The organism is Streptomyces sp. NPDC052496 (assembly GCF_040679095.1).
GTDB lineage: Bacteria > Actinomycetota > Actinomycetes > Streptomycetales > Streptomycetaceae > Streptomyces.
In genome coordinates, this window is record NZ_JBFAUH010000040.1 from 1 (window position 1) to 56,129 (window position 56,129).

54 protein-coding genes and 2 pseudogenes (1 of these 56 running past the window's edge) are annotated in these 56,129 nt (G+C 71.6%); 34 read left to right on the top strand and 22 right to left on the bottom strand.

The annotated features are described in order from the left end of the window. Window positions 1-117 precede the first annotated feature (117 nt). Both AB0L45_RS35740 and AB0L45_RS35745 read right to left on the bottom strand, forming a co-directional pair. Entirely contained in the window at window positions 118-534 is a 417-nt protein-coding gene (locus tag AB0L45_RS35740; RefSeq protein WP_365847631.1) for a hypothetical protein, read from the bottom strand. Between the two features lie 113 nt (window positions 535-647). Further along, complete coding sequence (locus AB0L45_RS35745) at window positions 648-1,859, bottom strand: pyridoxal phosphate-dependent aminotransferase (RefSeq protein WP_365847633.1); 1,212 nt, start codon at window positions 1,857-1,859, stop codon at window positions 648-650. Between the two features lie 196 nt (window positions 1,860-2,055). Here AB0L45_RS35745 and AB0L45_RS35750 point away from each other — a divergent pair, with 196 nt between their 5' ends. Next, complete coding sequence (locus AB0L45_RS35750) at window positions 2,056-3,903, top strand: P-loop NTPase fold protein (RefSeq protein WP_365847635.1); 1,848 nt, start codon at window positions 2,056-2,058, stop codon at window positions 3,901-3,903. Here the strand turns inward: AB0L45_RS35750 and AB0L45_RS35755 are convergent. Further along, entirely contained in the window at window positions 3,839-5,455 is a 1,617-nt protein-coding gene (locus AB0L45_RS35755; RefSeq protein ID WP_365847637.1) for a D-aminoacylase, read from the bottom strand. The two genes, AB0L45_RS35750 and AB0L45_RS35755, sit on opposite strands and share 65 nt — an antisense overlap. Window positions 5,456-5,733: 278 nt before the next feature. Further along, window positions 5,734-7,074 (bottom strand): amino acid deaminase, encoded by a 1,341-nt coding sequence (locus tag AB0L45_RS35760; protein ID WP_365847639.1) that lies wholly within the window; start codon window positions 7,072-7,074, stop codon window positions 5,734-5,736. Window positions 7,075-7,329: 255 nt separating this feature from the next. Between AB0L45_RS35760 and AB0L45_RS35765 the strand changes: the two genes are divergently transcribed. The 5 genes from AB0L45_RS35765 (at window position 7,330) to AB0L45_RS35785 (ending at window position 11,873) form a co-directional block, all read left to right on the top strand. Further along, entirely contained in the window at window positions 7,330-8,394 is a 1,065-nt protein-coding gene (locus tag AB0L45_RS35765; protein ID WP_365847734.1) for a sugar kinase, read from the top strand. Then, window positions 8,391-9,158, top strand: coding sequence for an IclR family transcriptional regulator (locus AB0L45_RS35770; RefSeq protein WP_365847641.1), 768 nt, complete (start codon window positions 8,391-8,393; stop codon window positions 9,156-9,158). Before AB0L45_RS35765 ends, AB0L45_RS35770 begins: the two co-directional genes overlap by 4 nt. Before the next feature lie 12 nt (window positions 9,159-9,170). Beyond that, complete coding sequence (locus AB0L45_RS35775; RefSeq protein WP_365847643.1) at window positions 9,171-9,581, top strand: RidA family protein; 411 nt, start codon at window positions 9,171-9,173, stop codon at window positions 9,579-9,581. A gap of 125 nt (window positions 9,582-9,706) precedes the next feature. Further along, entirely contained in the window at window positions 9,707-11,236 is a 1,530-nt protein-coding gene (locus AB0L45_RS35780; RefSeq protein WP_365847645.1) for a gluconate:H+ symporter, read from the top strand. Window positions 11,237-11,306: 70 nt separating this feature from the next. Further along, a complete protein-coding gene (locus AB0L45_RS35785) occupies window positions 11,307-11,873 on the top strand; it encodes a class IV adenylate cyclase (protein ID WP_365847647.1) in 567 nt (188 codons plus the stop codon). A gap of 66 nt (window positions 11,874-11,939) precedes the next feature. Here AB0L45_RS35785 and AB0L45_RS35790 read toward each other — a convergent pair whose 3' ends face one another. The 5 genes from AB0L45_RS35790 to AB0L45_RS35810 form a co-directional block, all read right to left on the bottom strand. Beyond that, window positions 11,940-12,560 (bottom strand): hypothetical protein, encoded by a 621-nt coding sequence (locus tag AB0L45_RS35790; RefSeq protein WP_365847649.1) that lies wholly within the window; start codon window positions 12,558-12,560, stop codon window positions 11,940-11,942. A 29-nt stretch (window positions 12,561-12,589) separates the two neighbouring features. Continuing rightward, a complete protein-coding gene (locus AB0L45_RS35795; RefSeq protein WP_365847651.1) occupies window positions 12,590-13,297 on the bottom strand; it encodes a hypothetical protein in 708 nt (235 codons plus the stop codon). A 34-nt stretch (window positions 13,298-13,331) separates the two neighbouring features. Further along, complete coding sequence (locus tag AB0L45_RS35800; RefSeq protein WP_365847653.1) at window positions 13,332-14,612, bottom strand: WXG100 family type VII secretion target; 1,281 nt, start codon at window positions 14,610-14,612, stop codon at window positions 13,332-13,334. Continuing rightward, complete coding sequence (locus tag AB0L45_RS35805) at window positions 14,612-14,944, bottom strand: hypothetical protein (protein ID WP_365847655.1); 333 nt, start codon at window positions 14,942-14,944, stop codon at window positions 14,612-14,614. Before AB0L45_RS35805 ends, AB0L45_RS35800 begins: the two co-directional genes overlap by 1 nt. Window positions 14,945-15,275: 331 nt before the next feature. Continuing rightward, window positions 15,276-16,628 (bottom strand): M14 family metallopeptidase, encoded by a 1,353-nt coding sequence (locus tag AB0L45_RS35810; protein ID WP_365847657.1) that lies wholly within the window; start codon window positions 16,626-16,628, stop codon window positions 15,276-15,278. Between the two features lie 204 nt (window positions 16,629-16,832). Between AB0L45_RS35810 and AB0L45_RS35815 the strand changes: the two genes are divergently transcribed. From AB0L45_RS35815 to AB0L45_RS35900, 18 genes are all read left to right on the top strand, one after another. Further along, window positions 16,833-17,753 carry a serine protease gene (locus AB0L45_RS35815; RefSeq protein WP_365847659.1) on the top strand — a complete coding sequence of 307 codons (921 nt, stop codon included), beginning with the start codon at window positions 16,833-16,835 and terminating at the stop codon, window positions 17,751-17,753. 291 nt (window positions 17,754-18,044) lie between these two features. Beyond that, window positions 18,045-19,049: a hypothetical protein gene (locus AB0L45_RS35820; RefSeq protein ID WP_365847661.1), complete on the top strand. Its 1,005-nt coding sequence runs from the start codon at window positions 18,045-18,047 to the stop codon at window positions 19,047-19,049. A gap of 169 nt (window positions 19,050-19,218) precedes the next feature. Then, window positions 19,219-19,941, top strand: coding sequence for a Flp pilus assembly protein CpaB (gene cpaB / locus AB0L45_RS35825; protein ID WP_365847663.1), 723 nt, complete (start codon window positions 19,219-19,221; stop codon window positions 19,939-19,941). A gap of 13 nt (window positions 19,942-19,954) precedes the next feature. Beyond that, window positions 19,955-21,313, top strand: a complete 1,359-nt coding sequence (locus tag AB0L45_RS35830) for an AAA family ATPase (protein ID WP_365847664.1) — start codon at window positions 19,955-19,957, stop codon at window positions 21,311-21,313. A 3-nt stretch (window positions 21,314-21,316) separates the two neighbouring features. Beyond that, window positions 21,317-21,697, top strand: a complete 381-nt coding sequence (locus tag AB0L45_RS35835; protein ID WP_365847666.1) for a TadE/TadG family type IV pilus assembly protein — start codon at window positions 21,317-21,319, stop codon at window positions 21,695-21,697. Beyond that, window positions 21,694-22,119, top strand: coding sequence for a TadE family protein (locus AB0L45_RS35840; RefSeq protein ID WP_365847668.1), 426 nt, complete (start codon window positions 21,694-21,696; stop codon window positions 22,117-22,119). Before AB0L45_RS35835 ends, AB0L45_RS35840 begins: the two co-directional genes overlap by 4 nt. Next, the gene (locus AB0L45_RS35845) at window positions 22,116-23,453 is read left to right on the top strand and encodes a CpaF family protein (protein ID WP_365847670.1); all 1,338 of its coding nucleotides are present in this window, start codon (window positions 22,116-22,118) and stop codon (window positions 23,451-23,453) included. The genes AB0L45_RS35840 and AB0L45_RS35845 overlap by 4 nt, the downstream gene beginning before the upstream one ends. Window positions 23,454-23,489: 36 nt before the next feature. After that, a complete protein-coding gene (locus AB0L45_RS35850; RefSeq protein ID WP_365847672.1) occupies window positions 23,490-24,434 on the top strand; it encodes a type II secretion system F family protein in 945 nt (314 codons plus the stop codon). Between the two features lie 38 nt (window positions 24,435-24,472). After that, complete coding sequence (locus AB0L45_RS35855; protein ID WP_365847674.1) at window positions 24,473-25,375, top strand: DUF5936 domain-containing protein; 903 nt, start codon at window positions 24,473-24,475, stop codon at window positions 25,373-25,375. Window positions 25,376-25,963: 588 nt separating this feature from the next. Continuing rightward, on the top strand, window positions 25,964-26,134 hold the full coding sequence (locus AB0L45_RS35860) for a hypothetical protein (protein WP_365847676.1): 171 nt from the start codon (window positions 25,964-25,966) through the stop codon (window positions 26,132-26,134). Further along, window positions 26,131-26,832, top strand: coding sequence for a pilus assembly protein TadG-related protein (locus AB0L45_RS35865; RefSeq protein ID WP_365847736.1), 702 nt, complete (start codon window positions 26,131-26,133; stop codon window positions 26,830-26,832). The genes AB0L45_RS35860 and AB0L45_RS35865 overlap by 4 nt, the downstream gene beginning before the upstream one ends. 32 nt (window positions 26,833-26,864) lie before the next feature. Continuing rightward, window positions 26,865-27,443, top strand: a complete 579-nt coding sequence (locus AB0L45_RS35870) for a hypothetical protein (RefSeq protein WP_365847678.1) — start codon at window positions 26,865-26,867, stop codon at window positions 27,441-27,443. A 3-nt stretch (window positions 27,444-27,446) separates the two neighbouring features. Further along, window positions 27,447-28,076, top strand: a complete 630-nt coding sequence (locus AB0L45_RS35875; protein ID WP_365847680.1) for an OmpA family protein — start codon at window positions 27,447-27,449, stop codon at window positions 28,074-28,076. Window positions 28,077-28,221: 145 nt separating this feature from the next. Then, window positions 28,222-28,773: a VOC family protein gene (locus tag AB0L45_RS35880; protein WP_365847682.1), complete on the top strand. Its 552-nt coding sequence runs from the start codon at window positions 28,222-28,224 to the stop codon at window positions 28,771-28,773. After that, window positions 28,766-29,575 (top strand): MerR family transcriptional regulator, encoded by an 810-nt coding sequence (locus AB0L45_RS35885; protein ID WP_365847684.1) that lies wholly within the window; start codon window positions 28,766-28,768, stop codon window positions 29,573-29,575. Before AB0L45_RS35880 ends, AB0L45_RS35885 begins: the two co-directional genes overlap by 8 nt. A gap of 82 nt (window positions 29,576-29,657) precedes the next feature. After that, window positions 29,658-30,239, top strand: coding sequence for a TetR/AcrR family transcriptional regulator (locus tag AB0L45_RS35890; protein WP_365847686.1), 582 nt, complete (start codon window positions 29,658-29,660; stop codon window positions 30,237-30,239). A gap of 132 nt (window positions 30,240-30,371) precedes the next feature. Further along, window positions 30,372-30,722 (top strand): MFS transporter, encoded by a 351-nt coding sequence (locus tag AB0L45_RS35895; RefSeq protein ID WP_365847688.1) that lies wholly within the window; start codon window positions 30,372-30,374, stop codon window positions 30,720-30,722. Next, on the top strand, window positions 30,650-31,573 hold the full coding sequence (locus tag AB0L45_RS35900; RefSeq protein ID WP_365847690.1) for an MFS transporter: 924 nt from the start codon (window positions 30,650-30,652) through the stop codon (window positions 31,571-31,573). The genes AB0L45_RS35895 and AB0L45_RS35900 overlap by 73 nt, the downstream gene beginning before the upstream one ends. A 9-nt stretch (window positions 31,574-31,582) precedes the next feature. On the opposite strand, the gene AB0L45_RS35905 is transcribed toward AB0L45_RS35900, so the two are convergent. After that, entirely contained in the window at window positions 31,583-32,032 is a 450-nt protein-coding gene (locus AB0L45_RS35905) for an ATP-binding protein (RefSeq protein ID WP_365847692.1), read from the bottom strand. Window positions 32,033-32,172: 140 nt separating this feature from the next. Between AB0L45_RS35905 and AB0L45_RS35910 the strand changes: the two genes are divergently transcribed. Together AB0L45_RS35910 and AB0L45_RS35915 are read left to right on the top strand one after the other, a co-directional pair. After that, a complete protein-coding gene (locus tag AB0L45_RS35910; RefSeq protein ID WP_365847694.1) occupies window positions 32,173-33,024 on the top strand; it encodes a helix-turn-helix transcriptional regulator in 852 nt (283 codons plus the stop codon). Between the two features lie 11 nt (window positions 33,025-33,035). Next, on the top strand, window positions 33,036-33,224 hold the full coding sequence (locus tag AB0L45_RS35915; RefSeq protein WP_365847696.1) for a DUF397 domain-containing protein: 189 nt from the start codon (window positions 33,036-33,038) through the stop codon (window positions 33,222-33,224). A 356-nt stretch (window positions 33,225-33,580) separates the two neighbouring features. Here the strand turns inward: AB0L45_RS35915 and AB0L45_RS35920 are convergent, their stop codons facing one another. Continuing rightward, on the bottom strand, window positions 33,581-33,982 hold the full coding sequence (locus AB0L45_RS35920) for a DUF192 domain-containing protein (RefSeq protein ID WP_365847698.1): 402 nt from the start codon (window positions 33,980-33,982) through the stop codon (window positions 33,581-33,583). Window positions 33,983-34,014: 32 nt separating this feature from the next. Here AB0L45_RS35920 and AB0L45_RS35925 point away from each other — a divergent pair, with 32 nt between their 5' ends. Further along, window positions 34,015-34,770, top strand: a complete 756-nt coding sequence (locus tag AB0L45_RS35925; RefSeq protein WP_365847700.1) for an A24 family peptidase — start codon at window positions 34,015-34,017, stop codon at window positions 34,768-34,770. Between the two features lie 234 nt (window positions 34,771-35,004). Here AB0L45_RS35925 and AB0L45_RS35930 read toward each other — a convergent pair. Continuing rightward, a pseudogene (locus tag AB0L45_RS35930) lies at window positions 35,005-36,082 on the bottom strand (aldo/keto reductase). A gap of 123 nt (window positions 36,083-36,205) precedes the next feature. On the opposite strand from AB0L45_RS35930, the gene AB0L45_RS35935 reads away from it, so the two are divergent. The 4 genes from AB0L45_RS35935 (at window position 36,206) to AB0L45_RS35950 (ending at window position 41,468) form a co-directional block, all read left to right on the top strand. Continuing rightward, entirely contained in the window at window positions 36,206-37,003 is a 798-nt protein-coding gene (locus AB0L45_RS35935; RefSeq protein ID WP_365847702.1) for an isoprenyl transferase, read from the top strand. Between the two features lie 371 nt (window positions 37,004-37,374). Beyond that, the gene (locus tag AB0L45_RS35940) at window positions 37,375-38,697 is read left to right on the top strand and encodes a PhoH family protein (RefSeq protein WP_365847704.1); all 1,323 of its coding nucleotides are present in this window, start codon (window positions 37,375-37,377) and stop codon (window positions 38,695-38,697) included. Between the two features lie 404 nt (window positions 38,698-39,101). Then, window positions 39,102-39,803, top strand: coding sequence for a transglycosylase SLT domain-containing protein (locus AB0L45_RS35945; RefSeq protein ID WP_365847706.1), 702 nt, complete (start codon window positions 39,102-39,104; stop codon window positions 39,801-39,803). Between the two features lie 150 nt (window positions 39,804-39,953). After that, window positions 39,954-41,468, top strand: a complete 1,515-nt coding sequence (locus AB0L45_RS35950) for an AI-2E family transporter (RefSeq protein WP_365847708.1) — start codon at window positions 39,954-39,956, stop codon at window positions 41,466-41,468. 189 nt (window positions 41,469-41,657) lie between these two features. Here the strand turns inward: AB0L45_RS35950 and AB0L45_RS35955 are convergent. From AB0L45_RS35955 to AB0L45_RS35965, 3 genes and pseudogenes are all read right to left on the bottom strand, one after another. Further along, window positions 41,658-43,210, bottom strand: a pseudogene (locus tag AB0L45_RS35955) (alpha/beta-hydrolase family protein); the annotation flags it as partial. An 89-nt stretch (window positions 43,211-43,299) separates the two neighbouring features. Then, window positions 43,300-43,833: an alkyl hydroperoxide reductase gene (locus AB0L45_RS35960; protein WP_365847710.1), complete on the bottom strand. Its 534-nt coding sequence runs from the start codon at window positions 43,831-43,833 to the stop codon at window positions 43,300-43,302. Window positions 43,834-43,865: 32 nt separating this feature from the next. Next, window positions 43,866-44,420, bottom strand: a complete 555-nt coding sequence (locus tag AB0L45_RS35965) for a peroxiredoxin (RefSeq protein ID WP_365847712.1) — start codon at window positions 44,418-44,420, stop codon at window positions 43,866-43,868. A gap of 378 nt (window positions 44,421-44,798) precedes the next feature. Between AB0L45_RS35965 and AB0L45_RS35970 the strand changes: the two genes are divergently transcribed. Together AB0L45_RS35970 and AB0L45_RS35975 are read left to right on the top strand one after the other, a co-directional pair. Continuing rightward, on the top strand, window positions 44,799-45,146 hold the full coding sequence (locus AB0L45_RS35970; protein ID WP_365847714.1) for an Lsr2 family protein: 348 nt from the start codon (window positions 44,799-44,801) through the stop codon (window positions 45,144-45,146). Between the two features lie 572 nt (window positions 45,147-45,718). Continuing rightward, window positions 45,719-46,675 (top strand): LysR substrate-binding domain-containing protein, encoded by a 957-nt coding sequence (locus AB0L45_RS35975; RefSeq protein ID WP_365847716.1) that lies wholly within the window; start codon window positions 45,719-45,721, stop codon window positions 46,673-46,675. Between the two features lie 192 nt (window positions 46,676-46,867). Here AB0L45_RS35975 and AB0L45_RS35980 read toward each other — a convergent pair whose 3' ends face one another. From AB0L45_RS35980 to AB0L45_RS36010, 7 genes are all read right to left on the bottom strand, one after another. Beyond that, entirely contained in the window at window positions 46,868-49,318 is a 2,451-nt protein-coding gene (locus AB0L45_RS35980; RefSeq protein WP_365847718.1) for an ABC transporter permease, read from the bottom strand. 64 nt (window positions 49,319-49,382) lie between these two features. Next, window positions 49,383-50,072 carry an ABC transporter ATP-binding protein gene (locus AB0L45_RS35985; protein WP_365847720.1) on the bottom strand — a complete coding sequence of 230 codons (690 nt, stop codon included), beginning with the start codon at window positions 50,070-50,072 and terminating at the stop codon, window positions 49,383-49,385. Beyond that, a complete protein-coding gene (locus AB0L45_RS35990; protein ID WP_365847722.1) occupies window positions 50,069-50,593 on the bottom strand; it encodes a PadR family transcriptional regulator in 525 nt (174 codons plus the stop codon). The genes AB0L45_RS35985 and AB0L45_RS35990 overlap by 4 nt, the downstream gene beginning before the upstream one ends. A gap of 104 nt (window positions 50,594-50,697) precedes the next feature. After that, on the bottom strand, window positions 50,698-53,115 hold the full coding sequence (locus AB0L45_RS35995) for an ABC transporter permease (protein WP_365847724.1): 2,418 nt from the start codon (window positions 53,113-53,115) through the stop codon (window positions 50,698-50,700). After that, the gene (locus AB0L45_RS36000) at window positions 53,112-53,798 is read right to left on the bottom strand and encodes an ABC transporter ATP-binding protein (protein WP_365847726.1); all 687 of its coding nucleotides are present in this window, start codon (window positions 53,796-53,798) and stop codon (window positions 53,112-53,114) included. The genes AB0L45_RS35995 and AB0L45_RS36000 overlap by 4 nt, the downstream gene beginning before the upstream one ends. A 214-nt stretch (window positions 53,799-54,012) precedes the next feature. Then, the gene (locus AB0L45_RS36005; protein WP_365847728.1) at window positions 54,013-54,354 is read right to left on the bottom strand and encodes a hypothetical protein; all 342 of its coding nucleotides are present in this window, start codon (window positions 54,352-54,354) and stop codon (window positions 54,013-54,015) included. Next, window positions 54,351-55,328, bottom strand: a complete 978-nt coding sequence (locus AB0L45_RS36010) for an SPFH domain-containing protein (protein WP_365847730.1) — start codon at window positions 55,326-55,328, stop codon at window positions 54,351-54,353. Before AB0L45_RS36010 ends, AB0L45_RS36005 begins: the two co-directional genes overlap by 4 nt. A 235-nt stretch (window positions 55,329-55,563) precedes the next feature. Here AB0L45_RS36010 and AB0L45_RS36015 point away from each other — a divergent pair, with 235 nt between their 5' ends. Beyond that, window positions 55,564-56,129 carry the start of a transglycosylase domain-containing protein gene (locus tag AB0L45_RS36015; RefSeq protein ID WP_365847732.1) on the top strand. The gene runs 1,687 nt beyond the window's last position, so 566 of the gene's 2,253 nt are visible here — the first part of the coding sequence; its start codon is at window positions 55,564-55,566; its stop codon lies beyond the right edge, outside the window.

Here is a 56,129-nt window from a genome sequence, read left to right on the forward strand (position 1 = left end):
CGCCCGCCCCCCCACCGTGAGCCCTTCATCCATCCCCGCCCCCGTGCCCGTCCCCCATCCAGCCCTCACACCCACCCCCCCCCCCCCCCCGTCTCCATCTTCTTGCCGCGCGGCCTCTCAGGCCGTGGCCAGCTCCTGTACGGCGGCGTCGGCCTCGTGGGCCTCCATGCGCTCCGCCGCCAGCGTGGCGGCGGCCCGGTCACCCCGCGAGGTGGCGACCGCCAGGGCGCTGCCGGCCAGCATCCGGGCCCGCCGGTGCAGCCGGGGCGCGCGGGCCGGGGCACCGCCGCCGGTGGGTGCGGCCCGCAGCGGGCGGACCCCGCCGCGCAACCGCGTCACCTGCGCGGCGATGCGCTCGGCGGCGTCGTCCAGCGCGGGGTCGGGCTCGGTGGCGCGCAGCTCGTCGGTGACGGTGAGCAGCGCGGTCAGGTGGCCGGCGAGGCGGATGTCCAGCTCCTCCGCGCGGGAGCGGTGCGGGACGTCCTGGTCGGCGGCCATGGAGTGGACCGACTTGGTGCGGATCGGTTCGTACATGGGACGGCCTCCTGGCAACACTCAACGGCTAGGAGACCATCCTAGCTTAGACTCTGTCTAAAGTTGTGATCCGTACAGTCGGGGTCCGGGTACGGCGTGTCTCCCGGGCGCGCTCAGTACTGCCCGTAGCCGTCCAGGAACCGGCCGATCCGCGTCACCGCGTCCGTCAGATCGTCCTTGTTCGGCAGCGTGACCAGGCGGAAGTGGTCCGGCTCCGGCCAGTTGAAGCCCGTCCCGTGCACGATCATGATCTTCTCGGCGCGCAGCAGGTCCAGCACCATCTGCCGGTCGTCCTTGATCTTGTAGACCTTCGGGTCCAGCTTCGGGAACGCGTACAGGGCGCCCTTCGGCTTGGTGCAGGTGATCCCCGGGATCTGGGTGAGCAGGTCGTACGCGGTGTCCCGCTGCTCCAGCAGGCGCCCGCCCGGCAGCACCAGGTCGTTGATCGACTGGTGGCCGCCGAGGGCGGTGGCCACCGCGTGCTGTGCGGGCATGTTGGCGCACAGCCGCATGTTGGCGAGGATCGTCAGGCCCTCGATGTACGAGGCCGCGTGCGCCTTCGGCCCGCAGACCGCCATCCAGCCGCTGCGGTAGCCCGCCACCCGGTAGGACTTCGAGAGCCCGTTGAAGGTCAGGGTCAGCAGGTCGGGGGCGAGCGCGGCGAACGGGGTGTGGGTGACGCCGTCGTAGAGGATCTTGTCGTAGATCTCGTCGGCGCAGACGATCAGGTTGTGCCGGCGGGCGATCTCGGCGATGCCGCGCAGCAGCTCGTCGTCGTACACCGCGCCCGTCGGGTTGTTCGGGTTGATGACGACGATGGCCTTGGTGCGGTCGGTGACCTTGCGCTCGATGTCGGCCAGGTCCGGCATCCAGTCCGCCTGCTCGTCACAGCGGTAGTGCACCGCCGTACCGCCGGACAGCGAGACCGAGGCGGTCCACAGCGGGTAGTCCGGGGCCGGTACGAGCACCTCGTCGCCGTCGTCCAGCAGCGCCTGCATCGACATCTGGATCAGCTCGGAGACGCCGTTGCCCAGGTAGACGTCGTCGACCGACAGCTCGATGCCCTTGGTCTGGTAGTGCTGCATCACCGCGCGCCGGGCGGAGAGCAGGCCCTTCGCGTCGCCGTAGCCGTGGGCGGTGCCGACCGTACGGAGGATGTCCTCCAGGATTTCCGGCGGGCACTCGAATCCGAACGCCGCTGGATTGCCGGTGTTCAGCTTGAGGATGCGATGACCCGCTGCTTCGAGCCGCATCGCCTCCTCAAGGACCGGACCCCGGATCTCGTAGCAGACGTTGGCGAGCTTCGTTGACTGGATCACCTGCATGCCAGCCACCATACGGGCGCGTAACACGGGCTGCCTGGTGTTTTTGTTCACCTTGCGGGGACCGGCGGTGTGGGGTTGCTCACCCGCCGTCATGGCGCGCGGGGGCGCGGGGAGGCGTACGCGAACGGCCTCCGCGCCCGCGCGCGCCGGCGGTACGCTCCGGGGCACACGACCACGGGGGCGGCATGGGGGCGGCATGGTGACATCCGAGCAACGGCTCGCACTGCTCAACGACGAGCCGGTGGACTCGGCCGGCACCGACCTGCTGGGCGCCGGCCGGGCCGCCAAACAGCTCGCCGACCTGCTGATCGACTCCCGGGCCTCCACCCCGTTCACCCTCGCCGTCGACGCCGGGTGGGGCATGGGCAAGAGCAGCCTGATGCGCCTGGTGGACGCGGAACTGACGTCGGCGCCCGAGGTGCACACCGTCTGGTACAACGCCTGGACCTCGACCGGCGCGGACGCCCTGGAAGGGCTGATCAAGTCGGTACTGATGCGCTTCGACCGCAGGCTGCTGCGGCGGGCGCTGCACCGGGTCTCCGAACAGCGGGCCCTGCTGCGCGCCCTGCGCGCGCTCGCCACCCTCGTGGCCGGCCCGCTGGGCGCCGCCGGCCTGGTCAACGAGTTGTGGAGCAGCCTGTCCGTCAACTCCCAGGCCCGCAACGAGATGCGCGACGCCATCCGCGACCTGGCCCAGGAGTGGGCCGAGAACGCCGCGTACTCACCACGCCGGATGCTCGTCGTCTTCATCGACGACCTGGACCGCTGCCCGGAGGAGACGGTGCTCGCGGTGTGCGAGGCGGTCAAGGTCTATCTGGACGTGCCGGGGCTGGCGTTCGTCATCGGCTGCGACCGGTCGGCGATGGGGCCGAGCGGCCTGCTGCGTGACCTGTCCCCGGCCGGTGCGGCCTTCATGGAGAAGATCTTCCAGACGAGCTACCGCATCCCGGTGGCCGACGGGCAGGGTGTGAAGGGGTACATCGAGTGGTGCGCGCGCACCGCCGGTATCGAGCGCCTGCTGGACGAGCCCCTGGTCGACCTGCTCGCCGAGCGCTCGGCCCGTAATCCCCGCCGCATCAAACGGCTGGTCAACGGCTTCGTCCTGGAAGCCACCCTGAACCCGATGTGGGCGGACCACCCGCCGGAGGCGGTGCTGCGCACCCTGCTGATCCAGTACTTCTACGCCGACTTCTACCGGATGATGACCAGTCCGCCGGGTTCCGACAGTGGTGACGTGATCGCGGACTTCCGCATGTACCGGCGGATACGGACGCTGGTGCGGACATCGGCACCCATCCCCGATCAGGAACGGCCGCTGATCGAAGCGTTCCTGGCGCAACGGGACGTACCGAGCCAGGTGGCGAGCCCCCTCACGATGCTGGAACGGCTGGAGCGCGAACTCCCCACCGTCTTCCCCGAGGTGGTCACCGACGCCGCGTTCAACTCCCTGCTCGACGGCCTGCTCGACCTGCCGCGCTCCGAGAAACTGGTGCGACGACTGCGCGAGGGCGCGCCGGCGCTGGTGGCGGTGGAGCAGCGGGAGCCGGACATCGTGGGCGGAGTCATACCGGACACGCGGACCGGCGTCCTCGCACGGCGCAGAATCCGCTTCCCGGACACCGACCCGTACGCGCCCCTCGCCGGCCGCACGATCCTCTGGGTCGACGACCGCCCCGAGAACAACACTTCCCTGGCCGCCTGGTTCCGGCGGCAGGGGGCGACCGTGGAGATCGCCGTGGACTCCGGGGCCGCCGACGCCGCCATCGCCGCCCGGATGCCGTCACTGATCATCTCGGACATCGCCCGCGGCACGGCCGACCGGGCCGGGTTCTCGCACGTGGCGGCGCTGCGCCGGGAACGGCGCTACACCGGCCCCGTCGTCTTCTTCGCCGGCCGGGTCACGCCCGCCCGCCAGGACATCGCCCGTGAACTGGGCGCGCTCGGCGTGGCCGACGACGCGGACGAGTTGATACGGCTGATCAGCACCGCGTTCGCCGCACCGCCCGCCCCGCCAGCACATCCGTCCGCCGCCCGTCCTCGATGACGAACCGCCCGTCGATCAGGACGTGCGGGATGCCCGTCGGCAAGGTGCGCGGCGCCTCGAACGTGGAACCGGCGCCGACCGTGTCCGGGTCGAAGAGGACCAGGTCGGCGCGGTAGCCCTCGCGGACCAGGCCGCGGTCGGGCAGCCGCAGCCGGGCGGCGGCGCGCGAGGTCAGGTGCGCGACGCACTCCTCCAGCGGCAGCACACCCAGCTCCCGTACGTACGTGCCCAGGTACTTCGGGAACGTGCCGTACGCCCGCGGATGCGGCTTGTGTCCCTGGAGGATGCCGTCGCTGCCGCCGGTGTGCACCCGGTGGCGCATGATCGCGCGGACGTTGTCCTCGTGGCCGACGTGCTGGAGGATCGTGGAGCCGAGCCGGTCCTCGACCAGCAGCCGGCGGGCCGTCGTCCACGGCTCCTCGCCGCGCTCCCGCGCCGACGCGGCGACCGTCCGCCCGACGTACGCCTCCAGCGCCGGGTCCGAGACGCCGGAGATCTCGATGGTGTCCCACTCGATCGGCACGCCGTGGCAGCCGTCCGCGCCCTCCACCTCCATGACGTGCCGGATGCGCGCGGCCGCCGCGTCGTCCCGCAGCCGGTCCAGGATGGGGTCGGGCCCGCCCTCGCTCGCCCAGCTCGGCAGCATGGCGACCAGGGTCGTGCAGCCGGGGGTGTACGGGTAGGTGTCCAGGGTGATGTCGGCGCCGGTCTCCAGGGCGCGGTCCAGGAGGGCGAGGAGTTCGGGGGCACGGCCCTTGTTCACGCCGAAGTTCATGGTGGCGTGGGCGAGGTGCAGGGCGCAGCCGGCCTGCCGCGTCAGGCCGATCATCTCCTCGTACGCCTCCAGCGCGCCCGCGCCGTACGAGCGGTGGTGCGGGCAGTAGTAGCCGCCGTAGCGCGCCACGACCCGGCACAGCTCGGTGAGTTCGGCGTCGTCCGCGTACATGCCGGGCGTGTAGGTGAGGCCGGAGGACAGGCCGACGGCGCCCTGCTCCAGGCCCTCGGCGACGAGCTGCCGCATCCGGGCGGTCTCGTCGGGGGTGGCCGCGCGGTCGTCCCAGCCGAGGGCGAGCATCCGGACCGTGCCCTGCGGGATGAGGTACGCCGCGTTGACGGCGATGCCCTGTCCGTCGAAACCGTGGTCCAGGCGGTCCAGGTACTCGCCGACCGTGCGCCAGCTGAAGTCGATGTCCGAGCCGTCCCCGTTCCAGCCGGTGATCTGCGCGCGGACCTCGGCGAGCGTACGGTCGTCGACCGGCGCGTACGACAGGCCGTCCTGGCCGATGACTTCGAGGGTGACGCCCTGCGCCGCCTTCGCCTCGTGCGACGGGTCGCGCAGCAGGGCCAGGTCGCTGTGCGCGTGCATGTCGATGAAGCCGGGGGAGAGGGCCAGGCCCGCCCCGTCCACGACGCGGGGGGCGCCGGGGCGCGGCCCGGAGTCCGTCTCCCGGCGGATCTCGGCGATCCGGCCGCCGGCGAGGGCGACGTCCGCCCGGTAGGAGGGGGTGCCGGTGCCGTCGATGACGCGTACGCCGCGGACCACGGTGTCCATGACCGAACCGCCTTTCCTGTCGAACACGGCTCTGCCGGACGAGGGCTCGGAGCCGGGCCGCGCCGCGCGGCCATGGCCTGCGGGCCCCGCTCCGGTGACGGGGGGACGCACCGGAGCGGGACCGGGGCGCGCCCGGGGTGGGGCGCGCCGGCCGGGGGCGGGGGGTGCCCCCGGCGTTCGGCGCGGGACTCGGGGGTGGTGCCTCGCGCCGAAGTCGTGCGGCCCTCGGGGAGGGCCGGGATGTTCGGGCCCTCAGGGAGAGCCGCTGTCCGGGCCCGTCAGAAGAACGTACGGACGTAGTCCACGACCGTGCCGTCCGCCTCGGCCACCGGGATCAGCTGCCACTTGTCGAAGGACGTGCACGGGTGCGACAGGCCCAGCCCGACCCAGTCGCCGACCTCCAGGTCACCGGCCCGCTCCGTGGTGACCCAGGCGTGCTGGTCGGACAGCTTGGTGACGGTGACGCCGTCCGCGGGCCGTACGGTGCCGTCCCGGCCGGACCGGACGACCTGGGCCTGCGGCAGGTCGAGGTCGTACGCCGCGTCGCGCTTGCCCGCGTTCAGGAACGCCTGCTCCGGGGTCGGACGGGAGACGACCTGGGACCAGAGCCGGAAGGCGGGCTGCAGGGCGCCCTCGTCGGGCACGCGGTTGAAGGGGGTCAGGCGGCGGTAGTGGCCGTCGTCGTGGGAGACGTACGCGCCGGAGCGCAGCAGCTTCAGCAGCGGCCGGGACAGCTCGGGCGCCTCGTCGAAGACCTCGGCCACCGCGTCGAACCAGGCGCTGCCGCCCGCGCTGAGCACGATCTCGTCCAGGTCGGCGAACCGGCCGGCCCGGTCGAAGGCGACGGTGAGCGCGAGCAGCCGGCGCAGCCAGGCGGTCACCCGCTCGTGCGTCGCGTCGGGCACCTCGCCCTCGTAACCGGCGATGCCGACCAGACGCAGGGTGTCCACGCCCGCCACGGCGTCGGCCAGTTCGACGCATTCGGTGTCGGTGCGGACGCCGGTACGGGCGCCCTCGCCGGCGGCCAGCTCGATGACCACGTCCACCGGGCGGGTGGCGCCGGCCTCGCGCAGCGCGGCGTCCATCAGCTCGATGCCGCGCAGCGAGTCGACGTAGCAGACGCAGTGGAAGCCGGGGTCGGCGTCCAGCTCGGCGGCGAGCCAGCGCAGCGCGGCGGCGTCGACGACCTCGTTGGCGAGGAAGATCCGCTGGATGCCGTAGGCGCGGTAGACGCGGGCCTGGTGGGGGACGGCGGCGGTGATGCCCCAGGCGCCGCGGGCGAGCTGGCGGGCGAAGAGCTGCGGGGCCATGGAGGTCTTGCCGTGCGGGGCGAAGGCCAGGCCGTGCCGCTCGGCGTAGGTCTCCATCAGTGCCAGGTTGTGTTCCAGCGACTCGGCGGACAGGGCGAGGACGGGGGTGGTGAAGCCGCCGGTGAACAGGTTGCGGCGGTCGGCCGCCAGCTCGCCGACGGTACGGCCGTCGGCGTCCGGGGGAAGCCCCTTGAAGCGGTGGTCGACCCGCTCGTCCGCGAGGGTCTTCGCATGCCGCTCGGCGGTGGCTGCGTCGGCGCCGGACGCGGCGCCGGTGGCGCTGCGGTCGGCGTGGGGCGCGGCGGCCATGGGGGCCTCCTCACGTTCTGGTTGCACTCTGTGCAACACCCATTGCGCATATCGCTTACTGCTGTCTAACATCCGAGCCATCGCCGGGTCAATGGTGCGTCCCACGTCGCGGAACGGCTCAACGAGCCCGTACGCAAAGGAGTGCAGAAGATCGTGACCACGTCCAGCAACGTCAGCGCCGACGGCAACGACGCGCCGGACGGCCCCGCGCCCGCCGCCCGGCCGGGCGCCGACGTCGTCTGTCTCGGCGAAACCATGGTCACCTTCATGCCCACCCGGCCAGGACGACTCGCCGACGTACCCTCCTTCGAGCGCGGCGTCGGCGGCGCCGAGTCCAACGTCGCCTGCGCCCTCGCCCGTACCGGCCACCGCACCCGCTGGATCTCCCGCGTCGGCACCGACGGCTTCGGCGACCACGTCCGCGAGGCCGTCGCCGCCTGCGGCGTGGACGTCTCCCACGTCCAGCGCGACCCGCACCGCCCCACCGGCGTCTACTTCCGTACGGCCGGCGAACGCGCCACCGGTACGGAGACGGCGGCCGGCGAAGCCGAGGTGGCGTACTACCGCGCCGGGTCCGCCGCCTCCGCCATGTCCCCCGCACTGCTCGACGCCGACGCCCTGCGCGACACCCGCGTCCTGCACCTCACCGGCATCACGGCGGCCCTCTCCGACAGCTGCCTCGACGTGCTGCGCACCCTCACCGCGCCGGATCCCGGCCGCCCCCTCGTCTCCTTCGACGTGAACTACCGCGTCGGCCTCTGGCGCGACCGCACCGTACGCGGCCCCGGACTCCTCCTCGACCTCGCCCGCCGCTGCGACCTCGTCTTCGTCGGCGCGGACGAGGCCGCGGCCGCCTGGGACCTGCACGGCCCCGACGCCGTACGCGACGCGCTGCCCGAGCCCGCCGTCCTCGTCGTCAAGCAGGGGGCCGACGGCGCCACCGCGTACGCCCGCCAGGCCGACGGCACCGACACGGTCACCACTGCCCCCGCCCTCACCGTCGACGTCGTCGCGCCCGTCGGCGCCGGTGACGCCTTCGCCGCCGGATTCCTCTCCGCCACCCTCCGCGACCTGCCCGTCTTCACCCGCCTCCGGCACGGCCACCTGATGGCCGCCGCCTCCCTCACCGTCTCCGGCGACGTCGGCACACCCCCCTCCCGGGAGCTCGCCGACCACCTTGCGGGCCTCGACCCCACCGCCTGGGGGAGACTGCGACTCGGCCCCGGCTGGACCACCGACGGTGACGTACCCACAGACCGCAGCAGCGGCACCACCAGCCACGGGGTGCACGACCCACGGGTGGAGGTCCGTACACGATGAGTCAGACAGTCGACCGCGCACTGAGCATCCTGCCCCTGCTGGCGGAGGGCCCGGCCAACCTGGAACAGGTGGCGGGCCGGCTCGGCGTGCACAAGTCCACCGCCCTGCGCCTGCTGCGCACGCTCCACGAGCACGGCATGGTCTACCGCCAGAGCGACCAGCGCTACCGCCTCGGCGCCCGGCTCTTCGCCCTCGCCCAGCAGGCCGTGGAGAACCTCGACGTCCGCGAGATCGCCCACCCGCACCTCGTCGAGCTGAACGAGAAGTGCGGGCACACGGTGCACCTCGCGGTGTACGAGGAGAACGAGGTCCTCTACATCGACAAGGTCGAGAGCCGCTACCCCGTACGGATGTACTCGCGCATCGGCAAGCCGGTCGCCATCACCGTCGCGGCCGTCGCCAAGCTGCTCCTCGCCGACCTGCCCGAGCCCGAGCGCCGCGCGCTCGCCGAAAAGCTCGAATACCCCCTCTACACGTCCCGTTCGACACCGCACGCGCAGGCCTTCCTGGCCGAGCTGGCCAAGGTGCGCGAACAGGGCTGGGCCACCGACCTCGGTGGCCACGAGGAGTCCATCAACTGCGTCGGGGCCCCCATCCGCGGCGCGGACGGCCGGGTCGTCGCCGCCATGTCGGTGTCCGCGCCGAATGTCGTCGTCACCGCCGAGGAACTCCTCACCCTGCTCCCGCTGGTACGCCGCACCGCGGACGCCATCAGCCGGGAGTACTCCGGCACCACCCCCGTATCCGGCACGCAGGACCAGTAAGGAAGCCTGACCATGACCGAGAAGACCGCCCTCACCCCGGCCACCCACACCACCCCGCCCGCCAAGTTCTCCCACGGCGTCAAGAAGGGCAACATCCTCCAGGTCGCCGGCCAGGTCGGCTTCCTGCCCGCCGTCGAGGGCCAGGCCCCCACCCCGGCCGGCCCGACCCTGCGCGAGCAGACCCTCCAGACCTTCGCCAACGTCAAGGCGATCCTCGAAGAGGGCGGCGCGACCTGGGACGACGTCATGATGATGCGCGTCTACCTCACCGACGTCGACCACTTCGCCGAGATGAACGAGATCTACAACGCGTACTTCGAGGGCGAGGGCCTGAAGGAGGCGCCGGCCGCGCGTACGACGGTGTACGTCGGCCTCCCCAAGGGCCTGCTCATCGAGATCGACGCCCTCGCGGTGCTGGGCTGACCGGGACGACCCGTTGCCGTTACCGCCGCTGAACCCGCCGCACGGTGCGGCGTCCCGTACGCCCGGGGCGCCGTGCCGCGGTCCCCCCTGCCTGGAACCACCCTGTCTGACAACGGAGTCGTCACATGGTCCACGCTGCTTCCGCCGCTGCCGCGGCCCCCGCCACACCACCGGCACCACCCCACACCGGCGGCCTGCTGGCCCTCATACCGGGCACCCCCGGCCTCCTGACCGTCGCCGCCCTGGGAATCCTGCTCCTCCTCTTCCTCATCATCAAAGTCCGCCTCCAGCCCTTCGTAGCGCTGCTGGGCGTCTCCATAGCCGTAGGCCTGGCAGCCGGCCTCTCCGTGACCGAACTCTTCGGCACCGTCCAGAAATCCTCCCTTCCCTCCCTCATCGAGAGCGGCATGGGCGGCATCCTCGGACACGTCGCCATCATCATCGGCCTGGGCACCATGCTCGGCGCGATCCTCGAAGTCTCCGGCGGCGCCGAAGTCCTGAGCGCGCGCCTCCTCGGCCTCTTCGGCGAACGCCGCGCCCCCCTCGCCATGGGCCTGACCGGCCTGATCTTCGGCATCCCGGTCTTCTTCGACGTCGGCATCTTCGTCCTGGCCCCCATCGTCTACGCAGCAGCCAAACTCCCCCAAGCACCCGACAAGCTTGGTGCAGGGGGAATCCCCACCGGCAAATCCATCCTCCTCTACTGCATGCCGCTCCTCGCCGGCCTCTCCATGACCCACGCCTTCCTTCCGCCGCACCCCGGCCCGGTCGCCGCCGCCGGACTGTTCAAGGTGGACCTCGGCTGGATCATCCTGATGGGCGTCGTCTGCGGCATCCCGGCCGTCCTGGCCGCCTGGGGCTACGCCGCGTGGATCGGCAAGCGGGTCTTCGTCCCCGTACCGCAGGACATGGTCGAGGCGGCGGAGGAGGCCCGCGCCGCGGTGATCGCCGAACAGACCGCAGCAGGCGTGCAGCCCCACGAAAAGCCGGTCGCCCTCGGCACCGTCCTCACCATCATCGGCACCCCCCTCGTTCTCATCCTCCTCGCCACCTTCTCCTCCATCGCCCTGGCCCCCTCCACCCTCCGCTCCGTCGTCGAATTCTTCGGCAACCCCTTCGTGGCCCTGACCATCGCCCTGCTCCTGGCCTACTGCCTCCTGGGCATCCGCCGCGGCTGGTCCCGCAAGTCCCTGGAGACCGTCTCCACCGCCTCCCTGAAGCCGGTCGGCAACATCCTGCTGGTGGTGGGCGCGGGCGGCATCTTCGGCGCCGTCCTCAAGGGCAGCGGCGTCGCCGACGCCCTCTCCGACACCTTCCAGAACGTCGGCCTGCCCGTCATCCTGCTCGCCTGGCTGGTCTCCGTCGTCCTCCGCGTCGCCCAGGGCTCGGCAACCGTCGCCATCGTGACCACCGCCGGCATCGTCCTCCCCTTGGTCGACGGCCAACACCTCTCCCAGCCCCACCTCGCCCTGATCATCATGGCCATCTCGGCCGGCTCGATCTTCGCCTCCCACGTCAACGACGGCGGCTTCTGGATGGTCGCCAAGTACTTCGGCATCTCCGAACGCGACACACTGAAGTCGTGGACGGTACTGGAGACGGTGCTGTCGGTGGTGGGATTCGCGGTGGCGGCGGTGGTGAGTCTGGTGGTGTAGTTCAGCTTCTCCGACGACCGAGTCCCGCGTGGCCGAGGGCGATCGTACGGTCTGATGACGGGGGAGTCGCATGATCGAGGCCGAGCTGAAAGCGTGCGTACGCGAACCGGCGTTCGTGCGCGCGCAATTGGAGCGGCTGGCGGTCGGACGTGACGAGGTTTATCGGGACACGTATTTCGATACCCCGGACGCGACCCTGGAGACGGGAGACCGCGAGCTGCGGCTGCGTACCGTGCACAGTGCGGACGGCACGCGGTCGCTGCTGACGTACAAAGAAGCGCGGGTCGACGAGGTGTCGGGGGCGAAGCCCGAGTACGAGACGCGTGTCGGCGAGCCGGAAGCCGTCCGGGCCATGCTCCGTGGTCTCGGTCATGTCGAGGCGATCGCCTTCGAGAAGCACTGCCGGAATTACGAGTTCACCGCGCGCGGGCGGAAGATGCTCGCCACGCTCGTCCGCGTTCCGGAGATCGAGGGGACTTACGTCGAGCTGGAGACGCAGGTGACGGATGTCGAGGAATTGCCGGGCGCTCTCGCGGATGTGCGGGCGGTTCTCGGGGATGTGGGTGTCGGGCCGGGTGACCTGACGACCGAGATGTACACCGATGCCGTTCGGGCTCGGCGTGCCGAGGGAAGGTGACGGCCGGGGCCCGTCGCAGTGGAGGCCCCGGCCCGCAGAGCGTCGTCCGGGGGGAGAAGGCGAGCCCTAGCGCCGCTTACCCACGAGGCCCGCCTGCTCAGCCCGTGCCAGGCGCTCCGGGTCGGCTTCCTCGCGTGCGCGCGCCGCCTTGTCCTGTTTGGCGATCTCCAGGAACAGGGCTTCCTCGGTGCCGGGGACGACGAGGATGCCGCCGAAGGCGAGGTCGCCCGCGACCCACGCGCCGTTCTCGGTCTCCTTCGGCCAGCGGCGGCGGCCCACCACGTTGACGGCCCGGACCCAGGGGGCCGGGCCCTGGGTGCCGCCGCTGATCTTCAGGGTGAAGGTGGTGCCGTACTTGGACCAGTCGTCCGCGTCCTTCTTCGTGACGCGCGGCCGGAATTCCAGGGGGTAGGTGCGCAGGACCGCACGCAGCTTGCCGAGGCGGGTGGTGAACACGAAGCGGTAGAAGGTGAAGAGGGCGAGGAAGACCGCGACGACGGCGAACAGGCCGAGGAACGGGGAGTCCCAGGTTCCGGTCCGGGTCAGCACGATGGGTACGGCGACCAGTACGGCGATGATCACCAGCCGCAGCACCAGGTCCCCGAGCAGGCGCCGGGTGGCGCGGCGCAGGACGCGGTCGACGTCCACGGGGGCGGGCGGGGCCGTGGCGCGGGATGCGTCGGTCAAGGTGGTCTCCTCAGGCTTTCCGGTCCGGTTCATCCGAAGATGTCGCGTACGGTGCCCCCGGCGGGGTTCCGCCCGGCGGGCTCTTCCTCCTCGGGCCCCTCCGAGTGTGCCGGGTCGGTGAAGGTCAGTGTGGCCGCCGTACCGAGGAGTACGTCGCGGTAATCGGCGGCCAGTTCCACGGCGGCGGTCACCAGCTGCACCACGACGATGTCGGGCACGCCGGTGCCGGTCACGGCCACCGTGCCCTGCCAGACCGTGCCCTGGGGCGGGCCTTCGGTGCCTTCCGGCGGCCTGCCGGGGGCCGTGGTGCGGCGCTCGGTCTCGGAGAGGAAGCCCAGGCCGCACGGCAGCTCGACCGGGGTCAGGGTCTCGCCCGCGGGGCGCTCCTCCGGTGCTCCCAGCAGGCCGACGAGGACGAGTTTCGGGTCCACGCCGGTGACCGGGACGGTGGACACGGTCAGGACGGAGAAGGAGATGCCGCCCTCGCCGTCCGGGTGCAGGCCGATCGCGCAGCCCTGCACCTCCTGGTCGTTGAGCAGCGTCAGGATGCCCGCGTAGAAGCGGAACGCGCTCTCGGCCCGGTCGCGTACGCCGTCGGGCAGCGCGCGTACCTGGGCGGCCAGGTCCTCGACGCGTTCCAAGGACGGGTGGAGGTCCAGCTGTACATAACCGTCCGGGAGGCCGTACCAGAAGGCTGGGCGGGGCTCGGCCGCCGGTTCGGCGAAGGTGCTGTTCATGAAGTGACCGCCCTCCGGCGCTCGTCAGGGCGGCTCACGCGATCCCCACCAGTCCGGCGATGCCGTGCAGGGTCGCGGCGGCCTTCGTGCTCTCGGCGGCGTTGTGCCCGGCGCCTTCCTTCGGCAGCCAGCCCAGGCTCTCCGCCGAGGAGGCGAGGTTGGCGGTGACGTTGACGCCGTTGGCGCCGATCTCCGTGACCCGCTTCGCGGCTTCCCGGCCCCCCGCGCTGAACGCGGCGGCACCCTCTTCGGCAGCCGCTGTCGCCTTGCCGGAGAAGGCGGGCACGATCTCCTTGGCGAACCCGGAGACCTGCTCGGAACGGGAGACCGCCACGCCCCACCGTTCGGCCGTCACCGATGCCTCGAAGACCTCCTTGCCGGCGCGTCCCAGCGCGCCGACGCCGGGGATCATGCCGACGGTGTCGCCGGCCAGCGAGGCGTAGGCGGCGAAGGTGTCCCAGCCGCCCTTCTCGCCCGCCAGCGCGGCTCTGAACTCCGGATCGGAGAGGTTCTTGGTCATGGACGCGGCGCTGGCCACCACCGCGATACCGGCGAAGAGCGGCGTCAGCGGGGTGGGGAAGAGCGCCAGCAGCCCGGCGATGGCACCGATGGTGCCCGCGTGCTCGTACAGGAACGCGCCGACGGCCTTGATGCCGTCCCAGATCGCGTTGACGGCCTTGGACAGCCAGCCCGGCTCCTTGGGGGCGAGCTTGTCGGTGGCGCCGTCGAGTTCCTTGGCGACCGTCTCGGCCTGGTCGGCGTGGGTGGTCTCCAGCCGCTCGGCTTTGCTGATGACGTCGTTGTAGGAGCTGTTGGCGTTGTTGAGCGCGGTGGTCGCCTCGTTGAGGCTGCGCTCGGCCGCCCGCAGCCGCTGCTCGGCCGCGTCCGCCTCCGCCTGGGAGGGGAACTGCTGACCCGCCAGCTTGAGGTCGGGGTGCTGTGCTGCCTGGGAGCGGTGCGCGGCGGCCCGGTCGGCGGCGGCTTTGCGTTCGCCCGCCTCGTCGTCGTACTTGCGCGCCAGGTCCCGATGGGACGTCAGGTCCCCGTCCCAGACCTTCAGTTGCGCGGAAGCCTTCTCCAGGGAGCGCGCGGCATTTTTGATATAGGTCGGCAGTTCGCCGTCGAGTGCCTCGCGGAATGCCTTGGCCGCATCGCCCTGCCAGTAACTGCTCTCGCCGATGAGCTGCTGAATCTGCTGATGGCAGGAACGCAGTGCGGTGGCCGCCCTGGTGACTTTCTGCTGCAGTGCGGTGACTTCGGAGGGTATGCCGGGTACGGGATTCCAGCCGAGGTGCGGGTAGGGGTTCGCCGCCACTACTTGGCCCCTCCGTTCGCGCCGGCGGAGGTCGCTTTCTGCGTGATCTCCTTGAGGGCCGATTCGAGTGCCTTCTCGACCTCTTCGTAACCCTTCTTGTTGGACTTCACGCCTTCGCTTATCGCGTCGATCATCTTCTTGGTCTGCTCGGAGCCGTACTTCCAACGCTCCTGGAACCCGTCGCACGCCTCGTCCAGGCGCTGGGTGCCGATCTGGTCGGACCGTACGTGGGCGAGGGCCGCCCGGGCCTCGTTCAGTTCCCGTACACAGCCTTCGAGGGTCTTGAGAAAGGCCCCCAGCTGGTCCGTGTCGGTTGCGAAGTGCTCCCCCATGGAACGCGGAACTCCCTAGCCGTTGATCGCCGCAATACGGACAAGGGGCGAAGTCCCGTACCAACGCGCACGAAGGTGAACCGGAGCCGGGAATTCGCCGTAGGGGCACCTTACATTGCGGGGAAATGGCTGCCCTCTCCGGCTTTATTGATCTTGTTCTGGGGTGCTCTTCGCCGGGGTAAAGGGATGGTATAGCGGGACTTGTCGCGGCGCTGCGGCAACAGGGTTACGGATACTTGCGCAAGCGTACAAGTATCGGAGTCCGTGGCCGGCCGGTGCGTCGCCGGGACCGCGGTGACAGCCGCGGCCCCGGTGAACGGCAGGGATCACCTCACCCCGTCTTGCAGTACTGCGCCTCCTTCCCGATCGACCGGTACATGCAGTCGCTGTTCTCCAGGAGCTGCAGCACCGCGTCGCGGTTGCGGGAGGTCTCGCGGGTGATGACCGAGTCGCGGGGGTAGAAACCGCCCTGGCCTGCCGAGGAGGGGTACATCTCGAAGGTGTAGGCGAAGATCTTCTGGTTGCCCCAGAGCCAGTCGTCGATGGAGCCGTCGGTGATGTAGAGATCGCTGGACTGCTCCGGTGTGTAACCGTTGCTCGCCGCCATGGACTTGCCCACGGCGGCGAAGGCGTCGCGGTCGTCCTGGGTCATGCCGGGTGCGGTGTCGTTGTAGGTGTACCCGAAGGGCCACAGGACCAGTTCGCTGTACGTGTGGAAATCGATGGCGGTCCTGATCTGCTGGGTGCCGCCGACGACCCGGCTGCGCACGAAGTCGGCGACGACCTTGACCTCGGGGGCCGAGGCGGGGGCCCGGCCGCGGTAGGTCTCGGAGCCGGTGCTGCCGGAGGAGCCGCCGCAGCAGCCCCACTTGTAGTCCCAGTTGCGGTTCAGGTCGGTGCCGACGTTCGCGGAGCCGGTGTTGGGCTGCCGGTTCTTGCGCCAGCTGCGGAAGGAGCCGGTGGCGATGTCGTACGCGCCGCCGTCCGGGTTGACGTCCGGGATCACCCAGATCTCGCGGGAGTCGAGCATCTTGGTGACGCGCGGGTCGCTGCCGTACTTCGCCGTGTAGTCGTTGAGCAGGTAGAGGGCCATCTCGACGGTGAGGTGTTCGCGCGCGTGCTGGTGCGCGGTGAAGAGGACCTCCGGTTCGTTGTCGTCCTGGGCGACGTTCTTGCTGAGCTTGAGGGCGAGGATGTCCCGGCCCTCGTAGGTTTTGCCGATGACGCGCTTGCTCAGGATGGCCGGGTACTTGGCGACGAGCGCGTTGATCTCCGCGGTGGCCTCGGCGTGGTTGTGGTACTTGCCGTAGCCGGAGGGGAAGTCCTTGACGCGGTCGCCGGTGCCCGACGGGGGCGCGGGCAGGGCCCGCAGCCGGTGGCCCAGCTTGCGTACGAGGGCGGCCTGCGCGGTGTCCGCGGTGATGACGACGGTGCGGCCGTGCACCTCGTCGATGGACACGCCCGTCGAGGCCAGGGCGGTGCGCTGGGCGGCGGTGGCCAGGCCGGTGATCTCGTACTGGCGGGGTGTGCCGGTGTCCGCCGCCGTGGTACCGGCGGCGACGGTGCTCGTGGAAGTGTCCTGAGGAGGGGATTCCTGCGCGCGGGCGGCGAGGGGTGCGGCCAGCGCGAGGGAGACGAGTGCGGTGAGGACGGTGGTCCGTCTGCCGCGTAACCGTGGTCGCATGGTGTGACCTCCGTGGGGGTGTGAGGCGAGCGACGGCGCCAGTGTTTTGCCTTGGCATGGCTCGGTCAATGGCTCGCGTTGACGCAAACACGCCAAATTCCCGCCGGTTTCCGGAAGATTGTTGCCAGGGGCCTGTGCCGCCCCAACAATGCGCACGACAAGTCCGGCCCCTCGCCGGACTCACCAGTGTGAGAGGACCCCCACATGAACAGACCTCTCGTCGGCGCCCTGGCCACCGCTGTCCTGAGCGCCACGGCGCTCATGGGCGCCGGCGGCACGGCCAACGCCGTCACGACGGCGGACACGACGGACCGGGGTGCGGCCCGGACCGCCGCGGCGCCGCAGCTCCAGGCCGTGCCGACGGCCCCGGCCGCGGCGCAGGCCAAGGGCAAGGCCGTGAACTTCGCGGGCACCGTCGCGCTCAGCAACTGCTCGGGTTCGATCGTCCGGATGCCCACCTCGACCGACAACGATCCGGCCCTGGTCATGTCCAACGGCCACTGTCTGGAGAGCGGCATGCCCGAACCGGGCGAGGTCGTCGTCGACCAGCCCTCCAGCCGCAGCTTCACCGTGCTCAGCGCCTCGGCCGGCAACCTCGGCACGGTACGCGCCACCAAGATCTCGTACGCGACCATGACCGACACCGACGTGTCGTTCTACGAACTCTCCTCCACCTACGCCCAGATAAAGCAGCGCTACGGCATCAAGGCGCTCGACATCGCCACCACCCACCCGGTCAAGGGCGCCGCCATCACCGTCGTGTCCGGGTACTGGAAGAAGACCTACTCCTGCAACGTCGACGGGTTCGTGCACCAGTTGAAGGAGGGGGGCTACGTCATGAAGGACTCGGTCCGTTACACCTCCGCCTGCAAGACGATCGGCGGCACGTCCGGCTCGCCGGTCATCGACGTGGCCTCCGGCAAGGTCGCCGCCATCAACAACACGGGCAACGAGAGCGGCCAGCGCTGCACGATGAACAACCCGTGCGAGATCGACGAGAACGGCAAGGTCACCGTCCGCAAGGGCATCAACTACGCCCAGCAGATCTACACCGTCCCCCAGTGCTTCGGCACCGGCAACAAGCTGGACCTGGGACGGCAGGGGTGCGTGCTGCCCAAGCCGTGACGGCGGGAAGCACGGACGGCCCCTGAGCCGTAGGACGTGAACCGGCCGCGTGGTGCTCCGGGCGCCGCGCGGCCGGTCGTCTTCCGTAGGCATTCCGTACGCATTCCGTGCGCACACGGCGCACTGCCGTGCGTACCGGCCGCACGGCAGCCCGTGAGATGCCAAGACGGGCGCCCAGTACCCCAGAACGTGTTCTCCGGGGCGGAACTCGCCGATAAGGTGCTGAGCCAACAGCAGTGCCGACAGCGCCAACAGTGCCGACAGCGCCAGCAGCGCAGTGGGGGACGCGACGTGCCGACCGCGATTGCAGTCACCAGTGCCGACCTCGCGCTGCCCGCCACCGACCGGCAGACCCCGGCCGCCGTGGTCGTCCGGCCCCCGCACGCCCAGTCGCTGGACGAAGCGCTGACCGAGCTGGGCGCGGTGCTCGAACACCACGGTCATCTCGTCGCGCTGTACTCCACCGCCTGCCCGCCGGACCACGTCCGCCGGCTGCACACCCTGCGCGCGGTCCTGGAGAGCGACCGGTTCGCGATCCTGCCGATGGACCTGCCGCCGCTCGGCCTGGCCGTACTGGCCCACCAGCTTCGCCAGTTGTCGCTGTGCGACTTCAGCCCCGGCCTGCTGGCCTGCGCCGCCCGTCTGCTGGCGCACTACGTGCACGCGGGCGCCCTGCTCGGCACCGTCGCGCGCCTCGACAGGGTGCCGACGGACCTCCGTTCCCACCTGCGGTCCTGGGTGCCCGGTACGCACTTCGCGGTGCTGGCCAACCCGGAGCCGCACCTCGTCCACCTCGACCGGCACGCCGAGCGGGCCGCCGACGCCGGCCTGCGCCCGCCCGGTTTCGCCACCCGCCTCGCCTGCGCGCGCGGGCAGTCGTCCGGCGAGTGGGTCGACGGTGTCCTGGCGCGCTCCTGGCAGGTGCAGGGCACGTACGAGGTCCCGCTGCCCGCCGAGTCGGCGGTGTGGTGGGGCACGCACAAGGTCACCGAGTTCGCGGCGGCCATCCCGGATCTCTCGGTGCTCTACCAGCTCGTGGCGTCCGTACGGAGAGAGGAGTGCCGCTGGTGCGGTCTCGAACTCATCGGCGACCGGTGCGCGTTCTGCAGCGCGCCGACCGCCGTACCGGGCGCGGGCGGCGGGCGGCGTGCGGACGGACCCGCGCGCTCCCTGACCGGGCCGGACGCTGCCACGCCCGCCTCGTCCCTGCTGCGCCGCCGGGGCCTGGCCCCGGTCTCACCGGGCGGCGTCCCCGGACCCGAGCCGGGGCGGCGGACTGCCGTACGGGCACGCTGACCCGCCCCGTACCGGGCCCGCCCGGCCCGTGCGCACCGCCCTGCCGACGGCGGCTCCACCGGACCACCCGCCCGGTGCGACCGCACCGACCGCGACCGCACCCACCGCGACCACGCAGCGCCGTCCGCCCCGCCCCCGCCCGTACCGATCACCACGAGGTCCCGCACTCATGAACTCACGCCAGCGCCGCGGAGTGATCCTGCTGCTCCTGTCGGTCCTGTGTGCGCTCGGCGCGTTCGTCGGCGTGCTGTCGGTGATCCGCGACGTGGAGTCCAAGGTCGGCCCGGAGCGCACCGCGTACCGGCTGAAGGCGGACGTGGCCGCCTACCAGGCGCTCGACCCCGGGCAGTTCGAGAAGGTGGACATACCGGAGCGCTGGCTGCCGTCCACCGCCGTCACCGACCTGGCCCGGGTCCGCGGCAAGATCGCCGTGACCCCGCTGCACAAGGGCTCGCTCCTCCAGGACGACATGGTCGTCGACCGCCCGGCGCTCAAACCCGGTCAGCAGGAGATCGCCATCATGGTCGACGCGGCCACCGGTGTCGCCGGAAAGATCAACCCCGGAGCCCGGGTGAACATTTACGCCACCTTCGAGGGCAAGCGGGCCACCGACAGACCCGTCTCCAAGGTGATCGTGGCGAACGCCCAGGTCATCGACCGGGGCAAGCTGACCCCGCTGGAGACCAAGGACCCCGGTGACACCCGCTCCTCCAGCACCCGCCGCGCCACCGACGCCGTACCGATCACCTTCGCCCTGAACACCCAGGACGCCCAGCGCGTCGCCTACGCGGAGTCCTTCGCCACCCACGTACGGCTCGCCCTCGTCGCCCCCGGCACCGAGTCCGGCGTCCCGCCCGGCGAGCGCACCTACACCCTCGACGGCGACAAGTGACCCGGAGGCACTGGTGACCATCCGCATCCTCCCGGCAGTCGGTGACCCCGACGCCGCCCGCGCCGTGTCATCGCTGCTCAGCCAGTTGCCGGGCGCCGAGCCCGCGCCCCCGGTCGCCGACTCCACGGCGCTGGCCGACGCGCTCGACCGGGCCGCGTCCCGGGCCGCCGCCGACGCCCCGGAGCTGCCGGGGCCGCCGGCGGCCGTGGACGAGCTGCCCGAGGTCGTCCTCGTGCACGAGCGCATCGGACCGGTGCCCGCGCTGGAGCTGATCCGCGACATCGCGCTGCGCTTCCCCGCCGTCGGCGTCGTACTGATCACCACGGACGCGGGGCCGGCCCTGTTCGCCGCCGCCATGGACGCGGGCGCGCGCGGCATCGTTGGGCTGCCGCTCAGCTACGACGAACTGGCCGCCCGGGTGCAGGCCGCGGCCCAGTGGGCATCAGGCGTACGGGTCCACCTGGGCGGCGGGCACGAAGCGGTGTCCGGGCCGGCCGGCACACTCGTCACCGTCACCGGCGCCAAGGGCGGCGTCGGCACGACGGTCACCGCCGTCCAGCTCGCGCTCGCCGCGCGCGCCGCCGGGCGCAGCGTCGCGCTGGTGGACATGGACCTCCAGTCCGGTGACGTGGCCTCCTACCTGGACGTGCAGTTCCGCCGGTCGATCGTCGACCTCGCGGGCATCCAGGACATCTCCGTACGCGTCCTCCAGGACGCCGTGCACGCCCACCACACCGGCCTCGGCCTGCTGCTGGCACCGGAGGAGGGGGAGCGCGGCGAGGAGGTGGACGACCGGGCCGCCCGTACGGTCCTGGCGGCGCTGCGCTCGCGCTACGAGCTGGTGGTGGTGGACTGCGGCTCCCAGATGCAGTCCGCCAACGCCGCCGCCGTCGAACTCTCCGACACCGCCCTGCTCGTGACGACCCCGGACGTGATCTGCGTACGGGCCGCCAAGCGCCTCGTACGGCTCTGGGACCGGCTCCAGATCCGCAAGGCGGAGGACACCACGACCGTCGTCAACCGCCTCACCCGTAACACCGAGATCCAGCCGCCGCTGGTCGGCAAGGCCACCGGCACCCACGTCGCCCGGACCCCCGTACCGGCCGGCTTCAAGGAGCTCCAGCCGTACGTCGACGCCGGCCGGATGCAGGACCTGGACGCCCGCTCCACCGTCCGGCAGGCGCTGTGGGCGCTGGCCGGGGAGCTGGGCCTGGTCGACGCGCCGGCCGCGGCACGGCAGGGACGGGGCAGCCACCGCGCCCGTACGTCACTGACCGGACGGCGCCGCAAGGCGCTGACGGCCGGGCCCGCGGCGGGTGAGCCGGGCGCTTCGGGAGCCTTCGGCCCGGCCGGCCCCTACGAGGAGGGCTGAGGGGTGCGCCGCCCACGGCCGGGCGACGACCGCGGCCAGATCTCCGTCGAACTCCTCGGGCTGGCCCCGCTGATCCTGGTTGTCCTCGTCCTGCTCTGGCAGTTCGTACTCGTCGGCTACACGTACGCGCTCGCCGCCAACGCGGCCGACAAGGGCGCCCGGGCGGGCACCGCCACGGAGACCGGCGGCGCGGGCGCGTGCGCGGCGGCGGCCAAGAAGGACCTGCCCGGCGCCTGGCAGGGCGGTGCCACGATCGCCTGCGGCGCCGAGGGCGGTCTGTGGAAGGCGAAGGTCGGCCTGAAGGTGCCGGTGCTCTTCCCCGGCGCGGGGAACTTCCCGTGGACCGTCACGGGCACGGCGGGCGTGGCGGAGGAGGAGGCGTGAGGGCGACGGCACACGTCCAGGACCGGCAGCGGCCGCGCCCGCGGCGCGACGACCGCGGCCAGGTCTCCGTCGAATTCCTCGGCTTCCTGCCGGTCCTCCTGCTCATCGCCCTCGCCGTGATCCAGCTCGGCCTGGCCGCGTACGCCGTCCAGCAGGCCGGTACCGGCGCGCGCGCCGCCGCCCGTACGGCCACCCTCGACGCCGCCGACCGGAAGACCAGCCCGGAGGCGGCGGGCAAGGCGGCCATGAGCACCTGGATCGGCGCGGACGCCGAGGTCCGGGCCTCCGAGGGCGGCGGCGAGGTGCGGGCCACCGCGACCGTCGAGATCCCGTCCGTCATCCCCGGCGCCGGCCCCTGGCACGCCACCCGCAGCGCCACCATGGCCCTGCCCGCCGAACCCGGAGGAACCACCACCCCATGAGCCTGAAAGCCCGCATCGCCGCGCCGGAGGCTCCCCCGGCGGGCCGCGAGGACGGCCACCTCGTCGCCGTGTACCGCGCCAAGCTGCTGGAAGAGATCGACCTCGCCGAGATGTCGGCGCTCGCCGCGGCCGAGCGCCGCACCCGCCTGGAGCGCGTCCTCGGCCACATCATCAGCCGCGAGGGCCCGGTCCTGTCCACCTCCGAACGCGCCCAGCTCATCCGCCGCGTGGTGGACGAGGCCCTCGGCCTCGGTGTCCTGGAACCGCTCCTGGAGGACGCCTCCGTCACCGAGATCATGGTCAACGGCCCCGACCAGGTGTACGTCGAGCGGCACGGCCGGGTGGAGCTGGTCCCCGTCCGCTTCGCCTCCCACGAACAGCTCATGCAGACGATCGAACGCATCGTCTCCACCGTCAACCGCCGGGTGGACGAGTCCAACCCGATGGTCGACGCGCGGCTGCCCTCCGGGGAGCGCGTCAACGTCATCATCCCGCCGCTCGCCCTGAACGGCGCCACCCTCACCATCCGCCGCTTCCCCCGCGCCTACACGCTGCCCGAACTGATCGGCATGGGCACGCTCGACGACCAGATGGTGATGCTGCTCGCCGGACTGGTCAGGGCCAAGTTCAACGTCGTCGTCTCCGGGCCCACCGGCGCCGGCAAGACCACCCTCCTCAACGCCCTCTCCGGCCTCATCCCCGAGGGCGAGCGGATCATCACCGTCGAGGACGCCGCCGAACTCCAGCTCCAGCAGAACCACGTGATCCGCCTGGAGTCCCGGCCGCCCAACGTGGAGGGCAAGGGCCGGATCACCATCCGCGACCTCGTACGCAACTCCCTGCGCATGCGCCCCGACCGCATCATCGTCGGCGAAGTCCGCGGCGGCGAGACCCTGGACATGCTCCAGGCGATGTCCACCGGCCACGACGGCTCGCTCGCCACCGTGCACGCCAACAGCGCCGAGGACGCCCTGATGCGCCTCCAGACGCTCGCCTCCATGTCCGACGTCAAGGTGCCCTTCGAGGCGCTGCGCGACCAGATCAACAGCGCCGTCGACTGCATCGTCCAGATCACCCGGCACGCCGACGGCTCCCGCCGCATCGGCGAGATCGCCATCCTCGACTCGCACGGCCACGCGGACTACCGCCTCGCCACCGTCTGCCGCTTCGAGGCCGAGCCGAGCGGCGCCGACCGCACCGTACGCGGCCGCTTCCGCTACCACCCGCTGCCGCGCCGCGTCGCCGAACGCCTCTACCTCGCCGACGAACCCGTACCCCCGGCCTTCGGGGTGGCGGCCACCGCCGACCAGCTCGCCACCCGCGAAGCCTCCTAGCCACCCGCCGACCCACCGGAGGACGGACCCGCGCCCATGCCCCTGGACGACATCGCCCTGCTCACCCTCGGCACCACCCTGCTCTGCGCGGTGCTGGCCGTCGTGGGCCTGCGGCTGTACACGACCGGCCGCGAGCGCCACCAGGACCTCGTCGACCGGCTCTCCGACGACCACGGCCTGCCCCGGACCGGCCACGGCCGCCGCTTCGTCGCCGTGGACCGCCGGCTGCGCGCCACCCGCCTCGGGCGCGGCCTGGAACTGCGGCTCGCCGCCACCGGCCTGGACGTGACCCCCGGCGAGTTCTTCGTGTACCTGCTCGCCGTCGTCACCGGGGTCTGGATCGTCGCGCAGGCGGTCCTGGCGCCCTTCTTCGGCCCGCTCGCGGCCCTGGCGGCCGTCTGGTCCGCGTACGCCTTCCTCAACTGGCAGCGGCAGAAACGTATCGAGCGGTTCATCAACCAGCTGCCCGAGCTGTCCCGCATCCTCGCCAACGCCACCCAGGCCGGTCTGGCGCTGCGTACGGCCCTGGGCATGGCGGCCGAGGAACTGGAGGCGCCCGCCGGCGAGGAACTGGCCAAGGTCTCCGACAAGCTGGCCGTCGGCCACTCCCTCGACGAGGCCCTCGACGAACTCGCCGCCCGGCTGCCCTCGCGCGAACTCGTCGTGCTCGTCACCACCCTGGTGCTGTCCAACCGCGCGGGCGGCACGGTCGTCGGCTCGCTGCGCAACCTCACCAAGACCCTGGAGGAGCGCAAGGAGACCCGGCGCGAGGTGCGCACCCAGCTCTCCCAGGTCGTCGTCACGGCGTATGTCGTACCGTTCCTCGGCCTGGGCACGCTGCTGCTGATGAACCGCATCGCCCCCGGGGCCATCGACCGGATGACGGCCACCTTCCTGGGGCAGGCCGCGGTGGTGGCGGCCTTCGTCCTGTACGCCGTCGGGTTCTTCGTGATCCGCCGCATCTCCAAGATCGACGTCTGAACCTCCCGCCGCACCTCCCCGTCAGAAGGCACCCACCCATGGGAATCGGAACGACCGGACTGCTTCTCGCCCTCGCCCTCGCGCTCTCCGTGGCGGGCATCTGCTACGGCGTCGCGCTCTACCGGCGCGAGGCCAGGCTGCCCTCGGACATCGCCGTCGCCCTGGAGGTCGGCGCTTCCCGTACCACCGTCGTCGGCTCGGCGGTGGACCGGGCGGGCATGCGCTACGCGCCCCTGGTGCTACGCCTGATGGGGGAGAAGCGGGTGGCCAAGGTGCGCAGACGCATCGATCTGGCGGGCAACCCCGGCGGCCTGACCGTGGACCGCTACGCCGCCCGCCGCGCGGTGTACGGCTTCCTCGGCTTCGGCGGCGCGCTCGTCATGCTGCTGCGCTCCCAGCTCCTGCTCGCCCTCCTCCTCGTCGCCTTCGGATTCCTCTGGAACGAGGTCGGCATCTGGGCCGCGATTCGCCAACGCAAGGACACCATCGAGCGCACCCTGCCCGACTTCCTGGACGTGCTGGCCGTCGTGGTCAGTGCCGGGCTGGGCTTCCGCCAGGCCTTGGACCGGGTCGCCGACAAGTACGAAGGTCCCTGGGCCGACGAGCTGCGGATCACCCTGCGGCAGCTGGACATGGGCGTCAGCCGCCGCGAGGCGTTCGAGGAACTGCGCAGACGCAACGACTCCGAGCAGGTGGCCCAGTTCGTCACGGCGCTCCAGCAGGGCGAGGAACTGGGCTCCCCGATCGTCGACACGCTCATCCAGATCGCCGACGACATGCGCCGTACCGACGCGCAGAACGCCCGGCGGCGGGCCGCCCGCGCGGTGCCCAAGGCGACCATGGTGGTCACCACCTTCATGGTCCCCGCCACGATGATCCTGCTCGTCGCGGGCTTCTTCCTCGGCTCGGGCACCGACTTCGGGTCGCTGATGGGGGACTGACGCGGGCGTACGGACGGGCGCGCGGGGCCGGCGTCAACTCCCGTGGCAAGGCGACTCCTTCCGCGTCTCGAAACGGCTCCTGTTGGGCAAACACCCTTCGCGTACGCAACGGTATGTGGCACAGTCGGCATCCACGTGTTCCCCGGCCCCGGGCGCACCGCCGGGCACACCGGGACGGGTGCGGACGGCGCTGTCGACGAGGACGGGCGGGGGTGGGGAGGATGCGGTCGGACGGGACGGGCGTACCGGAGGTTCCGGCTGGACCGGCGTCCTCCGCCTTACGCGACGAACCGGGCGAACCGTATGGTGTCCGGCCCCGAATTCACCGGCCGATGCTTCAACCCGCGCCCACGGGAAAGGAATGCGGGCGGACGCCCTGTCCCGGGACCGGTGTTCCGGCGTATTTTTCTCGTGTCGCGAGCGTGCGTGTGCGCAGCGTGCGCACGTCCGGTGTACGCGTGTTCGGTGTGCGCCTGTACGGCCCTCGCCCGTACGGCGGCCCGCCGGACGACGTGTGCGCGCGGGGCGGCACCACGGGGGCAGACCATCCGGACCGGAGCGGCCCGGCCGCCCATGGAGGGGAACACGATGGCGAAGCGGTTGTGGGGAAAGGACGACGACCGGGGGCAGACCTCGATCGAGTACCTGGGCATCATCGCCGTGGTCGTGGCGATCGTGCTCGTCCTGTCGACCACGGACTTCGGCAGTCAGATCGCGACGGCCATCTCCAACAAGATCTCCGAGGTCGTGGGGATCTGACCCGGGCGGCGCCCCGCCGCCGGTCCCGCGACGCCGGCCAGGCGTTCCCCGTCTACCTCGTGGCCGTGGCGGGCCTGCTCTTCCTCGCCTTCGCGTTCTTCGCGGTCGGGCAGGCCGCCGCGACGCGCAACTCCGCGCAGACCGCGGCGGACGCGGCCGCGCTGGCGGCCGGGCAGAAGTACCGGGACCAGCTGCGTACGGAACTCCTCGACGCGGTCCGTACGGGCGCGCCCTGGGAGGACCTGCTCGGCGGCCGCGGTGTCCCCGGCGACGAGGCGTGCGCGAACGCCCAGCGGTTCGCGGGCCGCAACGACGCCGACGCGACGTGCACTCCCGGCTCGTACCCCACGTCCTTCGCCGTGGAGGCCGACACCCGTAAGACCGTGGGCCGTTCGGTGATTCCCGGGACCGAGAACACCCATGCTTCGGCGCGGGCCAGGGCGGTGGTCGAACCACGCTGCACCCCGGGACCGGAGCCGGAACCCGAGCCGGGGGACGAGGAGGGCGGCACCCCGCCCGCGGACGAACCGCCCGCCGACGACCCACCCGCCGACGACCCACCCGCCGACGACCCGCCCCCCGGGCCCCCCGCCGCACACCTCACCTGCGAGGACGGCAAGGAGTGGACCGTCGACCCCGCCGCCCCTGACGACCTGCCCGAAGCCGCCGACCTGTTCTCCGTACGCCTAGCCGAATGACCAGCCGACGACGAGCAGAGGGAATCGCATCCATGGATACTGGGCGCCCTTCGAAGGCCACCAGGAGAGTGGCCGCCACGGCGATCGCCGCCGGCCTCGCTCTCGTCGTCGGCGGCTGCGGCGGGGAGGACGGCGGCAGCGGCGCGGACGGCAAGCCGTCGACGCGGGCCGCCGCCCCGAAGGACACCGGACGCGGCACCCCGGCCGCCGACACCAAGCGGGTCATCGGCGAGGTGAAGGGGCCGGACGGGGTGGCCGTCACGCTGCACTCCGCGGTCCGGGACACCGGCGGCTTCGTCACGGTCAGCGGGACCGTCACCAACAACGGCACGAAGATCTTCAACGCGATCAACTGGCGCTCCAACGAGACCGGCATGCGCTCCCGCTCCTCCGTCTCCGGCGCCACCCTGGTCGACAAGGCCGGCAAGAAGCGCTACCTGGTACTGCGCGACACCGAGGGCGAGTGTCTGTGCACCACCGGGCTGAGCGGTCTCAAACCGGGGGAGAGCCGCCCCGTGTTCGCCCAGTTCCCGGCCCCGCCGGCCAAGGTGACCGAGGTCGACTTCCAGCTGCCGACCATGCCGCCCGCCACCGTCTCGATCTCGGACTGACCCATGACCACCACGTCCGGGATCCCGGCCCGAACGGCACGGGCCGCCGTCACCGCGGCCGCGGCCCTCCTGCTCACCCTCACGCCCGCCCCGCCGGCCGCGTACGCCGACGACCCGCCGGGCATCTCCGAGGACACCACGGCGCCGGTGCAGATCGACCCGCGCGACCCCGACCTCCGCATGGTCCAGGGCGCCACCCTCGCCCCCGCCAAGGTGCTCAACATCAAGTCCATCGTGGAGACCGACGACGGCGCCGAGCGGCGCCAGGACACCAACGCCAATGTGACCTTCGCCCTCCAGGCCGAGGTCCTCTTCGGCAAGGACAGCGCCGAACTCTCTCCCGACGCGCTGTCCCGCATCAGCGCCATCGCCGCCGAGATCAAGCAGCAGCACGCCGCCAACCTGCGCGTCTTCGGCTTCACCGACAACCTGGGCTCCGCCGCGCACGGTCTGGTCCTCTCCAAGGAACGCGCCAACGCGGTTCAGCGGGAGCTGGCCGAGGGCCTCGGCTCGGCGGTCACCTTCCAGATCCGCGGCTACGGCGAGCAGTACCCGATCGCCGACAACGCCACCGAGGACGGCCGCAAGAAGAACCGGCGCGTCGAGGTGAGCTTTCCGCGTACGGGCGGGTGAGGGCGTACGGGTGGATGAGGGCGCACGGTCGGATCGCGGCGTACCGGCCCGGCTTGCGGCGTACCTGACCGGCTTGCGTGCGGCTTGGCGCGCGGCTCGCGTCCGGCTTGACCCTCACGCAGCGTGAGGCTGGAAAGTACACCGCATGAGCGACTACTACAACGCGTTCGAGATGAGCCCCGTCCCCACTCCCGGCCCCGATGCGGTCGCGCCGGAACCGTTCCGCGGCATTTACGGCATGCCCGCCTTCGTCACGATTCCCACCGGCGATCTGGCGGCGTCGGTGGACTTCTGGGTCCGCGGACTCGGGTTCTTCGAACTGTTCAGCATTCCCGGGCAGCTGGTGCATCTGCGCCGGTGGGCGTTCCAGGACGTCCTCCTCGTCGCGGCGGCGGACGTGCCGGAGCAGCCGCCGGCGGTCAGCTTCAGTTTCGCGTGCGTCCTCAGCCAGATCGATTCCCTGGTGGAAGCCTGCCGTGCGGTGCGCCCGGACTCGGTCGACGGACCGCGGGACACGCCCTGGAACACCCGCGACATCACGGTGATCACTCCCGAGAACGCACGGATCGTTCTCACCGCGGCCAAGCCCTTCGACCCGGACAGCCAGGAGGCGCGGAACCTCGCGGCCATCGGGATCACCCCGCCAGGCGCCGGCCACGACGGCAACGACGGCAACGACAATGAGGAGCATGCCTGACACCACCGACCCCGACGCGGACGGCCTGACCGTCGGTCAGGTCTCCGCGCGCCTGGGCGTGACGGTCCGCGCGCTGCACCACTGGGACGAGATCGGCCTGGCGCGGCCGTCGTTGCGTACGGCTGCCGGCTACCGGCTCTACACCGCCGGTGACCTGGAACGTCTGCACCGCATCGTCGTCTACCGCGAGGTCGGTCTCGGCCTGCCCGGGATCCGGGCCGTCCTGGACGACTCGGCCGCGGACGTGCCCGGTGCGCTGCGCGCGCAGCGCGCCCAGGTCGCGGAGCGGATCGACCGCCTGCGACAGCTCAGCGCCGGGCTGGACCGGATGATCGACGCCCATGAGCGCGGCCTGCTGCTGACCGCCGAGCAGCAGGCCGAGATCTTCGGCCCCCGGTGGAACCCGGACTGGACCGCCGAGGCCCGGCAGCGCTTCGGAGACACCACGCAATGGCGGCAGTACGCCGAACGCTCCGCCTCCCGCGGCCCGGAGGAGTGGCGTGCCGTCGCCGACGCCACGGCCGGTTTCGACCGTGCGCTCGGGGAGGCGATGGACGCCGGCGTCACACCCGGCAGCCCGGAAGCGCATCAGCTCGTCGAGCGGCACCGTGAGGTCTTCGCCGCGTACTTCCCCCTGACCCGGCAGATGCAGGTCTGCCTCGGCCGCAGGTTCGAGGCCGATCCGGCGTTCGCCGCCCATTACGACGGCATCCGCGCCGGCCTCGCCACGTGGTTCCGGCGCGCCATCGACGCCAGCGCGCGCGCTCACGGCATCGACCCCGACACCGCGACCTGGGAGTAGGCCGCGGCACCGCGACCGCCCTTGGGCGGCTCGCCCCTCCCGGTATTGGACTGAACGATCCAATACCGGTAACGTCACCTCCATGGCCCGACCCAGGAAGTTCGACGAGGAGCGGGCGGTCGACGCCGCGATGGACGCGTTCTGGGCCGCCGGTTACGAAGCCACGTCCACCCAGGACCTGTGCGAGGCGACCGGCCTCGGGCGCAGCAGCATCTACAACACCTTCAAGAGCAAGCACGATCTCTTCGAGCGGGCGCTGGACCGCTACATGGCGGACCGGAACGCCGAGCTGTTCGCGCTGCTGGAGAGCGACCTGCCGGTGCGGGAGAAGATCCGTACGCACTTCCGGCGGATCGTCGACGAGGAGTGCGGCGACCGGGGCGCCCGGCGCGGGTGCCTGGTCGTGAACACCGCCATCGAGGTGGCGGCCCGCGACGAGGAGGTCGCGGGCGAACTGGCGCGGGACTACCGGCTGCGGCTGGACGCGATCCGCGCCGCGATCGCGTCCGGGCAGCGGGACGGCGACATCGCCGCGGACAAGGACCCGCGCGCCCTCGCCCACCTGGTCATCGCGGCCGTCGGCGGCCTGCGCGTCTCGGCGCGCTGCGGGGCGGACCGTGCGGGGCTCGAAGGGATCGCGGAGGGCTTCATGGCGGCGTTCTGAAGCGCCGCCGCACCCACCGCTCCCACCAGGCCGGCCCCACCCGGCCTCCCTTTCCGCCTCCCTTCCTGCCGTTCTTTCTGCCTTCATTTTGGACCACCCGTTACATAACTCACCCCCGGGAGTACGCACCCCATGCCCCTAGCCGTCCACCTCCTCGGCCTGGGAATCTTCGCCCAGGGAACCTCCGAGTTCATGCTCGCCGGCCTGCTGCCCAACGTGGCCGCCGACCTGGGAGTTTCCATCCCCGACGCCGGTCTGCTGGTGTCCGCGTTCGCCATCGGGATGGTGATCGGCGCGCCCGTCCTCGCCGTCGGCACCCTGCGGCTGCCGCGCCGGACCGCGCTGGTCACCTTCCAGCTCGTCTTCCTGGCCGGGCACGTGGTCGGCGCGCTGGCCCCCGGCTACGCGGTGTGTTCGCGACGCGGATCGTCAGCGCCTTCGCGTACGCGGGCTTCTGGGCGGTGGCCGCCGCGACGGCGGTGAGCCTGGTCCCCGCCGACGCCAAGGGCAAGGCCCTGTCGGTCGTCGGCACCGGTCTCACGCTCGCCACCATCGTGGGCGTACCGGCGGGCACCGTGCTGAGCCAGCACGCGGGCTGGCGCGCGGCCTTCTGGGGCGTGGTCGCCCTGACCGCCCTCAGCCTGGTCTCCCTCCTGGCCGCCCTGCCCGCCGGACGCCCGGACCACGCCGAACTCCCCTCCGTACGCCGCGAGGTCGCGGCCATGGCCCGGCCCGCCCTGTGGGTCTCCTACCTCCTCACCACGCTGAGCTTCGGCGCCGCCATCGTCACCTTCAGCTACCTCGCGCCCCTGCTGACCGAGGTGAGCGGCCTGCCGGCGGCCCTGGTGCCGGCCGTACTCGCGCTGTACGGGGTCGGCGGCCTCCTCGGCGTGACCCTCGGCGGCCGCACCGCCGACCGCCACCCGCTCCGCACCCTCTTCCTCGGCATCGGCGGCCTGACCGCCGCCTCCGCCCTGCTCGCCCTCACGGCCGCCGACCTGGCCGTGACCATCGCCCTGATCTTCGCCCTCGGCCTGACCGGCTACCTCACCAACCCGGTCGTCCAGTCCCGGGTCTTCACCCTCGCCCCCGGCGCCCCCACCCTGGCCCCCGCGGTCAACACCTCCGCCTTCAACGTCGGCATCACCCTGACCCCGATGCTGGGCGGCCTCACCATCGACGCGGGCCTCGGCTACACGTCGGTGGCCTGGGTCGGCGCGGCGGTGGGCGCGGCCGCACTGGGAGCGGCCCTGTGGGCGGCAGCACTCCAGCGCCGCGTGGACTCCCGTGCGACGGCGCCCCGGACGCCGGACGCTGTGGCGATGGCCGACTGAACAGCGGGTTCAGCGGTACAGCTCACACCAGACGATCTTGCCGTCGACGCCGAGGCGGTTCGGATCGAGCGCGTACCAGCCCCAGTCATCGGCGTACGCCCCCACGAGCCGCAGGCCGCGCCCAGCGCCGACGACGGCACCGTCCACCGTCGATCGCTCGGCGACACCGGGCAGCACGCGACCGGTGTCCCACATGCTCATCCGCACCACACCACCCTCCCAGGAGAGCCGGAGCCGGGCGGGCCCCGGAGCGTGCAGGTAACAGTTCGTGGCGAGTTCGGAGGCCAGGAGCTGTGCGCTGTCACCGAGTTCGCCGAGCGAGTGCCGGTTCAGCACGAGCCGCGTGGTGGCGCGGGCGATGCCGGGGCTGAGCGGACTGTGGGGGAGCCGAAGGCTGTACTCCCAGTTGCCGTGACGGTAGGCGGGGTGCCGGAGGGGGGTGACTGCGTGCAGGGGCATGCGCATCTCCACTACTGCTGGAAGTAGTTGGTCCGATACGGAAGGTAGTGCACGGCGGGTGTTGTAGTCCACGCGCTGCGGGTACTTCAGTACACCGATGTAGATTTGGTGCTCACCCGACCGGGAAGGTGCGTGTCCGTATGCCTGCCAGGGAAGCGCCGACTGTCCGGCAGCGGCGCCTAGGAGGCGAGTTGCGCAAGCTGCGTGAGCGGGCCGGTCTCAGCGCGACTGAGGCCGGCGCCCTGACCGGCCTGGGGCAATCTCGGGTCAGCAACATCGAAGTGGCACGTATCGGTGTGAGTGCGGAGCGGGTGCGCACGCTGGCTCGGGCTTACGGTTGCGCCGACGCCGCACTTGTGGAGGCGCTTGCCGACATGGCAGTCGGGGGAAATCGCGGCTGGTGGGAGGATTACCGGGAGAAACTGCCTCCCGACCTGCTCGACCTCGCGGAGATGGAGCAGCACGCGACGGCCATATGGACCGCGCAAGTCTCGCACCTGCCGGGCCTGTTGCAGACGACTGATTACGCTCGCCTGACCTTCTTGCAGAATGTCCCCGAGCCGTCGCCGCCGCACGTGGAGCACCTGGTTTCCCACCGGATCAAACGCCAGGAAGTTCTGTACCGGGAGTCTCCGGTGCCGTACACGGCAATCATTCACGAGGCTGCGTTGCGTATGGAGTTCGGCGGGCACTCCCTTACACGGAAGCAGCTTGAGCACATCGTCGCCATGAGCGAGCGGGAGCGGGTCACGGTGCTGGTGATCCCGTTCTCGGCGGGGATCTTCCCGGGTGCCGGGCAGACGGTGGTCTACGCGGAGGGGGTGGTCCCGCAGCTGGACACGGTGCAACTCGACACTGAGCACGGAGCGGTGTTCGAGTATGCGGATGCCCAGCTGGACAGGTACCGCACGTTCATGAAGCGCTTCGAAGCCATGGCGCTCGGAGAGACCGCCTCACGTGAGTTCATCCATACCGTCATCAACGACCTCTGAAGGGCTCGATCGTGTCCGTACCCGACTGGCAGAAGTCTTCGTACAGCGGCAACGCCAGCAACTGCATCGAACTTGCGGCGTCTTCCGGGGGAGTGGTGCTGCTCCGCGAAAGCGACGCCCCTTCCATAATCGTGACCGTCAGCCCCGCCGCGATCGGTGGGCTGGTGCGGACCGTGCAGGGGGACGTGCTCCGCCGATGAGGCGCTGGTGCGCACATAGTCGTACAGGCGCGTCGGAGGGGCCGGAGTGGCGCCGTCATGCCCGTGTTGACGGTTCGGTGTGCTGATTGCGGGGCCGGCGGCCGGGAGTGCCGACTGGAAGAAGTAATTGCGCGGCGTCGACAGGTGGGTTGGCGCTGGAAGATAGTACATATGCGGGTATGTTCCCTATGGTCGGTTTCGCACCGCTCACACGCGATCAGCTGGAAGCGCATCGCGCGGGCCTGCCTGCTTGCTCCTGCCCTGGGAGTGGCCGGTCCGCGGCAGGGCGACGAGCCACCAGCTGATGCGGCGTGCCGGCGGTGCCGAGCTGTCGGGCCGGCGGGCCGGTGTGCGGGTCAGAGGGTGTCGATCGTGACGCGGGTGCCGGGGCGCAGGCCCCAGCGGGCCATCGCGCCGGCCTCCGCCTCCAGGACGTGCCGGGCGCGGAGGCGGGGGCGGCCGAGCCGTCCCGGCCGCATAGTGCGTACGGCGAGGACGGTGAGGTCGCGGGTGAGGTAGGCGACGTCGAGGGGGAAGCGCATACGGAAGGTGTGGACGCCGCTCGCCGGGGTGAGGAGCAGGGCGCCGTCGATGCCGTCGCGGCCCAGGAGGCCGCGGGACCGTGCGCGGTAGGAAGCGGCGATCTCCAGGGGGACCGGTGCGGCCGCTCCGGCGAGGTCCGCTTCCGGGGGTGTCGGCTCCGCGCCCGTGATCTGCACGAAGCGGAGCGTTCCTGATCCGTTCTGCCAGCGGGACATGCGCAGCGTTTTATCAGAATAGGGTCGGGCGGGTGCCTGTGACGTTGGTGGTTCTCGCTGTCGGGTACGGCGCCGCGGCCGGTCTGCTGGTGCCCCGGGCCGCGTACCGGCTGGCCGTCGAGCCGGGGGAGACCTGGCGCGAGCGCTGTCCGGGCGGGCATCCGTTCGCCGGGGCGTGGCGGGGCTGGGTGGGGCCGGCGCGCTGCCGGGTCTGTGGGCCTTACGGGCCGGGGGCGGTGGGGACCGTGCTGGTCACCGCGTCGGCGTGCGGGATGCTCGCCGCCGCCACGGGGCCCCGCCCGGAGCTGGCGGCCTGGCTGGCGGTGGCCCCGGTGGCGGTGCTGCTCGCCGTGGTCGACTGGCGGGTGAGCCGGCTGCCCGATGTGCTGACCCTGCCGCTGGCGGGTGGCGCGGTGCTGCTGCTGGGGGCCGCCGGCTGGGCCGACGCGGCGGCCGGGACGTGGGGCGGGGCGCTGCTCGGGGGGCTCGCCCTCTCCGGGTTCTATTTCGTCCTATATTTGGTCAATCCGGCAGGAATGGGGCTCGGCGACGTCAAGTTGGCGATCGGCCTGGGGGTCACTCTTGGGTGGTACGGCTGGGCAATTCTGATCACTGGCGCGTTCGCGGGGTTGCTGTTCGGCGCGCTCTACGGGTGCGGGGTGCTGCTGAGGCGCGCGAGGGCCGTGGATCGCCGTGGTGATGGGCTCAAACAGGCCATGCCGTACGGGCCTTTCATGATCATCGGGGCGCTCCTGGGAGTCCTTCTGGGGGGTGCGGCGGCGCCTTGATCAAGAAATTGTGCGCGCCGTTCCGCCTGAAGTTGCACTGAGCACCCCCTCGGCGGGGTTATGGTGGAAACCCCCCCTCGGGCCGGTCCGTATCCCCCCCACGGACCGGCCCGCTTTTTTGCCCGGTACGGATCTCGCCATGATCATGTCGGGGCGGGTTTCGTACACGGGTGGTGCGAACGTTCCTGCGGAAGTCGGTGAGCCTCCCGCCAAGGCGTCACGGACCGAACAGAATCAGCCGCGGTTGGCCCAGATGTTCACACCGTCGGTCGACTTCGCGAACTCCTCGATCTCGGACCATTCCTCATCCGTGATCTTCGGCGCGCCCACCGCCGCCACATTGGCCTCCAGCTGCGCCACGCTGCTCGCCCCGATCAGCGCCGACGTCATCCGCTCGTCCCGCAGCACCCAGGACAGCGCCAGCTGGGCCGGCGACTGGCCGCGCCGCGCGGCGATCCCGCTCAGGCCGCGCAGCCGCCGCCGTACGTCGTCCGAGAGCAGGCCCGGATCGAGCGACCTGCCCTGCGACGCGCGCGAGCCCTCCGGGATGCCGTCCAGGTACGTGTCCGGCAGCAGCCCCTGGGCGAGCGGAGCGAAGGAGATGCAGCCCATGCCCTCCGCCTCCAGCGTGTCCAGGAGGGCGTCGTCCTCGGTCCACCGGTTGATCATCGAGTACGAGGGCTGGTGGATCAGCGGCCGCACCCCCACCTCCCGCAGGATGCGGGCGGCTTCGCGGGTCTGCTCGGCGGAGTACGACGGGACGCCCACGTACAGCGCCTTGCCCTGCTGGACGGCGGACGCCAGGGCGCCCATCGTCCCCTCCAGCGGCGTGTCCGGGTCGAAACGGTGCGAAGAGAAGATGTCGACGTAATCGACACCCATCCGCTTCAGTGAGGCATCCAGCGACGAGAGGAGATATTTGCGCGAACCCCATTCCCCGTACGGCCCGGGGTGCATGCGATATCCGGCCTTGGTGGAGAGGACGATCTCGTCGCGGTAGGGCCGGAAGTCCTGCGCGAAGATCTTTCCGAAGTTCAGCTCGGCCGAGCCGGGCGGCGGCCCGTAGTTGTTCGCGAGGCCGATGGGGGTGCCCCCTGGACGAAGTTCATCGGAGTCCTCGGGGGAGGGGCACGCCCAGGTCGAAGGCGCGGCGCAGGATCGCCCGCTGGGACGCCAGGGCACGGTCGTCGCCGAAGTTGTGCCACAGGCCCAGGGAGACGGCGGGGAGTTTGAGACCACTGCGGCCGACGCGGCGGTACTCCATGGAGTCGTAGCGCGATTTCGCGGCAATGCGGACAGAGGCATCAGTCATGGTCATCTCCTTATCACGGAGTTGTGACACACCTGATTGGGCCGCCGGGACGTGCGCGACGTAAAGTTGCCGACTTGAGGCGACGGGGGCGACCGCCATTTGCACGGAGGGGCTTGACCACACATGCTGCGATCTTCCGGGGTGCGTATCCCGTACCCGCCCGCGTTGCGCAACCTCGTCTACAGGCTCTACGCCCGCCGGGTCGAAGGCCGCCTCGATCATGACCAGGTTCCCAAGCACATCGGCGTCATCCTCGACGGCAACCGCCGCTGGGCGCGGGCCGACGGCCGTACCACCGTGCAGGGCCACCAGGCCGGCGCCGAAAAGATCACCGAGCTGCTGGGCTGGTGCGCGGAGACCGACGTCGAGGTGGTCACGCTGTGGCTGCTGTCGACCGACAACCTCGACCGGTCCGAGAAGGAACTGACCCCGCTGCTGCGGATCATCGAGAACACCGTGCGCGGCCTGGCCGCCGACGGCCGCTGGCGGGTCCACCACGTCGGCAACCGCGACCTGCTGCCGTCCGACACGCAGCGGGTGCTCAAGGAGGCCGAGCAGGCCACCGCCGACCACACCGGCATCCTGGTGAACGTCGCGGTGGGCTACGGCGGCCGGCAGGAGATCGCGGACGCGGTGCGCTCGCTGCTCCTGGACCACGCCGAGCGCGGCACCTCTTTCGAGGAACTGGCCGACATCGTCGACATCGACCTGATCTCCGAGCACCTCTACACCCGCGGCCAGCCGGACCCGGACCTGGTGATCCGTACCAGCGGCGAACAGCGGCTCTCCGGCTTCATGCTCTGGCAGAGCGCCCACTCGGAGTACTACTTCTGCGAGGTCTTCTGGCCGGCCTTCCGCAAGGTGGACTTCCTGCGCGCCCTGCGCGACTACGCCGCCCGTCACCGCCGTTACGGCTTTTAGGCCACCCGGATCACGAACTCCCGGCGCGGGACTCCACCCACGTCAAATCCGTAACCAAGCGTTCACCGACCGTGCGTCATATGCCATTGCATGGTTGCGCACGTTCGCGGGAATATCCCTTCCAGGTCGGTATCCGGCAGTACCAGTCATCGGATGCCGTATCTCAGCGGACGGCACGGGGCCGTCCGCCCGGGAGGCCCTTTGCGCATCACGGACGACCGTGCGGACCGCACGGACGACGCGGAGGGCCGGTGTTCGGCCCGTGCATCGCGGCCCGAGCCCGGCCTCGTCGCCCGCCGCCCGCCGGCGCGGCGACCCCGCTCCCGCGACGCCGTCGCACCCCGACCTCATCCGAGGGGGTACGTCCACCCGTGGTGAACAGCAAGCAGCGCCGTGAGAACGGCCGGCGCACCTATGTCCTCGACACCAGCGTCCTGCTGGCGGATCCAGGGTCCATGTCGCGCTTCGACGAGCACGAAGTCGTGCTGCCGGTCGTCGTGGTCACCGAACTGGAGGCGAAGAGGCATCATCCGGAACTGGGCTACTTCGCCCGGCAGGCCCTGCGCCTGCTCGACGAGTACCGGGTGCGGTACGGGCGGCTGGACGCCCCGATCCCCATCGGGGAACTGGGCGGAACCCTCAGGGTCGAGCTGAACCACGCCGACCCCGGCGTCCTGCCGGCCGGCTTCCGCCTGGGCGACAACGACTCGCGGATCCTGGCGGTGGCCCGCAACCTCCAGGCCGAGGGCTACGACGTCACGGTCGTCTCCAAGGACCTGCCGCTGCGCATCAAGGCGTCCGCGGTGGGCCTGCTGGCGGAGGAGTACCGCGCCGAACTGGCCATCACGGACTCCGGCTGGACGGGCATGGCGGAGCTGACCGCGAGCGCGGAGCAGATCGACGGCCTGTTCGCCGAGGAGACCGCGTACCTGCCCGAGGCCGAGGGGCTGCCCGTGCACACCGGGCTCGTGCTCCAGTCCGGCCGCGGCAAGGCGCTCGGCCGGGTCACGGCGGACGGCAGCGTACGGCTGGTGCGCGGCGACCGGGAGGCCTTCGGCATCCACGGGCGCAGCGCCGAGCAGCGGATCGCGCTCGACCTGCTGCTGGACCCGGAGGTCGGCATCGTCTCGATGGGCGGCCGGGCCGGTACGGGCAAGTCGGCGCTGGCGCTGTGCGCGGGCCTGGAGGCGGTGCTGGAGCGGCGCCAGCACCGCAAGGTGATGGTCTTCCGGCCGCTGTACGCGGTCGGCGGGCAGGAGCTGGGCTATCTGCCGGGCACCGAGGCGGAGAAGATGAGCCCGTGGGCGCAGGCCGTCTTCGACACGCTGTCGGCGGTGACCACCTCGGAGGTGATCGAAGAGGTGGTGGGGCGCGGCATGTTGGAGGTGCTGCCGCTGACCCACATCCGCGGCCGGTCGCTGCACGACGCCTTCGTCATCGTCGACGAGGCGCAGTCGCTGGAGCGCAACGTGCTGCTGACGGTGCTCTCCCGGATCGGCGCCAACTCGCGTGTCGTGCTCACCCATGACGTCGCGCAGCGCGACAACCTGCGGGTCGGCCGGTACGACGGGGTGGTGGCGGTCGTCGAGAAGCTCAAGGGCCACCCGCTGTTCGCGCACGTCACCCTCACCCGCTCGGAGCGGTCGCCGATCGCGGCCCTGGTGACCGAAATGCTGGAGGACGGCAGGATCTGACCCGTTGTGGAGTACGGCGCCGTCCGGCAGGGCGCAGGAGCTTAGCCGGGCGGCGCCGTGCTGCGCGGGGATTTCCGCCAATCACCGTCGGCAAACGGGGTGTGAGCTTTCACACGCAACGATGAATTGATTCCGCGCGTCCGGTTCGGGCAGAGTCTGGGTCCTGTCAGGCCCCGCATACGGCACACCAGCACCCCCAGCGGTGCGGAACCCCAGAACTGCATAGCGTCGCCGTATGCCGCCCGAGCATCACGCGGACCCCGAGGGGGACGTACCGGGCCAGCGCCTCCCGTGACCAGCCGTCCCCTCCGCTCGAACCGGGGGCGGAACAAGGGGAGGCCAGCGCCAGGGGCACGATTGCGTCCGCGAGGTCACCTATGCGGACGATGCTGGAAGGAAAGCGTGTGAGCCGGATTTCGGTCCGGGGATTCGCCGTGGCCTCCGCCACCGCGGTCACCACCGTCGGCGCCGTTGTCGGCGTCGCGTCAGGCCAGGAGCAGGGCTCGGTCGCCCACACCGAGGCCGCCGCGGCCGACGCGACGATCGCCGACATACCCGCGGGCCTCCAGGCCCAGGTGCAGACGGCCTCCCTTACGCAGCAGGCGGACGAAGCGTCCACCCAGGCGGACGCCGCCGCGCTGAAGTCCGCGCAGGAGTCGGCCCGCAAGGCCGCCGCCGAGGACGCGCAGGCCAAGAAGGACGCCGCGGACAAGAAGGCGAAGGCCGAGCAGGACGCCAAGGAGCGCGAGAAGGAGAAGGAAGCCTCCCGCTCCGCCGCGCGCGACGCGTCCACCTTCACCGCCAAGGCGTCGTACACGATCGCCGAGACGCAGGCCATCGCCCGGCAGATGCTGCCGGCCGACCAGTTCCAGTGCTTCAGCAACATCGTGGACCACGAGTCCGGCTGGAACTACCGTGCCACCAACGCCTCCTCCGGCGCCTACGGCCTCGTCCAGGCGCTGCCCGGCACCAAGATGGCCTCCGCCGGCGCCGACTGGCGGACCAACCCGGCCACCCAGATCAAGTGGGGGCTGAACTACATGAACAGCCGCTACAACAGCCCCTGCGGTGCCTGGGGCTTCTGGCAGAACAACCACTGGTACTAGAACGCGTGGGCGGATCACCGCGTAAGGTGGTCCGCCTCTCCGCTTCGTACGCGAAACCCCCGGCCGCGACGGCGTCGGGGGTTTCGTGCGTCCCGCACCGGTAACGTCGTCCTGACAGCACCGGGGGGCGGGAGGGGAAGAGGAAGCGACATGTCCAGATTGCCTCAGTGGGTCGGTGGCCTCGGCGCCGGTCTGACGCGGATCGCGCAGCGGCTGGAGGACCAGCGCCGCCGGGCGGAGGCCGCGGCGGCGGAGAACGACCCGGACGAGCTGAGGCGTCCCGGGCACGCGGCCGTACCCCAGGCGCCCCACGACGACGCGTACGCCGGTGCGTTCGCGGGTGCGCGGCCCGACGGCGAGCCCTCCGGCGCGCCGGGCGTGCCGGAGGACACCCACCGGCAGCCGGACTCGGTGCCGGCCCCGCCGACGTACGCGCCCGCCGTCGCGCCCCGTCCCGACCCGGTGGCCGCGGTGCCGTGGGGGGTGCGGGTCGCGGCCGAGGCGAGCTGGCGGCTGCTGGTCCTGGCCGGCACGATCTGGGTGCTGGCCAAGGTCATCACCTCCATCCAGCTCGTCGTGCTGGCGTTCGTCGCCGCGCTGCTGATCACCGCGCTGCTCCAGCCGACCGTCGCCTGGCTCAAGCGCCGGGGCGTGCCGCGGGGGCTCGCCACGGCCCTGACGTTCATCGCCGGGTTCGTCATCATGGGGCTGGTCGGCTGGTTCGTCGTATGGCAGGTGCAGGACAACATCGACTCGGTCTCCAGCCGGATCCAGGAAGGCATCACCGAGCTGAAGGGCTGGCTCCTCAAGAGCCCGTTCCACGTCACCGAGGACCAGATCAACCACATCGCGAAGAACCTCCAGGACGCCGTCGGCGCCAACACACAGGCCATCACCTCGGCCGGTCTGGAGGGCGTCACCGTCGTGCTGGAGGTGCTCACCGGCATCCTGCTGGCGATGTTCACCACGCTCTTCCTGCTCTACGACGGCCGGCGGATCTGGAACTGGGTGCTCAAGCTGGTGCCGAGCGCGGCGCGCGAGGGCGTCGCGGGCGCCGGGCCGCGCGCCTGGCGCACGCTGACCGCCTATGTGCGCGGGACGGTGATAGTGGCCCTGATCGACGCCATCTTCATCGGCATCGGCATCTACTTCCTCGACGTGCCGCTGGCCGTGCCGCTCGCCGTCTTCATCTTCCTGTTCGCCTTCATCCCGCTGGTCGGCGCGGTGGTCTCGGGCGCGCTCGCCTGCGTGGTCGCGCTGGTCACGCAGGGCGTCTTCGCCGCGCTGATGGTGCTCGCGGTCGTCCTGGCGGTGCAGCAGATCGAGGGCCACATCCTCCAGCCCTTCATCCTGGGCCGCGCGGTACGGGTCCACCCGCTCGCCGTCATCCTGTCGGTGGCCGCGGGCGGCCTGGTCGCCGGCATCGGCGGCGCGGTGGTCGCGGTGCCGATGGTCGCGGTCACCAACACCGTCGTCGGTTACCTGCGCTCGTACTCACGGGAACAGGCCCTCAGGATGACGCCGTCCCCGCACGGCGCCACGGCGCTCGGCGTCGCACCGGTGCTGCCGAAGGGGACGGACTCCTCGAAGGCGGCGGACTCTTCGAAGAGGGCGGACTCTTCGAAGGGAACGGACGCTTCGAAGGGGACCGGCCCGCAGGACTGAACAGCATCCGGCGGGGCCCCGGCCCAGTACGGCGCGTCCCTCGCGCCTTCGTACGCCCGCAGCCGGGCGGTGTCCCGGCCGGTCCAGCCCGGCGGCGGGACGACTGCCGCCCAGCCGTCCCGCCGCTCCGGTGCCGTAGCGATGGCCGTGCGGCGGCGGCGCGCCGAAGGACACCGCCAGGTCGACGGTCGTCTGCCAGAAGATGATGACGGGCCGGAAGCGCATCTCGTCGGTCACGTCCGGGCCGAGCGGCCGGTCCAGCCAGGCGGGCCGGTGCCAGAGCAGGCCGGGCATCCACCACACCACCGGGTCCGAGGCGTTCTGGAGGTAGACCACCCGCGGGTGCTCCCACGGCCCGTCAGGGCGCGCGAGATCCCGTTCCGGGTACTGCGCGAAGCGGACGTGCCGCCCGTGGTCGTACACCGGCCGCCACACCGGGCTGCCGGGGTCGCGCCCGGCGGTCACCCCGTTCCAGACGGGACTGACGCCGGGCGGCCCGGCCAGCAGCGCGCCGTCCACCTTGCCGAGCAGGTCGTCCAGCCCGTCGAAGCCCGCCTCGGTCGCGTACGTACCGAGGCTCTCGCCGCCCACCACCAGCCTGGGCCGGTCGCCGGCGGGCGGCGCGGACCACTTGGCGTACACCGCGTCGAACACCGCGCGGGCGTCCCGTGCCGCCTTCTCCTTGTCGACGAGGAAGGAGATCCACGACGGCAGGTACGAGTACTGGGTCGCGACGATCGCGGAGTCACCGCCGTACATGTACTCCAGCGGCTCCGGCATCCGCGGGCCCACCCAGCCGCTGCCCGTGGTGCCCAGCAGCGCCGGCACCTTGCGGTCGAAGCCGCCGGTGCGCTCCAGTTCCTGCACGGTGAGGTCGGCGGTGCGCCGGAAGCGCGCGTCGTCGCCGTCCTGTTCGCCGACGTACACGCGGACCGGGCCCTTGGCGGGGCGGCCGGTGAAGGCGGCGATGTCCTGTCTGCGGGGCACCGAGCCGACGAAGTTACGGCCTTCGGCGCCCAGTTCCGCCCAGTCGACGACGGAGGTGGGGCCGCCGGAGACGTACGCGGAGGGGGGCCGGGTGATGCCGTCGGCGGTGGACAGGTTCGCGGCCTTGGAGATCCGGTCGACGATGTCGATGAAGCCGCGCTCGTACAGGACGTCCTTGGAGCCGACGGCGACCAGGAGGGCGGTCAGCGCCGCGCCGATGACGTACGCCGCCGGCGCGGCACCCAGCGGCCGAAGAACCGGGCGAGCCGGCGGGACACCAGGCGTACGCAGCGGGCGAGGAGCACGAACAGCGCGCAGACCGCCACCGCGAGCAGGATGATCATCGGGGTGTGCCGGACCAGGGAGGGCTCGACCTCCTGGAGGCGGCGCAGGCGGCGCTGGGCGTGGGCGCTCCAGGAGACGGCCGCCGTGGACAGGACGATGCCGAGGACGTGGAAGGCCAGCCAGCAGCGGGCGCGGGTGCGTTCGGCGGGACGGTACCGGCACAGCGCGCGGAAGAGGCCGCTCGCCGTGGCGCCGAGGGCGTAGCCGATGACCGCCGTGATGCCGCCGATCAGTCCCTGGAGGTACCAGGGGCGGGGGAGCAGCGAAGGGGTGCGGGAGAGCCAGAAGAAGAGCGCCGCGACGCAGCAGGCGGTGAGGCCGGGCCGGCGGCGGACGACCCAGACGGGGTCGGGCGCGTCCCAGTAGGGGCGCTTCAGCCACCGGACGAGAAGGTGCAGCAGCGCGGACATTTACCCCATGATGCGCAGAGCCCCGCGGACACGTGGTCCGCGGGGCTCTGTCGTACCGGCCGGGCGCCCGCCGGGCGCCGCCGGTTCACCTATTCGGCGAGGGTGGCCTCGGCGTCGAGGGTGGCGCCGACGGCCTGGAGGACGGAAGCGATCTTGATGGCCTCAAGGATCGTCTCGCGGTCCACGCCCGCCTTGCGCAGCACCTGCTCGTGCGAGTCCAGGCACATGCCGCAGCCGTTGATGGCCGAGACGGCCAGCGACCACAGCTCGAAGTCGACCTTCTCCACGCCCGGGTTGCCGATGACGTTCATCCGCAGGCCGGCGCGCATCGTGCCGTACTCCGGGTCCGACAGCAGGTGCCGGGTCCGGTAGAACACGTTGTTCATCGCCATGATGGCGGCGGCGGACTTGGCCGCGGCGTACGCCTCGGCGGAGAGGTTGGCCTTCGCCTCCGGCTCCAGCTCACGCAGCACCTTCGGCGAGCGCGAGGCGATCGCGCAGGCCAGGACGGTGCCCCACAGCTGCTGCTTGGGCAGCTCGCTGTTGCCGATCACCGAACCGAGGTTCAGCTTCAGGTCCTTGGCGAAGTCCGGAACGGCGGACTTCAGTTCGTCGAGAGCCATGTCGGATCTCCTTCCGGTTCGCTAGCCGCGGTTCACTCGCCCGAGAGCAGCGCGACCGGGTCGAGGGTCTCGTCGCCCTTGCTCCAGTTGCAGGGGCACAGCTCGTCGGTCTGCAGCGCGTCGAGGACCCGCAGGACCTCCTTGGGGTTACGGCCGACGGAACCGGCGGTCACCATGGTGAACTGGATCTCGTTGTTCTGGTCCACGATGAAGACGGCACGCTGCGCGAAGCCGTCCTCGCCCTCGATGCCGAGCGCGCGCATCAGCTCGTGCTTGGAGTCGGCCATCATCGGGAAGGGCAGGTCGGTCAGGTCCGGGTGGTCCTTGCGCCAGGCGTGGTGCACGAACTCGGAGTCACCGGAGAAGCCGAGGATCTGCGCGTCGCGGTCGGCGAACTCGTCGTTCAGCTTGCCGAAGGCGGCGATCTCCGTGGGGCAGATGAAGGTGAAGTCCTTGGGCCACGCGAAGACGATCTTCCACTTGCCTTCGTAGGTCTTGTGGTTGATCTGCTCGAACTCCTTGCCGCTCTCCAGCGACACGCAGGCGGTCAGATCGAACTCGGGGAACTTGTCACCGACAGTGAGCACAGGCTCTCCTTCGTGTGCCGTAAGTCCTGATACAGGGCTTACGCGAGGGGTTGGACGGTTCCCTACACTGCCACAGGGGTCATTGATCGGGGAAATAGCTAGAACATGACGCGTTGATCGGTACTGGCTATCAGTTTCCGGGGCGGTCCTGCGGGGAACCCGGACGGGTCGCGGCCGGACCCCGGGCGGAGTGATCTGCCCCTCTGGCGGGCCGGGCCGTCGTGGGGTATGCACGTCCGTGCACAACAATGCCGGATCGGTCGAAAAGGGGCGGGAATCCGAGGAATCCACCGGCAATCTCCGAAACGATGTTCCCCGGTTCACGCACCTCGCCAAAGATTGGCCCCATCGCGAGCCGTGAGACGTACAATCACCCGCATGGCACAGAAGATCGTCACTATTTACACGGATGACCTCACCGGAGAAGAATCCGCGGAGGTCGCCACGCACTCCCTCGCGGTCGACGGTATTGCATACGAGGTCGACCTCGCCCCGGACAGCTACGACAAGCTGCTGGAGGCGATCGGCCCCTTCCTGAAGGCCGGCCGCCGTACCGGGCGGGTGAAGGCGGGTGCCGCGGGGGCGCGCAAGGTGAGCGGCTCCGCTTCTGGTTCGGGTGAGACCGCGAAGATCCGCGCCTGGGCCAAGGAGAACGGCTACGAGGTCAACGAGCGTGGCCGGGTGTCCGCCGATATCCGTGAGGCGTACCAGAACGCCAACAAGTAGGGCTCGCCCGCACCGGCCGAAGGCGTCGTGACGGCGGACGGATTTCGGCCGGTCCAGGCCCGTGACCTGGAGAACGGTGCTGGTGGCAGCCGATGCGCCGGAGAATCGTGGTCGGCTGCCGCCGTCCGGAATGCGGTTGTCCGGGGCCGCCGAAAAGCCGGCGGAACGACTGTCCGGAACAGGTGCCAGGAACGGCCGACCGGAACAGCTGTCCGGAACGGTTCGTATCCCTGCGGGGCAGTATCCGCGACGAGGCCGGCGGCGCGGAGCGCGTACGGCGCGTGCGGTGCCCGGAGGCCGGAAAACGGAGCCGCGACCGGGAATCCGTCCGGACGGTCGGTCCGTAATCCGCCGGCGGCCGGGGAAAAGGTGACGGGATTCCCGGCCTGTGAAATGTGCTCCGCGTGGCCTGCCGAGAGGCCCGGCGGACACCCGCCGCGAAACCCGCCGGTAACACGGTGCGGCAATTGACCGGCCGACCGCACACCGGAACCTTCCCGCGGGAAAATCCTCCCCTCGGGCGCCGCCGCCCCTCCCATTAGACTGATCACTCTGATCGGAGGTGGCTATCGGTGGCATCCCCCACGAATCCCGGAGCCCGGCCGCGGCAGCCCAGCCTGGCGCAGCTGCGGGCCTTTGCCGCGGTGGCCGAACACCTGCACTTCCGGGAGGCCGCGGCGGAGATCGGCATGAGCCAGCCCGCGCTGTCCGGCGCCGTGTCGGCCCTGGAGGAGGCGCTCGGCGTGCAGCTCCTGGAGCGTACGACGCGCAAGGTGCTGCTCTCGCCCGCCGGGGAGCGGGTCGCCGCCCGCGCCCGTACGGTCCTGGAAGCGGTCGGTGACCTCATGGAGGAGGCGGAGGCGGCCCGGGCGCCGTTCACCGGCGTGCTGCGGCTCGGGGTGATCCCGACCGTCGCCCCGTACCTGCTGCCGACCGTCCTGCGGCTGGTGCACGACACGTACCCCGACCTGGAGCTCCAGGTCCACGAGGAGCAGACCGGCTCGCTGCTGGACGGCCTCCAGCAGGGCCGGCTGGACCTGCTGCTGCTCGCCGTGCCGCTGGGCGCGCCGACGGTCGCCGAACTCCCGCTGTTCGACGAGGACTTCGTGCTGGTCGCGCCGCAGGACCACTGGCTGGGCGGGCGCGGGGACATCCCGCGCGAGGCGCTCAAGGACATGGACCTGCTGCTGCTGGACGAGGGGCACTGCCTGCGCGACCAGGCGCTGGACATCTGCCGGGAGGCGGGCCGCGAAGAGGGCGCGCCGGTGACGACCAGCGCGGCCGGGCTGTCGACCCTGGTGCAGCTGGTCGCGGGCGGCCTGGGCGTCACCCTGCTGCCGCGCACCGCGCTGCGCGTCGAGACGGCCCGCAACGACCAGCTGACCACCGGGTACTTCGCCGATCCGGCGCCGTCCCGGCGGATCGCCCTGGCCATGCGGGCGGGGGCGGCCAGGCAGGGCGAGTTCGAGGAGTTCGCGGCGGCGCTGCGCGAGGCGATGAGGGGCCTTCCGGTGCGCATCGTCGAGTGAGGGTCGAGTGAGCCCGGCCGTACGGCTGCTGCGGACGCGCGTACGTACGTCACCTCGTGCGGCTGTTGCGTACGCGCATACGTACGTCACCTCCGTACGCCCCTTCCACCCGAACGTGACCGGCCCGCACGCCCGCGCCCTTGACGGCCCGCACCCTTGAGGACCCGCACGCCCGGGCCCTCGACGGCCCGGCTACTCCGTCCGCAGCCCGTCCGGCCGCATCATCCGCCACAGCGGCGGCAGGCTGGCCACCGTCACCAGCAGGATCACCCCGGCCCCGGCGCCCGCCGTGCCCGCCACCACCGGCCAGTCCACGAACACCTCGCTGTCGATCATCCAGAGCAGCAGCGTGCCCAGCGCCAGCCCGCCCCCGACGGCGAGCACCAGGCCCAGCGCGACGGGGATCGCGGTCTGCCACAGCACCGACCAGCCCAGCGTGGCGCGCCGGGTGCCGAACGCGTCCAGCACGGACAGCAGCCGCCGGTGCTCGTGCAGCTGCTCCACGGTGGAGATCACCAGGCCCGCGCCGATCAGCAGCAGGGTGACCACCGCGCCGATGAACAGGCCGGTGCGCAGGCTGTCGTACTGCCCGTCGTGCCGGTTCTCGGCCAGCGGGACCACGGCCATCGACGGGTTGATGCGCGCCGCGGCCGTACGGATGTGCTCCACCGCGTCCGGAGTGGCGGGGTCGTAGCGGACCGTCAGGTGCATCAGCGGGTGGTCCATCCGGTCGACGTCCACCGCGGCCGGTGTGATCAGGATGCCGCGGGTGGGCAGGCCGTCGTCGCCGGTCCTGGCGTGCACGGTGCGGGCGGTGGCGGGCAGCGTCCACAGCTGCGGCGGGCGGGCGGGGCCGGAGCCCTCGGGCGGGTCGAGGTTCAGCAGGGCGCCGGGTGTCGCGAAGGTGTCCTGGCGCAGGTTGTCGGTGCGGAAGACGTCGCCGTCCCGGCAGTGGCCGACCTCGGCCAGCCGGGCCAGTTCGGCGCAGTCGCCGACGGTGACGTGTACGCCGTCCACCATGCGGAAGTCGCTGCCCGCCGCCAGCCGGCCCCGGTCGCCTGCGGCCGACGCCGAGGACTCGATCGCGCCGTCCGCCCGGCGGACCCCTTCGGTGCCGCGCAGCACCGCGAGCGCGTGCCGGGTCTGTTCCCAGCCCGGTGTGCCGCCGGTCAGCTCGACCACCGGGCGGCCGTTGCGGGCGTAGGCCCCGGCGAACCCGGCCTGCATCCCGGTGAAGGTCATGTGGACGGCGATGGCCCCGGCGACCGCGACGGTGATGCCGGCGACCGCGCGGGTGGCCGCCCCGCTGTTGAGCTGGAGCCGCCGGGTGGCGAGCTGCCAGGGCACCGGGCCGCCGCGCAGCCGCCGTACCACCGCGTCGACCAGCCACGGCAGCAGCGCGGTGACACCGAGCAGCAGCAGGGTCGCGCCGGTGGCGAGCCGCACGGTGTTCAGCGGGGTGTCCACCCCTTCGGCGCCGCCGGAGACGGTCACCAGCAGCCCGGCCCCGGCCAGCGGCACCAGCGGCCGCCACCACAGCCGGCGCCGGACGGGCGGCCGGTTGCGTACGACCCCCAGCGGCTCGACGGTCACCCCGCGCTGCGCGAACAGCGTCACCAGGACGGCGGCGGACGGTACCAGCACCGCGATCAGCACGGCCAGCAGCGGGCCGGGGACGATGTCCGCGGGGAAGACGTTGATGTCCCACAGCGTCACCACCGAGGCGAACTGCCGCCCTCCGAGGAAGATCCCGGCGCCCAGCACCAGGCCCGCCAGCGAGCCGAGCAGCGCCTCCCCGGCGGCGATCCGCCGGGTGGTGCGGATGTCCGCGCCGACCAGGCGCAGCGCGGCGAGCCGCAGCTCGCGGCGTTCGTTGCCGAACCGTACGGAGGTGCCGATGAAGACCAGGACCGGCGTCAGCAGCGCCACACACGTCATGATCACCAGCACCACCGCGGGGGCCCGCATCGGGCGCCGCACGAATTCCGACCCGAAGTGGTCGATGCGGTAGGCGCCGAGCCGTTCGGTCAGCGTGGAGCTGCCCGCGAGGAAGGTCAGTTCGGCCGGTCCTTGCAGCCCGGCGTCGCCGATGGTGCCCACGACGCGGTACGGGATCCGCTCGCGCAGCGCCGCACCGCCGGGCGAGTCCAGCAGCTCCTTGAGGCCGGGGGAGACCAGCATGGTTCCTGGTCCCGGGAGCGCGGCGACCCCCGGCGGCTTCGGCGGGTGCGTCCCGTCGGGCTCGACGAGCCGGCCGCGGATGTTCTGGTGGTGGTACCGGGTGTCGGCGTGGGCGTACAGCAGCGTGTCGTCGGCGGGGCGCGGCGGGTGCGCCTGGCCCAGGTTCTCGCGGGCCTTCTCCCGGCCGTGCCAGGAGTCGATCAGGGAGGGCACCGACGCGCCGAGCAGCAGGACGGCCACGCCCAGGCCGACACCGACGGCGGACAGCGCCGTACGGATCCAGCCCTCCCGGCCGCCGCCCGCGGCGAAGCGCAGTCCGGTGGCGAGGTCGCGGGCCCAGGCGGCCGGGCCGGCGGGCGGCGGGCCGGGCAGGACCGGTCGTCCGTCAGGAGCGGCGGACGGGGTACCGCACCCGCCGGAGCCCGCCGCCCGGGCCTTGGTACGCGGGCCGAGCAGCGTCATCCGGCGGTGCCGATCGGGGCGGCGGTCCTGCCCGGACGGGGTGCGGTGCGGCCGTCGGGCGGATTCACCGCAGGCCCGCCAGCATGTCCTTCACCTTGCCGTCGCGTACGACGATCTCGCGGTCGGAGTACGCGGCGACCCGGGCCTCGTGGGTGACCAGGACGACCGCGGCGTTGGTGTCCCGGGCCGCGTCCGTCAGCAGGGTCAGTACGCGCTCGCCGTTGAGGGAGTCCAGGGCGCCGGTGGGCTCATCGGCGAAGATCACGCGGGGCCGGGAGGCGAGGGCGCGGGCGACCGCGACGCGCTGGCCCTGGCCGCCGGAGACCTCACCGGGCCGCTTGCCCTCGGTGTCCTCCACCTCCAGGCGCTCCAGCCACGCGCGGGCGTGCCGCTGCGCCTCCTTGCGCTTGACGCCGTTCAGGCGCAGCGGCAGGGCCACGTTCTCCAGGCAGGTCAGTTCCGGGACGAGCTGGCCGAACTGGAAGACGAAGCCGAAGTCCGAGCGGCGCAGGGCGCTGCGCTGCGCGTCGCTCAGCCCCGTCACCTCGTGGTCGGCGTAGCGGACCGTGCCGGAGTCCGGCAGGACGATGCCCGCCAGGCAGTGCAGCAGGGTCGACTTGCCGGAGCCGGACGGGCCCATGACGGCGACGACCTCGCCGGGGTGGATGGAGAAGTCCACCCCGTCCAGCGCGGCGTTCTGCCCGTACGTCTTGTACAGGCCCTTCGCGACCAGCAGCGAACCCTCGGGCGTCACGCGCCGACCACCGCGGCCAGCTTGTCCAGGCGGGCGGCGGTCAGCTCCAGCCAGCGCAGATCGGCCTCCAGGTGGAACAGCGCGTGGTCGCAGATGAGCTGGTCGGCGAGGTCGCCCTTGCGCTTGCGCTCGGTCAGGCCGCGCATCAGGCGCAGGTGCTCGGTGCGCTGGCTGTCCAGCAGTTCGGCGGCGTCCCGGCCGGTGAGCAGGGCCAGCACCACCTTCGTGTACAGCGTCGACTGGAGGTACGGCTCGGGCTTCTCGGGCCGGGCCAGCCACTGGGCGACGTCGGTCACGCCGGCGTCCGTGATGGCGTACCGCTTGCGCTCCGGACCCGCGCCCGCCTCGACGCCGTCCACCTCGACGAGACCGTTCTTCAGCAGGCGGGACATGGTCGAGTAGACCTGTCCGTAGTGCAGCGGGCGGTCGTGGCCGAAGTGCTCGTCGAACGCCCGCTTCAGGTCGTAGCCATGGCGGGGGCCGGACTCCAGGAGGCCCAGCAGCGTATGACCGATTGACATGCCGACCACCTTACTTCGTCGCTACAGCCGTGGTGTATACGCGTGGTGCATAGCGCTTCCGTCCCCGGGGCCCGGCGGTGCGGGCCCCGGGGACGGCGCTCCGGTCACTCCGAACGCAGCCCGTCCGCGCGCATCATGCGCCACAGCGGCGGCAGGCTGAGCAGCGTCACGATCACCACCAGAGCGGCACCGAACAGCGGCAGCGGCCAGACCACCGACCACGCGACGCCGGTCTTGTCCGCCAGGCCCAGCAGCACCCGGCCGAGCCCGAGCCCGCCGGCCACCGCGAGCGCCAGGCCGAGGACCATCGGGACGGCGGTCTGCCACAGCACGGACCAGGCGAGCGTGGCGCGCCGGGTGCCGAAGGCGACCAGGACCGACAGCAGCCGGCGGCGTTCGCGCAGCTGCTCCAGGGTGGTGACCAGCATGCTGGCGGCGATCAGCGTCATGGTCGCCACGGACGCGATCAGCAGGCCGTTGCGGACGCTGACGAAGCGCCGGTCGTCGCTGGTGTCCATGAGCTGGAACGCGTTGGCCGTCACGTCGATGCGGGCCGCGGTGTTACGGGCGTGCTCGGCGGCGTCCGGGACGGACGGGTCGAGCCGCACCATGGCCCTGGCGGTGGGTTCGGCCAGCTTCTTCACCTCGACCGCGCCCGTGGTGGCGAACAGGCCGGTGGTCTGCTCGCCGGCCGGGTCGGGGCGGGAGGTGACGGGGCGGATCGTGCGGGGCAGGGTCCACGGGCTGGGCCGTCCGACGATCCTGCCGTTCTCGTCGAAGTCGTTCAGCAGCACCTCGGCGCCGGGCCGTACGACCTTGGGCAGGTCCTCGTCCATGTACGTGTCGGGGCCGCTGCCGTTGATCAGGAAGACGTCACCGTCCTTGCACGGGCCGGGGCGGGAGATCTCCTGAAGGGTCTCGCAGCTGCCGACCGTGAGCGAGGTGCTCAGGGGCGCGCCGCCCTCGCTGCGCTCCGGACCGGGGGAGACGACCCGCGACCCGACGGTGGCGATGACGCCGCTGACGCCCTTCGTCCCTTGGAACGCGTCGATCATCTTCTGGGTGGCGGCGCCGTCCCGGGCCGGCAGCAACACCTGGAGCTGCGCCCGCGACGTGTCCTGCCCGGTGTCCTTGGTGTAGTCGTCGCCGACGGCGGTGAACAGCATCTGCAACGCGATGGCACCGGCCACCGCGACCGTGATGCCGCTGACCGCGCGCGCCGCGCTGCTGCTGCTCAGCTGGAGCCGGCGGGCGGCCAGCTGCCAGGGGACCGGGCCGCCCTCGAAGCGTGCCACGACCGCCTCCACCAGCCAGGGCAGCAGCATGGTCAGGCCGAGCAGCGTCAGGACCGCGCCCGTGCCGATCAGGTACGTGTTGACGGAGCCGGTCTTCTTGTCGACCGTGCCGAAGGCCGCCAGCAGCCCCAGCCCGACGAGCGGGATCGGCAGCCGCCACCACAGCCGCCGGCGGCGCGGCACCGCGCTGCGGACCACGCCCAGCGGCTCGATGGCGATGCCGCGCAGCGCGAAGAGCGTGACGACGACGGCCGACGCCGGTACCGCCAGCGCGATCAGCACGGCCAGGGCGGGCACCGGCGACAGGTCGGTGGGGTAGGCGTTGAGGCTGCTGATGTCGACCGCGCCGATGAACTGCCGGCCGAACAGGAACAGCCCGGCGCCCACGAGCAGCCCGAACAGCGAGCCGAGCAGGGCTTCCCCGGCGGCGATCCGGCGCGCCATGTGGTTGTCGGCGCCCACCAGGCGCAGCGCGGCCAGCCGCCGGTCGCGGCGCTCGCCGCCGAAGCGGACGGCGGTGGCGATGAAGATGGCCACCGGCATCAGCAGGACGACGCAGCCCACCAGGATCAGGACCAGCAGGACGGGGTCCATGTCGGGGGACTGGAGCCGCCAGCCGTAGGCGGCGGCGCGGTTGGTGCCGCTGTCCTTCAGGGAGAGCTTGTCGCTGCCCGCGTAGTAATAGTGCTCGCTGGGGCCGATCACGCCTGCCCGGCCGATGGTGCCGACCACGCGGTACGGGAGCCGGTCGTGCAGCAGCTCGCCGTCCGGGGAGTCCAGGAGCTTCTTCAGGGCGGGGGAGACGACGGCCTCGCCCGGTCCGGGCATCCTGTCCACGCCGGGCGGCAGCACGGGGTGGCCGCCCTCCGGACGCAGCAGGACGCCGTCCACGCTCTCGCCGCGGAACTGGGAACCCACACGGTGGAAGAGGAAGGAGCTGTCGGAACGCGGCGCCTCCTGTTCCGTCAACTCGATGTTGCGCGCGTTGCTCCGCTCGGAGCGCGCGGACAGCAGGTTCGGTACGGAGGAGGCGCCCAGCAGCAGCGCCACGCCGAGGCCGACGCCGACGGCGGTCAGCGCCGTACGGGTCCAGCCCTCACGGCCGCTGCCGACCGCGAAGCGCATCCCCATGACGAGGTCGCGGAACCAGACGGCGAGGCCGGACGGGGCCTTGCCGGGGCTCTCGCCGTGGTCCGCGGGACCGGGGCGGTGGTCGACGGCGGTCATACGGTGCCCGCCATTTCCCGGGCCTGGCCGTCGCGTACGACGATCTCGCGGTCGGAGTACGCGGCGACCCGGGCCTCGTGGGTGACCAGGACGACCGCGGCGCTGGTGTCCCGGGCGGCCTCGGTCAGCAGGGTCATCACGCGCTCGCCGTTGAGGGAGTCCAGGGCGCCGGTGGGCTCGTCGGCGAAGATCACGCGGGGCCGGGCGGCGAGCGCGCGGGCCACCGCGACGCGCTGGCCCTGGCCGCCGGAGACCTCGCCGGGCCGCTTGGCCGCCACCGCGCCGACCTCCAGCCGCTCCAGCCACGCGCGGGAGCGCTCCTCGGCCTCCTTGCGCTTGACGCCGTTCAGGCGCAGCGGCAGGGCCACGTTCTCCAGGCAGGTCAGTTCCGGGACGAGCTGGCCGAACTGGAAGACGAAGCCGAAGTCCGAGCGCCGCAGGGCGCTGCGCTGGGCGTCGCTCATCTGGGTCAGGTCGCGCGAGCCGTACAGGACGCTGCCGGAGTCCGGGCGGACGATGCCGGCGAGGCAGTGCAGCAGGGTCGACTTGCCGGAGCCGGACGGGCCCATGACGGCGACGACCTCGCCGGGGTGGATGGAGAACTCGGCGCCGTCGAGCGCGCGGGTCGGGCCGTACGCCTTGTGCAGGGCGCTGGCCTTGAGCAGAGAACCGGCCGGGGTCATACGAGGGCCTCCGGAAGTGCGGACAGGGGCGGTCCGGGCGGCGGGGCCGGGGCTCCGCCGGCGGGGCTGCCGCGGGTGCCGCTCTCGGCGCCCGTGACCCGCCCGGCAGGACACGACCGCCACTCTACATGGTGTGTATACCCGCGGTGTATACGCACGCCGAAAGCGGCCGGAGGCCTGCCCGCACAGGGCCTGGCCTCCGGCATCCCCGAACTCACCCGCCCTGACCGGGCGCCTCCGGCTCCCCGCCGGTCTCCGGGCCTCCGCCGGCCTCCGGGTCCGGCGCGGCGGACTTCGGCGGCCGCCCACGGCGGGGCAGTCCGCCCGCGCCCTTCGGCAGCCGCCCCGCGTCCGCGAGGGACTTGCGCAGCAGGAACTCCACCTGGGCGTTGGCACTGCGCAGCTCGTCGTCGGCCCAGCGGGCCAGCGCGTCGTGCACCAGCGGATCGAGCCGCAGCAGCATCTGCTTGCGCCGCTGCGCCCGCCGCTTCGGGGCCTGCTCGCCGCCTCCGGGGCCGGCGGCCCCGGACGCGTCCTGGGAGCCGGCCTCACTCACTGGTACAGCGAGCCGGTGTTCAGTACGGGCTGGGCGGCCCGGTCCCCGCACAGCACCACCATCAGGTTGCTGACCATGGCCGCCTTCCGCTCCTCGTCCAGTTCCACGATGTCCTGCTCGCTGATGCGGGCCAGCGCCATCTCGACCATGCCGACCGCGCCCTCGACGATCTGCTGGCGGGCCGCCACCACCGCGCCGGCCTGCTGCCGCTGGAGCATCGCCGAGGCGATCTCCGGAGCGTACGCGAGGTGGCTGAAGCGGGACTCGATGATCCGTACGCCCGCGGCCTGCACCCGGGCGGTCAGTTCGACGGCCAGCTTCTCGGTGATCTCCTCGGCGTTGCCGCGCAGCGACAGCGCCTCGTCGTCGTGCGCGTCGTACGGGTACTCGATCGCGATGTGCCGCACCGCGGCCTCGGTCTGGGTGGCGACGAACTCCAGGAAGTCGTCCACCTCGAACAGCGCCTGCGCGGTGTCCTCGACCTGCCACACGACGATGGACGCCAGCTCGATCGGGTTGCCGTACGCGTCGTTGACCTTCAGGACCGCGGTCTCGTGGTTGCGGACACGGGTGGAGATCTTGCGGGCGGTGGTCAGCGGGTTGACCCAGCGCAGGCCGTCCTCGCGGATGGTGCCGACGTAGCGGCCGAAGAGCTGGATGACCCGGGCCTCGCCGGGGGCGACCATCTTCACGCCCGTCATGCAGAACAGCGAGCCCACCAGCAGCAGGATGCCGACGACGACCAGCGGTACGCCCACCGCGTTGTTGCCGTGCGAGCCGTTGACGCCGCCGACGATGATCAGGGCCAGCCCCGCGAACGCGCCCAGGACGGTGAGCAGCAGACCCAGGCCGCCGGGAATGCTGTGCGCCACCGCCTCGCGGACCTGCGGGCGGGGCAGCTGCGGCGTGTCGGCCGCGAGCTGTGCGCCGCCGCCCGTTCCGTCGTTGCCGCCGGCCGGTGTCTGGTCGGACATGTCCGTTCCCCGTTTCTCGTGACGTTCCCCGTTGTGCTGTCGCGAGACTAGCAAAGTGATAGCACTTTAAGAAGCCTCTCAGGCCGGTACGGCATCATCGGGGGACGGTTCCCCCAGGCCGGGTGCTCTTTGTCACGTCGGGAAAAGCCTTGATCGATGAGCATTTGTTGACAGATGCGGTGTTAGCTTCGTGAGCTGAGTTATTGGGGGCGGAACGACTGGAGTTGCGGGAGCGATGGGGCGAGCGGACGCGAGGCGAGCGGCGCAGGGACGTAAGCGCCGGGCGAAGCCGAAGGGCAAGAAGGGCGGCATACGCCGGTTCTTCACCTGGAAGAAGCTCCTCGGAGCCTTCCTCGGTGCCTGCCTGCTGGGCATCCTCGGCTTCATCGGGCTGTACCTGTACGTGGACGTGCCCGACGAGGGCAACTTCCAGGCCACCAGCCAGAGCAACATCTACAAGTACGCCGACGGCTCGGTGATGGCCCGCAAGGGCGCCGCGAACGCGGTGAACCGCGAGACCGTCAAGATCGACCAGATCCCGAAGCACGTCCAGCGCGCCTTCGTCGCGGCCGAGAACAAGACCTTCTACCAGGACTCCGGCGTCGACCTGAAGGGCACCCTGCGCGGCGTCCTGAACACCCTCAGGGGCAAGGGCAAGCAGGGCGGCTCCACCATCACCCAGCAGTACGTCAAGAACTACTACCTGAGCCAGGAGCAGACGGTCAGCCGCAAGCTCCAGGAGATCGTCATCTCCCTCAAGGTGGACAACAAGCTCGGCAAGGACGAGATCCTCGCCGGGTA

Bases quoted from the DNA above. Each gene is read 5' to 3' on its own strand.
- AB0L45_RS35740 (WP_365847631.1), bottom strand. From the start codon at position 534: ATGTACGAACCGATCCGCACCAAGTCGGTCCACTCCATGGCCGCCGAC.
- AB0L45_RS35745 (WP_365847633.1), bottom strand. From the start codon at position 1,859: ATGCAGGTGATCCAGTCAACGAAGCTCGCCAACGTCTGCTACGAGATC.
- AB0L45_RS35750 (WP_365847635.1), top strand. From the start codon at position 2,056: ATGGTGACATCCGAGCAACGGCTCGCACTGCTCAACGACGAGCCGGTG.
- AB0L45_RS35755 (WP_365847637.1), bottom strand. From the start codon at position 5,455: ATGGACACCGTGGTCCGCGGCGTACGCGTCATCGACGGCACCGGCACC.
- AB0L45_RS35760 (WP_365847639.1), bottom strand. From the start codon at position 7,074: ATGGCCGCCGCGCCCCACGCCGACCGCAGCGCCACCGGCGCCGCGTCC.
- AB0L45_RS35765 (WP_365847734.1), top strand. From the start codon at position 7,330: ATGGTCACCTTCATGCCCACCCGGCCAGGACGACTCGCCGACGTACCC.
- AB0L45_RS35770 (WP_365847641.1), top strand. From the start codon at position 8,391: ATGAGTCAGACAGTCGACCGCGCACTGAGCATCCTGCCCCTGCTGGCG.
- AB0L45_RS35775 (WP_365847643.1), top strand. From the start codon at position 9,171: ATGACCGAGAAGACCGCCCTCACCCCGGCCACCCACACCACCCCGCCC.
- AB0L45_RS35780 (WP_365847645.1), top strand. From the start codon at position 9,707: ATGGTCCACGCTGCTTCCGCCGCTGCCGCGGCCCCCGCCACACCACCG.
- AB0L45_RS35785 (WP_365847647.1), top strand. From the start codon at position 11,307: ATGATCGAGGCCGAGCTGAAAGCGTGCGTACGCGAACCGGCGTTCGTG.
- AB0L45_RS35795 (WP_365847651.1), bottom strand. From the start codon at position 13,297: ATGAACAGCACCTTCGCCGAACCGGCGGCCGAGCCCCGCCCAGCCTTC.
- AB0L45_RS35805 (WP_365847655.1), bottom strand. From the start codon at position 14,944: ATGGGGGAGCACTTCGCAACCGACACGGACCAGCTGGGGGCCTTTCTC.
- AB0L45_RS35810 (WP_365847657.1), bottom strand. From the start codon at position 16,628: ATGCGACCACGGTTACGCGGCAGACGGACCACCGTCCTCACCGCACTC.
- AB0L45_RS35815 (WP_365847659.1), top strand. From the start codon at position 16,833: ATGAACAGACCTCTCGTCGGCGCCCTGGCCACCGCTGTCCTGAGCGCC.
- cpaB (WP_365847663.1), top strand. From the start codon at position 19,219: ATGAACTCACGCCAGCGCCGCGGAGTGATCCTGCTGCTCCTGTCGGTC.
- AB0L45_RS35845 (WP_365847670.1), top strand. From the start codon at position 22,116: ATGAGCCTGAAAGCCCGCATCGCCGCGCCGGAGGCTCCCCCGGCGGGC.
- AB0L45_RS35850 (WP_365847672.1), top strand. From the start codon at position 23,490: ATGCCCCTGGACGACATCGCCCTGCTCACCCTCGGCACCACCCTGCTC.
- AB0L45_RS35855 (WP_365847674.1), top strand. From the start codon at position 24,473: ATGGGAATCGGAACGACCGGACTGCTTCTCGCCCTCGCCCTCGCGCTC.
- AB0L45_RS35860 (WP_365847676.1), top strand. From the start codon at position 25,964: ATGGCGAAGCGGTTGTGGGGAAAGGACGACGACCGGGGGCAGACCTCG.
- AB0L45_RS35870 (WP_365847678.1), top strand. From the start codon at position 26,865: ATGGATACTGGGCGCCCTTCGAAGGCCACCAGGAGAGTGGCCGCCACG.
- AB0L45_RS35875 (WP_365847680.1), top strand. From the start codon at position 27,447: ATGACCACCACGTCCGGGATCCCGGCCCGAACGGCACGGGCCGCCGTC.
- AB0L45_RS35880 (WP_365847682.1), top strand. From the start codon at position 28,222: ATGAGCGACTACTACAACGCGTTCGAGATGAGCCCCGTCCCCACTCCC.
- AB0L45_RS35885 (WP_365847684.1), top strand. From the start codon at position 28,766: ATGCCTGACACCACCGACCCCGACGCGGACGGCCTGACCGTCGGTCAG.
- AB0L45_RS35890 (WP_365847686.1), top strand. From the start codon at position 29,658: ATGGCCCGACCCAGGAAGTTCGACGAGGAGCGGGCGGTCGACGCCGCG.
- AB0L45_RS35895 (WP_365847688.1), top strand. From the start codon at position 30,372: ATGCCCCTAGCCGTCCACCTCCTCGGCCTGGGAATCTTCGCCCAGGGA.
- AB0L45_RS35905 (WP_365847692.1), bottom strand. From the start codon at position 32,032: ATGCCCCTGCACGCAGTCACCCCCCTCCGGCACCCCGCCTACCGTCAC.
- AB0L45_RS35910 (WP_365847694.1), top strand. From the start codon at position 32,173: ATGCCTGCCAGGGAAGCGCCGACTGTCCGGCAGCGGCGCCTAGGAGGC.
- AB0L45_RS35920 (WP_365847698.1), bottom strand. From the start codon at position 33,982: ATGTCCCGCTGGCAGAACGGATCAGGAACGCTCCGCTTCGTGCAGATC.
- AB0L45_RS35935 (WP_365847702.1), top strand. From the start codon at position 36,206: ATGCTGCGATCTTCCGGGGTGCGTATCCCGTACCCGCCCGCGTTGCGC.
- AB0L45_RS35950 (WP_365847708.1), top strand. From the start codon at position 39,954: ATGTCCAGATTGCCTCAGTGGGTCGGTGGCCTCGGCGCCGGTCTGACG.
- AB0L45_RS35960 (WP_365847710.1), bottom strand. From the start codon at position 43,833: ATGGCTCTCGACGAACTGAAGTCCGCCGTTCCGGACTTCGCCAAGGAC.
- AB0L45_RS35970 (WP_365847714.1), top strand. From the start codon at position 44,799: ATGGCACAGAAGATCGTCACTATTTACACGGATGACCTCACCGGAGAA.
- AB0L45_RS35980 (WP_365847718.1), bottom strand. From the start codon at position 49,318: ATGACGCTGCTCGGCCCGCGTACCAAGGCCCGGGCGGCGGGCTCCGGC.
- AB0L45_RS35990 (WP_365847722.1), bottom strand. From the start codon at position 50,593: ATGTCAATCGGTCATACGCTGCTGGGCCTCCTGGAGTCCGGCCCCCGC.
- AB0L45_RS35995 (WP_365847724.1), bottom strand. From the start codon at position 53,115: ATGACCGCCGTCGACCACCGCCCCGGTCCCGCGGACCACGGCGAGAGC.
- AB0L45_RS36000 (WP_365847726.1), bottom strand. From the start codon at position 53,798: ATGACCCCGGCCGGTTCTCTGCTCAAGGCCAGCGCCCTGCACAAGGCG.
- AB0L45_RS36010 (WP_365847730.1), bottom strand. From the start codon at position 55,328: ATGTCCGACCAGACACCGGCCGGCGGCAACGACGGAACGGGCGGCGGC.